Annotated in this window: 44 protein-coding genes (1 of these 44 running past the window's edge); 26 read left to right on the top strand and 18 right to left on the bottom strand. The window is 48.0% G+C overall.

Annotation, left to right across the window (positions count from 1 at the left end; translation table 11 throughout):
- The 6 genes from A596_RS16475 to A596_RS16450 form a co-directional block, all read right to left on the bottom strand.
- On the bottom strand, positions 1 to 811 hold the 5' portion of the coding sequence (locus tag A596_RS16475) for an OmpA family protein (protein ID WP_039916826.1). 665 nt of this gene lie to the left of the window's left edge; only the first 811 of its 1,476 coding nucleotides appear in the window; it begins with the start codon at positions 809 to 811; its stop codon lies beyond the left edge, outside the window.
- A 276-nt stretch (positions 812 to 1,087) separates the two neighbouring features.
- Positions 1,088 to 1,672: a YceI family protein gene (locus A596_RS16470; protein WP_039916824.1), complete on the bottom strand. Its 585-nt coding sequence runs from the start codon at positions 1,670 to 1,672 to the stop codon at positions 1,088 to 1,090.
- 80 nt (positions 1,673 to 1,752) lie between these two features.
- Positions 1,753 to 2,313: a cytochrome b gene (locus tag A596_RS16465; protein WP_039916822.1), complete on the bottom strand. Its 561-nt coding sequence runs from the start codon at positions 2,311 to 2,313 to the stop codon at positions 1,753 to 1,755.
- 252 nt (positions 2,314 to 2,565) lie between these two features.
- Positions 2,566 to 2,970: an acyl-CoA thioesterase gene (locus tag A596_RS16460; protein ID WP_152600213.1), complete on the bottom strand. Its 405-nt coding sequence runs from the start codon at positions 2,968 to 2,970 to the stop codon at positions 2,566 to 2,568.
- 78 nt (positions 2,971 to 3,048) lie between these two features.
- Positions 3,049 to 4,560, bottom strand: coding sequence for a M48 family metallopeptidase (locus A596_RS16455; RefSeq protein WP_039916817.1), 1,512 nt, complete (start codon positions 4,558 to 4,560; stop codon positions 3,049 to 3,051).
- Between the two features lie 97 nt (positions 4,561 to 4,657).
- The gene (locus A596_RS16450) at positions 4,658 to 5,926 is read right to left on the bottom strand and encodes a M48 family metalloprotease (protein ID WP_039916814.1); all 1,269 of its coding nucleotides are present in this window, start codon (positions 5,924 to 5,926) and stop codon (positions 4,658 to 4,660) included.
- Between the two features lie 105 nt (positions 5,927 to 6,031).
- On the opposite strand from A596_RS16450, the gene A596_RS16445 reads away from it, so the two are divergent.
- The 11 genes from A596_RS16445 (at position 6,032) to A596_RS16400 (ending at position 15,756) form a co-directional block, all read left to right on the top strand.
- A complete protein-coding gene (locus tag A596_RS16445; RefSeq protein WP_039916811.1) occupies positions 6,032 to 6,514 on the top strand; it encodes a DUF4265 domain-containing protein in 483 nt (160 codons plus the stop codon).
- A 36-nt stretch (positions 6,515 to 6,550) separates the two neighbouring features.
- A complete protein-coding gene (yaaA, locus tag A596_RS16440) occupies positions 6,551 to 7,330 on the top strand; it encodes a peroxide stress protein YaaA (RefSeq protein WP_039916809.1) in 780 nt (259 codons plus the stop codon).
- A 167-nt stretch (positions 7,331 to 7,497) separates the two neighbouring features.
- Positions 7,498 to 7,881: a TfoX/Sxy family protein gene (locus A596_RS16435; RefSeq protein WP_039916807.1), complete on the top strand. Its 384-nt coding sequence runs from the start codon at positions 7,498 to 7,500 to the stop codon at positions 7,879 to 7,881.
- 81 nt (positions 7,882 to 7,962) lie between these two features.
- Positions 7,963 to 8,841, top strand: a complete 879-nt coding sequence (locus tag A596_RS16430; RefSeq protein ID WP_039916805.1) for a response regulator — start codon at positions 7,963 to 7,965, stop codon at positions 8,839 to 8,841.
- A 100-nt stretch (positions 8,842 to 8,941) separates the two neighbouring features.
- Positions 8,942 to 10,198, top strand: a complete 1,257-nt coding sequence (locus A596_RS16425) for a hypothetical protein (RefSeq protein WP_052417603.1) — start codon at positions 8,942 to 8,944, stop codon at positions 10,196 to 10,198.
- Between the two features lie 11 nt (positions 10,199 to 10,209).
- Positions 10,210 to 10,626: a type 2 periplasmic-binding domain-containing protein gene (locus A596_RS16420; RefSeq protein WP_039917090.1), complete on the top strand. Its 417-nt coding sequence runs from the start codon at positions 10,210 to 10,212 to the stop codon at positions 10,624 to 10,626.
- Between the two features lie 39 nt (positions 10,627 to 10,665).
- Positions 10,666 to 12,270: a diguanylate cyclase domain-containing protein gene (locus tag A596_RS16415; protein ID WP_039916802.1), complete on the top strand. Its 1,605-nt coding sequence runs from the start codon at positions 10,666 to 10,668 to the stop codon at positions 12,268 to 12,270.
- 257 nt (positions 12,271 to 12,527) lie between these two features.
- Entirely contained in the window at positions 12,528 to 12,728 is a 201-nt protein-coding gene (locus A596_RS22950; RefSeq protein ID WP_152600212.1) for a hypothetical protein, read from the top strand.
- Positions 12,729 to 12,776: 48 nt separating this feature from the next.
- Positions 12,777 to 13,541: a triose-phosphate isomerase gene (tpiA, locus tag A596_RS16410; protein WP_039916801.1), complete on the top strand. Its 765-nt coding sequence runs from the start codon at positions 12,777 to 12,779 to the stop codon at positions 13,539 to 13,541.
- 96 nt (positions 13,542 to 13,637) lie between these two features.
- Complete coding sequence (gene fbaA, locus A596_RS16405; RefSeq protein WP_039916799.1) at positions 13,638 to 14,717, top strand: class II fructose-bisphosphate aldolase; 1,080 nt, start codon at positions 13,638 to 13,640, stop codon at positions 14,715 to 14,717.
- 22 nt (positions 14,718 to 14,739) lie between these two features.
- Positions 14,740 to 15,756, top strand: a complete 1,017-nt coding sequence (locus A596_RS16400; RefSeq protein ID WP_268745696.1) for a class 1 fructose-bisphosphatase — start codon at positions 14,740 to 14,742, stop codon at positions 15,754 to 15,756.
- Positions 15,757 to 16,053: 297 nt separating this feature from the next.
- Here the strand turns inward: A596_RS16400 and A596_RS16395 are convergent, their stop codons facing one another.
- From A596_RS16395 to A596_RS16370, 6 genes are all read right to left on the bottom strand, one after another.
- Entirely contained in the window at positions 16,054 to 21,702 is a 5,649-nt protein-coding gene (locus A596_RS16395) for an alpha-2-macroglobulin family protein (RefSeq protein WP_039916794.1), read from the bottom strand.
- Between the two features lie 56 nt (positions 21,703 to 21,758).
- Positions 21,759 to 22,592 (bottom strand): BRO family protein, encoded by an 834-nt coding sequence (locus A596_RS16390; protein ID WP_039916792.1) that lies wholly within the window; start codon positions 22,590 to 22,592, stop codon positions 21,759 to 21,761.
- A gap of 99 nt (positions 22,593 to 22,691) precedes the next feature.
- Positions 22,692 to 24,944, bottom strand: a complete 2,253-nt coding sequence (locus tag A596_RS16385) for an arginine/lysine/ornithine decarboxylase (RefSeq protein ID WP_039916790.1) — start codon at positions 24,942 to 24,944, stop codon at positions 22,692 to 22,694.
- Positions 24,945 to 25,287: 343 nt separating this feature from the next.
- On the bottom strand, positions 25,288 to 25,986 hold the full coding sequence (locus A596_RS16380) for a PEP-CTERM sorting domain-containing protein (RefSeq protein ID WP_039916788.1): 699 nt from the start codon (positions 25,984 to 25,986) through the stop codon (positions 25,288 to 25,290).
- A gap of 335 nt (positions 25,987 to 26,321) precedes the next feature.
- Positions 26,322 to 27,023: a hypothetical protein gene (locus A596_RS16375; RefSeq protein ID WP_039916786.1), complete on the bottom strand. Its 702-nt coding sequence runs from the start codon at positions 27,021 to 27,023 to the stop codon at positions 26,322 to 26,324.
- Positions 27,024 to 27,169: 146 nt separating this feature from the next.
- Positions 27,170 to 27,748, bottom strand: a complete 579-nt coding sequence (locus tag A596_RS16370) for a helicase (RefSeq protein WP_200882952.1) — start codon at positions 27,746 to 27,748, stop codon at positions 27,170 to 27,172.
- A gap of 124 nt (positions 27,749 to 27,872) precedes the next feature.
- Between A596_RS16370 and ubiE the strand changes: the two genes are divergently transcribed.
- From ubiE to A596_RS16310, 12 genes are all read left to right on the top strand, one after another.
- A complete protein-coding gene (gene ubiE, locus A596_RS16365) occupies positions 27,873 to 28,622 on the top strand; it encodes a bifunctional demethylmenaquinone methyltransferase/2-methoxy-6-polyprenyl-1,4-benzoquinol methylase UbiE (RefSeq protein WP_039917085.1) in 750 nt (249 codons plus the stop codon).
- A 20-nt stretch (positions 28,623 to 28,642) separates the two neighbouring features.
- Positions 28,643 to 29,257 (top strand): ubiquinone biosynthesis accessory factor UbiJ, encoded by a 615-nt coding sequence (locus tag A596_RS16360; protein ID WP_235425763.1) that lies wholly within the window; start codon positions 28,643 to 28,645, stop codon positions 29,255 to 29,257.
- A 153-nt stretch (positions 29,258 to 29,410) separates the two neighbouring features.
- Positions 29,411 to 31,069 carry a ubiquinone biosynthesis regulatory protein kinase UbiB gene (gene ubiB, locus A596_RS16355; protein WP_039916774.1) on the top strand — a complete coding sequence of 553 codons (1,659 nt, stop codon included), beginning with the start codon at positions 29,411 to 29,413 and terminating at the stop codon, positions 31,067 to 31,069.
- Positions 31,070 to 31,122: 53 nt separating this feature from the next.
- The gene (locus A596_RS16350) at positions 31,123 to 32,235 is read left to right on the top strand and encodes a DUF2157 domain-containing protein (protein WP_039916773.1); all 1,113 of its coding nucleotides are present in this window, start codon (positions 31,123 to 31,125) and stop codon (positions 32,233 to 32,235) included.
- The gene (locus tag A596_RS16345) at positions 32,232 to 33,047 is read left to right on the top strand and encodes a DUF4824 family protein (protein ID WP_039916769.1); all 816 of its coding nucleotides are present in this window, start codon (positions 32,232 to 32,234) and stop codon (positions 33,045 to 33,047) included. Before A596_RS16350 ends, A596_RS16345 begins: the two co-directional genes overlap by 4 nt.
- A 175-nt stretch (positions 33,048 to 33,222) precedes the next feature.
- Complete coding sequence (locus tag A596_RS16340; protein WP_039916768.1) at positions 33,223 to 35,040, top strand: putative bifunctional diguanylate cyclase/phosphodiesterase; 1,818 nt, start codon at positions 33,223 to 33,225, stop codon at positions 35,038 to 35,040.
- Between the two features lie 13 nt (positions 35,041 to 35,053).
- Positions 35,054 to 38,155: a PAS domain-containing protein gene (locus A596_RS16335; RefSeq protein WP_039916766.1), complete on the top strand. Its 3,102-nt coding sequence runs from the start codon at positions 35,054 to 35,056 to the stop codon at positions 38,153 to 38,155.
- Positions 38,156 to 38,328: 173 nt separating this feature from the next.
- Positions 38,329 to 39,411: a UDP-glucose--hexose-1-phosphate uridylyltransferase gene (locus A596_RS16330; protein ID WP_039916764.1), complete on the top strand. Its 1,083-nt coding sequence runs from the start codon at positions 38,329 to 38,331 to the stop codon at positions 39,409 to 39,411.
- A 70-nt stretch (positions 39,412 to 39,481) separates the two neighbouring features.
- On the top strand, positions 39,482 to 40,636 hold the full coding sequence (gene galK, locus A596_RS16325) for a galactokinase (protein ID WP_039916762.1): 1,155 nt from the start codon (positions 39,482 to 39,484) through the stop codon (positions 40,634 to 40,636).
- Between the two features lie 171 nt (positions 40,637 to 40,807).
- Positions 40,808 to 43,534 carry a TonB-dependent receptor gene (locus tag A596_RS16320; RefSeq protein ID WP_039916761.1) on the top strand — a complete coding sequence of 909 codons (2,727 nt, stop codon included), beginning with the start codon at positions 40,808 to 40,810 and terminating at the stop codon, positions 43,532 to 43,534.
- Positions 43,535 to 43,666: 132 nt separating this feature from the next.
- Positions 43,667 to 44,854 carry a glycoside hydrolase family 53 protein gene (locus tag A596_RS16315; protein WP_235425762.1) on the top strand — a complete coding sequence of 396 codons (1,188 nt, stop codon included), beginning with the start codon at positions 43,667 to 43,669 and terminating at the stop codon, positions 44,852 to 44,854.
- 5 nt (positions 44,855 to 44,859) lie between these two features.
- On the top strand, positions 44,860 to 47,217 hold the full coding sequence (locus A596_RS16310) for a glycoside hydrolase family 2 protein (RefSeq protein ID WP_039916759.1): 2,358 nt from the start codon (positions 44,860 to 44,862) through the stop codon (positions 47,215 to 47,217).
- Between the two features lie 43 nt (positions 47,218 to 47,260).
- Here the strand turns inward: A596_RS16310 and aac(6') are convergent, their stop codons facing one another.
- A complete protein-coding gene (gene aac(6') / locus A596_RS16305; protein ID WP_039917082.1) occupies positions 47,261 to 47,701 on the bottom strand; it encodes an aminoglycoside 6'-N-acetyltransferase in 441 nt (146 codons plus the stop codon).
- A gap of 402 nt (positions 47,702 to 48,103) precedes the next feature.
- On the opposite strand from aac(6'), the gene A596_RS16300 reads away from it, so the two are divergent.
- Positions 48,104 to 48,688, top strand: a complete 585-nt coding sequence (locus A596_RS16300) for a DUF2214 family protein (protein ID WP_152600209.1) — start codon at positions 48,104 to 48,106, stop codon at positions 48,686 to 48,688.
- A gap of 82 nt (positions 48,689 to 48,770) precedes the next feature.
- Here the strand turns inward: A596_RS16300 and A596_RS16295 are convergent, their stop codons facing one another.
- Positions 48,771 to 51,338, bottom strand: coding sequence for a TonB-dependent receptor (locus tag A596_RS16295; protein ID WP_039916758.1), 2,568 nt, complete (start codon positions 51,336 to 51,338; stop codon positions 48,771 to 48,773).
- Positions 51,339 to 51,527: 189 nt separating this feature from the next.
- Entirely contained in the window at positions 51,528 to 54,404 is a 2,877-nt protein-coding gene (locus tag A596_RS16290) for a TonB-dependent receptor (protein WP_052417600.1), read from the bottom strand.
- Between the two features lie 259 nt (positions 54,405 to 54,663).
- Between A596_RS16290 and A596_RS16285 the strand changes: the two genes are divergently transcribed.
- Together A596_RS16285 and A596_RS16280 are read left to right on the top strand one after the other, a co-directional pair.
- Positions 54,664 to 55,245 carry an RNA polymerase sigma factor gene (locus tag A596_RS16285; RefSeq protein WP_052417599.1) on the top strand — a complete coding sequence of 194 codons (582 nt, stop codon included), beginning with the start codon at positions 54,664 to 54,666 and terminating at the stop codon, positions 55,243 to 55,245.
- Positions 55,242 to 56,225, top strand: a complete 984-nt coding sequence (locus A596_RS16280; RefSeq protein WP_039916756.1) for a FecR family protein — start codon at positions 55,242 to 55,244, stop codon at positions 56,223 to 56,225. Before A596_RS16285 ends, A596_RS16280 begins: the two co-directional genes overlap by 4 nt.
- On the opposite strand, the gene A596_RS16275 is transcribed toward A596_RS16280, so the two are convergent.
- From A596_RS16275 to A596_RS16265, 3 genes are all read right to left on the bottom strand, one after another.
- Positions 56,169 to 56,663: an RHS repeat-associated core domain-containing protein gene (locus tag A596_RS16275; RefSeq protein WP_039916754.1), complete on the bottom strand. Its 495-nt coding sequence runs from the start codon at positions 56,661 to 56,663 to the stop codon at positions 56,169 to 56,171. The genes A596_RS16280 and A596_RS16275 overlap by 57 nt on opposite strands.
- Before the next feature lie 90 nt (positions 56,664 to 56,753).
- Complete coding sequence (locus A596_RS16270; RefSeq protein ID WP_039916753.1) at positions 56,754 to 57,050, bottom strand: YwqG family protein; 297 nt, start codon at positions 57,048 to 57,050, stop codon at positions 56,754 to 56,756.
- 23 nt (positions 57,051 to 57,073) lie between these two features.
- Positions 57,074 to 57,671, bottom strand: a 598-nt coding sequence (locus tag A596_RS16265; RefSeq protein ID WP_200882950.1) for a DUF2380 domain-containing protein, incomplete at its 5' end; no start/stop codon positions are given.

Raw genomic sequence — 57,671 nt, 5'->3', positions numbered from 1 at the left:
CATACACTTTCAACGTCGAAACATTTTTAATGGTGTATGTGTGCTTACCAAGATCACCCGTTAATTTCAATGGCGTTTTTTCGGCGGCATTGATGGCAAAAGGTAAGGTTACTGTTTCGGTATCAATTTTTTTGTGATTATAGATTTGCGCACCGGGATAGCGCGGCAACAGTGCGTAGTCCTCTGCCTTGTCATCATCCGATAAAGGCTCTACATGAGTTGGCGTTACGCCCTGGTTTGCGTAAGCTGCATCGACTTTTACCAATCCGGTCTCCAGGGGTTCGCCTTCTACAATGACTTGATGAACGGCGACCTCATCTTCATAAGCGCCCACGAACCAGGCCGCCACAATCTTCCCTTTGGGTGAATCTTTTTCACCAACCCAATAATAGGGCTTTCGCCTGTTGTTATAGACATCACCATGTACCGAGAGCATATCGCTAAGATCATCTAACTGATCTTCATTACCGCATTCTTCCAATGCACAGGTAAATACCGGTTTAAAACCGAGCTTTTTGGCAGCAGCGACATAATTTTCAAACACCTTAATACTGGAGGCATTTTCGATTTCATAGTGATGCATATAAAGATCACCAACAGCTTCCAATGGTGTAAAGATTTGCGGCGTCCGGGTTTTATCAACAATGGACACAGGAAATACAAATTTTTCATAATCGAACATAAGTGCACGATTAAGGTTCGCATTTGGGTACGCCGAGAATAAAGGATGGTCACGCTCATACGTTGCCATGGCAGTGGAACTAAAAAGTGCAAGGGACAAACTTGCGACAGCTAATACGCGATTAAACATAAACACTCCTGTCTGTTGTTGTAATTGCCAAATAATGACCGGTTAATAACTGCTTTGGCGAGGATTAATGATGTAGATTGATAATGAAAAATATCAAGAGCCGAAAAGCTAAGCGATAAATACTGAATTTTGGATGAATGTAATTATTGCTTCATTTGAGCGATGTTAATTTTGCTAGCCAGTTCAAATACTCCCTGGCTTTTAAAGCATTAATTATTTAACTCTACAAATAAAAAACCACGCCTAAGCGTGGTTTTCGATCGGAATAGAAAGCGATTACTTTTTTACGCCTTCCACTTCCAATTCCAGTTTTACCGTTTGGGAAGCTGGGCCTAAATCCATTTTGATATTGAAATCTTTCAATTTGATTTCAGTCTCACCGGAGAAGCCCGCGCGGTAACCACCCCATGGATCTTTACCTTCACCTACTTTTTCAACTTCGATGGTAACGCTTTTAGTTACACCATTCAGTGTCAGGTCGCCGATAATATCGAATTCATCTTTATCATCCGCATCCACTTTGATAGATTTACTGACGAAAGTTGCTTTAGGGAATTTATCAACATTCAGGAAATCTGCACTGCGCAAATGCTTGTCACGCTCGGCATGGTTGGAGTTAATACTGGAAGTATCAATAGTGACATTGATAGTGCTCGCTTCCGGTTTCGCAGGATCATAACTGAATTCGCCGTCAAATTTATCGAAGCGACCAGTCAGCACACTGTAACCCAAATGTTTGATAGAAAAATTGATCGACGCATGCGCGCCTTTGGTATCAATTACATAATTGTCTGCCAATGCCGGCAAACTCATTACACCAATACTGCTTACTGCGAGGGCAAGAAGGGATTTTTTTAACATCTATAGACTCCTTTAGGGTTAGTCATGGAAGATACGGTTGCCTGGAAAATTAAACTAGTTCGCTTTTGTCGATAGCGCAATTATTGAATATCAGTTTTCTTTACTGGTTTAAGCATGCGCACCAATGTGCGATCACGCATTGCAAAATGATGGAATAAAGCACCCAGTGCATGTAAAACTACCAACGCAATAATTCCCCATGCGAGATATTCGTGCACTTCACCCGCGATATCGACATTGGCAGAACTCAATTGCGTAATCACCGGAAATTTAATGAGATTAAACATACTGGCGGCCTGGCCTTCTGCCGTCGTAATTAAATAGCCGCTCGCGATCACTGTAAAAATAAAAAGATAAAGTACGAATTTGACCAGTCGCGCCGTAATTTGTTGCACCGCTTTTGCGGGTAAATCAACGGGTGTTGGATTAATAATGCGCCACACAATGCGCACCACCATAATCAACAATACCAGCAAGCCCAGGCTCACATGCAACTCCGGGCCTTTGTGATACCAATCGTCGTAATAGGTGAGATCCACCATATAAACACCCAGGCCAAACAAAAATAAAATCAGTAATGCACTGACCCAATGAATCAGAATCGAGATCAAACCGTAACCACTGGAGGAATCCTTTAACATGCACAACCTCTTTATTTTTGTTGATCGAGTGAAGAAGTGAAATGAAGATAACAGCAATATCAATAAATTACAGTATCGAAAAATTTTAGCGGATCTAATGCAATGTGCTGGATGTATTTATGTAAAGACAACTTTACATAAACAATTACTGCATTTTCAAACGGTTAGACATACGCGATGCAATTGCGCCAGGAACAGAACAAGATAATACATCAGTTTTTTCGTTGTTTATGATTCAAATTTCAAAGGCTTTTATTCAGATTTTTGCGACGGTTTTAACACCGGCCGCTTTTGCCCATACTCATCAATGGCAACATACACGTATTCACCCTGAGTCACCTGACTGATTTGGTGAGTGAGAAAATCCTTGATCCAGACTTCTACTTTCACCCGAATGGATGTATTGCCGATGCGCAAGGTACTGGTATAACAACTAATCACCGTGCCTACCGGCACTGGCCGGATAAACACCATACTTCCCACCGCCACCGTCGTAACTCGCCCAAGGGAAACTTCATTGGCGTGGATTGCGCCGGCGATATCCATTTGCGCCATCAACCAGCCACCAAAAATATCGCCGAACGGATTGGTATCCGCCGGCATGGTGATAGTTTGCAATGTGAGATTGCCAGCTGGTGCACTGTTGGGCGATTGCATAATCATATCCGTGCTAATTGTCGAGCTATAAATTTTGAAACCTGAATGTCGAACCCTGAGTATAGCTGGCTATTTAATTCAGGCGGCTTGCGGCAACAAATTATGGTTATCCACAATAAACTCCTTCGCACCGGAAATGCCATGCAGGTAATAAAAATAATTACTGATTTGCTCGCAAAGTTGATCAAAATCCTTGAAGAGGACATTGGCCGGCAAATCACAGACCAGGCGGCCTTTTTCTGCAGTAGCCTCTGCTTGTGTTATCCGGTCCAGATCTGCAGGATGGGAATCCCAAAAATTGGTTTGGTCGCTGTGCAAATCAGCTTCGATTTGCCGAATGAAATCCGCAGGAAAACGCGCCGCCAATGCAATGACTGCCGCCGGAATATTGCGGAATAATTGATCCCGTTCATGCAGCGCATCGTAATTTATCTCCATCACTTGTTGCCATGCATAAGCATGTTTGCGCAAGTTCAATGTATTCGCGCGAAACACGTGACTGCCAACCAGCTGTGCTTCATATTTATCCGCATCAAACTCCATTTGCCGGGACATGGATTGGGTTAAACGCAAACTCAAAAAAAACAGATGCCTGAATAAAAAACGCACCACAGCGATCATAATTTTTGCAACATACAAAGCGATTTGCACTCCGACAAAATCGGTTTTATCCATCCAGCGATCTATTCGCTCACGCCAGATATCCTGACCAAACGCACATTCAGAAAGCCAACGGTTGACACTATTAATCCACAGATAAGCAAACATACCCGAGCGCTGGGCAAAGTGACCAAATTCATGGGCAATAATCCCCATGAGCTGCTGCACATTGGAACCAGCCACCAGGGAAAGGCCGATCATTAATTTTAATTTTCCGCGACCCAGACTTACCAAACCGCCTGTAGAACCGGCGGCAGCATTTACCTCGGGCATAATTTCAATATATTCAGGTACCGGTACATTGGCGGATTTCGCCAATTTTTCTATTGTGCGATAAAACGCTGCATTCTTTTTACGATCCAGTACAAATGGTTTGGGCATTTTTCCTTTTGGCCAGAGCGGGTACAGTAAAAATAAAATCACAATACCGCCGACAATTGCGGGGATCACGAATGTCATCATCACGCTCCATGCGCTGCGATTCCAACCCATATACAGCTCGCGGCCCTCGCTGAAATACCACCAGAGTCCCCAGCCGATACCCGCTAAAATGCCGAAGTAAATCGCTGGCGCGATTAACGAGGCAAGCATCACCAACAATAGAGATAGTTTATAAACTGATGTGGTTTTTATCGGCGTGAACGGTGTGGAAAGCGCAGCATCCAACACCGCAAAAACATTTTTTTCCTGAGCAGGTTCTTCAGCTTGATAGGGCTGGATATTGACTACCAAACCGGCTTTGGCAAACCGCTCTTGATAGGCAAGTGCTTTTTGGTAATCCAGATCTTGTTTGATCAGTGCTTTTTTCTGGAGCAACGCCCGGGCTTGTGATTCTTTCAAACCTAATAATTGCAATCGCGCAATCACCTGCATTTGTTCGTAGCCCGATACGAGCGACGCCGACGAAATAACCCGATATTTTTTTGCCATGACAGGAATCCCTATTGATATTTTTTTAACTTGAAAGCAACACGATAAAACAACACCGCCCGAACAATGCCGGGCGGTGGGTAACAAAAAACAATAACTATTGCATACGTTCTAACTTACCTTTGGCTGCCTCACCAATTTCGCCACCGCCTTGCGCGGCTTGCTGGAAATATTGTGACGCTTGCGATTTATTGCCTTTGGCGAGGGAAATTTCGCCGAGGTAATAAGTTGCGATTTGCGTTGGCAAATAACGCTGGCTGGCCAGCAAATCTTTTTCCGCTAAATCGCGCTTGCCGTCTTCATAGTAGGCGATACCGCGCAATGCGTAGGGTTTGAAATATTTTGGATTCGCTTGAATTGCTTTATCAAACGCCCCAACAGCTTCATTGGTTTTCTTTTGTTGCAATAACAATTGGCCTTTCAATTCCCAGAATAAATTTTCCTTGGGTTGCTGGGCGATGGATTGCTCCACATAACTTTGGGCATCGATATATTTTTTCTCGCCCGCCAGCTTCTGTGCTTTTTGATAATTTTCGTAGGCTTTTTTATCTTTGTTGACTTGCGCCATCGCACGCTGGAACGCTTCCTTATTGCGCACACCACCGGGATATTTCGCAGCGGTGGCTTTGTTTTTATCTACGCGCTCTTGTGATGGTGGATGGCTGGCAAACAAGCCTTCAATAAAGCCGGAATTGCGGCCTTCCGATAATTTCACAAAAATTTCCTGCAGTTCGACTGCGGCTTGCGCATCGTAACCGGCTTTGGCCATGTATTTGATACCCACTTCATCAGATTGCAACTCGTGGCCGCGACCATATTTCGCTTGCCATGCCTGTGCACCTACCGCCAACGCGCCCATTCCCAATGCACCGACTTCCGGTTTTTTCTCGGAGATGGCGACACCGGCAATTAATACTCCTGCGCCCATCAATACATTCTGGGTTTGTTGCTGGGCACCGTGGCGGGCGGCGGCGTGGACAATTTCGTGGCCGAGGACAGAGGCAAGTTGCGCCTCATCTTGCAAATACACCAGCAAGCCGCGGTTGATTGCCAGCTTACCGCCGGGCATTGCCCAGGCATTGGGAACATCGTTATTGAGCACGACGAATTCATAGGGGAGGTCAGGGCGGTCGCTCACTGCCGCGAGTTTTTTACCAACCGATTGCACGTAAGTGGTAAGGCCGGGATCGACCACATATTGGCCGCCCTGCGATTGCTGGGCCGGGCCATAGTTCTGCGCACCAGACGCGACTTCCTGCTCGGGGGACATTAATGAGATCTGGCTTTTGCCGGTTACCGGGTTGGTGACGCAACCCGCAACCGTCAGTAATAAACTGATACCCAGAAGACGAAACAGAATGTTCATAGTGAGACTCCTTATGAATGAGCTGCGTATAATGCCACAGCTTTTTTATTTAGCACCCGACCGCGTTTATAGCGCCTGAATGTTAACCAGTAAGTGAACGTATTGATGAAATCCCTGCAAATTATTGAACTCTTCGCCGGCATCGGCGCCGATGGCAAACCTATAGTAGAACAATTGCAAGTGCGCGAACTGGATGACGGCACCTTGCAACTGGTCCAGTCACCCGCGTTTGCCAAGGGCCTGGCCAGTGGCGATGTAGTACGCATGCTGCCTGAAACCCGCGAATTCGATCTGGTTAAACGCAGTGGCAACCTGAGTGTCCGCGTATTTAGCCGTGGCGATACCGGTGCGTTATCTGACCAGCTTACCCCCGAACTGGAAAAACTCGGCGGCGAACTGGATCGCGAAACGCCGCGCATGCTGGTGTTCAGTATCCATGTTAGCTGCGGCTTTGAGGCTATCGAGGAAATCCTTAACCGCTATGTCGGACACGACGGCCAAAGTGCCTGGATGTACGGCAATGTTTATGACCCCGTCGATGGCCAAACGCCGCTCAACTGGTGGTTGGACATCCTGAAACCGGAATAAGCTTCCCCATTTTTTCCTGCGTGATGACTACTTCCTATGCTGCATGTTATTTCCCCCGCAAAAACCCTGGATTTTGAATCGGCCCCGGCCATCGACGACCACACCCAGCCACAGTTCCTTGAGCATTCGCAGGAGCTGATCGGGCAGCTGCGCGCACTGAAACCTGCCGACGTTTCCAGCTTGATGGATATCAGCGAAAAACTGGGCGAACTGAATGCACAGCGTTTCCAGGATTGGCATTTACCCTTCTCGCCACGTAATGCCAAACAAGCCGTGTTAGCGTTCAAGGGCGATGTGTACACCGGCATGCAAGCCGAGTTATTTAGCAAAAAGGATTTCGCCTTCGCGCAACACCATTTGCGTATCCTTAGCGGTTTATACGGTTTGTTGCGCCCGCTGGATTTGATCCAGCCCTATCGCCTGGAAATGGGCACCGGTTTCGTGAATAAGCGCGGCAAAAATTTGTATCACTTCTGGGGCGATATCATCACTGACCAGCTCAACAACGAATTGAAAACCCGCAAGGAAAAAGTGCTGGTGAATCTCGCCTCGACGGAATACTGGAGTTCAGTAACGCCTAAAAAACTGGATGCAGATGTGATCACTCCGGTATTTAAAGATCGCAAAAACGGCCAGTACAAAATCATCAGTTTTTTTGCCAAAAAAGCGCGCGGCATGATGAGTGCCTACATCATCCAGCAGCAGCTAAAAAGTGCGGAGGCGATTAAAGGGTTTGATGTAGCGGGTTATCGTTTTAACGAGGCTATGTCCAAGGCGGGCGAATGGGTTTTTACGCGCGAAGAACAGGTGATCTGATCGCCATAACCGCAGATTTTTTGAGCAGCAAATTGCATATATCCAAAAATTCAACGGCGCTCCCCATGGCGCCTAAAACAATCTTAATCAGGGATTGCTTTACCGGGTCTTGCTCCCTAGATTGGCAGGATAACTAACAATGAATAACGATAGGACATCGTCACCCAATGAACCTGAGCCCCGCTTACCTTGATCGTGTTATTGCCAACCTGTCAGGCGTGGCCGAGGTGTCGTACCGCCGTATTTTTAATGGCGTGGGGATTTATCATCGCGGTGTGCAATTTGCGTTGATCATCAACGATAAACTTTATTTCCGCGCGGATGACCAGTCGCGTACGCTGTTCCTGCAACGCGGTATGCACGCGTTCCAACCCAGGGTTGCGGTGCAAGTTGAATCCTGTTTTTTCCAGTTGCCTGAAGATGTACTCAACACGCCCGCCGAATTAAAACACTGGACGCGCATCGCGGTAGAAGCCGCCAAAACCGGCGACTTTTGCGATGATGAAACCACGCTCGAAACACCCATCCGCCATCTGCGCCAACGCGCTTGAGTAGTTCTACCTGTGCGCGTTGAAGCGCAAAAACACCAAAGCTGGGCTAGTCTCTATGGACTGACATTTGAGGGACACATCATGGCAATCCGCATCCTGGTGGTGGATGACGCGACCTTTATCCGCGACATGATCAAGAAACAACTGCGCGATAAAATTCCCGGCGTGGAAATTATCGATGCACCTGACGGCGCGCGTGCGCTGGCGCAAATGAAAAACCAATCGGTAGACCTGATCCTGTCCGACTGGGAAATGCCTAACATGACCGGTGCGGAATTATTAAGTACCGTGCGTGCCATGCCCAATGCGGAAAAAACGCCCTTCATTATGATTTCCAGTCGCGGTGATAGAAACCATATCGTCAAGGCGATAGAACTGGGCGTTTCCGACTACCTGAGCAAACCATTTTCCGCCGAAGAGTTGCTAAAAAAAGTGTTCAAACAACTCAAGATTGCGGGTAAAAATCCGGCCCAGCGCGTAAGCGGAGCAACCACCCAGGGCATTGCCTTCGCCTCGGTCGATGTACTTACCGGCGGCCGCGCCGAAGCTGTCGCAGCAGCACCCAAACCCGCCAACCCTTTTGCCAATAGCAGTGCCAGCGCCCTGCTGGGTGGCAAGCCGGCAGTCAAAGCGGTTGAAACCACGAAAGCAGCCAAAGGCAAGGCGCAATTACGCTTCTCCAACAATCGCACATTCAGTTGCGTTATCCGCGAAATGTCATTGCAATTAATGAATTGCCTGATGCAACGCAGCGATGACCTGCCGGGCTTATTCGACCAAGCGGTTGTGGATATAGAAACCGGCGACGGCAACAACCTCGCGCGCGTAAACGGCTATGTACACAGCATCCAGGCGGGCGAAAACCGCCCCGATACCGGCGTGGTTAAAATCGTTATCCGGTTTGTCGATAACGATGCAGAAAAATTCGAAACCCTGTCCAAATACATCGCGCAAATGTAAATCCATTAGTGGAATCGCCCCTGCAATCCGGTATGTGCTGGCTATACTCAAGTCCATAGTTGTCGGTTACCGGCACCCGCCGGCATTGCAGGTTGTGTCCATGGTTGTAGATCCCCGCGTTATTTCCCTTTTGGTATTGTTATCAAGCCTTGCCTCTCCCTTCGCCGGGGCGGAGGTCGAACACCGCTTTTCCGGTTTTGCCACACTGGGAATTACGCTCAACGATAACCCCGATGTGGTGTTCCGCAACGATGTCACCCAGGACGACGGGGCCTATGAACATAACGGCAGTTGGGAAAATGATTCGCGGGTCGGTGCGCAATGGCAGGGGCGCTGGTCACCGCAGTGGGAAACAACGGTGCAACTGGTCGCCAAAGACCGGTTTGACAATACCCTCGCCAACTCCATCGAATGGGCCTTCGTGCGCTACCGCCCGGTCGATGGCCTGGATTTACGGCTCGGTCGTTTAGGTGCCGATGCGTTCATGCTTTCAGATTATCGCCAGGTGGGTTACACACTGCCCTGGGTGCGCCCGCCGCAGGACCTTTACGGCATCACCTCGCTCTATAATTTCGACGGTTTTGACCTCACCAGACGCATCGCCCTGGGGGATGCGATGCTCAACCTCAAAACGTTTTACGGTAACTCCAGCGAGAAATATCCCACCGGCTTTAATAACGGCCAATTCACTTCGTTCGATTTTGATTTATTCGGCCTCAGTAGCGACCTGGAATGGAGCGAATGGAAATTGCGTTACAGTTATGTGCGCGTGGAAGTGAACAGCGATTTAACCAAACCTTTGCGCAATGTGTGGGCACAAGTCGCGCCTGCGTGGCCGGCAGCCAACAATTTAATTGGTAACCTGGAAACCCGCGGTAAACAATTTCGCTATCACCAAGTCGGCCTTAACTACGACAACAACGATTGGTGGTTCCAGAGCGAATATGTCCGCATTAATTCGGATTTGATGCTGGTGGCAAATGGTGAAAACGCCTATACCAGCCTCGGTAAACGCTTTGGCTCGCTCAACCTGTTTACGCTGGTTGGCTACGCAACGCCTAATGATCCCGAACTGGATATTTCAATTCCTGCAGGCCTGCCTGAGCCTATTGGCTCACAACTTAATTACCTGGCACAGGTGACAGCAACGCGCCTCAACGGAGTCCGAATCAAACAACACAGTTACGGCGTCGGCGCACGCTGGGATTTCACCTCCAAAATGGCCCTGAAATTCCAGGTGGAAAAATTCTACATCGATAAATCCGGCACCAACCTTTGGTTCTCCACTGATGGAACACCGCTTGGCGACGATAAAAAACCCACTGTCATTAGCCTTGCCTGGGACATGCTTTTCTAATGCGCAAATTCATGGTGTTTATCATTGCGCTGATCATCAGCGGCCCGCTCCAGGCAGACATACTGGTGATCGTCAACGCGCAAAATCCGGTGGCGGCACTGGAGAAAAAACAAGTCGTGGATTTATTTATGGGCCGTGTTTCCGCCTTTCCCGGCGGCGCCCCGGCGCAAACGCTGGATTTAAAAACCGGCACTCCTTTGCGCGCCGATTTTTACAAACGACTTACCGGCAAAAGTGAAGCACAAGTCGATGCTTACTGGGCGACCCTGGTATTTGCCGGCCGTATGTCGCCACCCAAACAATTTACCGATGACCTCGCACTAATTGGCGAAGTCGTTAAAAATAAAATGGCCATTGCGTATGTTTCCCGCCAAACATTACCTGGCGGAGTCAAGGTTGTTATTGAGTTACCCAAATCCGCTCAATAAATTTTCTTTTACGTGCAGAATGTATCCACAACAACATCAATGAATATTAAAAGTTTGCATATCAAGGTTTCACTCAGTGTCGCTGCTGCCGCGCTGCTGGTTGTACTGTTATCGTCACAATTTTTTTACCAGCGCGATTACGAAAAATCGTTTGCAGAAAGCGAGCGCTCGGTATTACAACTGCTGGAAACGGTGCAAACCACCGCATCCATTGCTGCCTACGTGGGCAATCGTGAACTTGCACAACAAGTCGTTACCGGTTTAACAAAAAACGACATTGTTGTAGGTGCAGCCATCACCGCCGGAAAAGAAATTATCGGGCATGATGGAAAAACTGCGCGCGAAACAAAACAGGATTTAATTTCCATTCCGCTCGTTGCTCCTTTTGATGAAAAAGAAATTGTCGGCGAATTATCAGTGGTTCCCAACGCACCCTTGATTGCATTGCGTGCGCGCGACTCGGCAATGTCCACTGCGGTCGGCCTTGCTGCACAATCCACGCTCGTCGCGCTGTTGGTATTGATTCTGGTGTATTGGCTGATGACGCGGCCACTCTCTACATTATCCGGCCGCCTGCATCGCATCACCCCCGGCGACGGCAGCCGTCTTGATGTGCACAGTATTCATCGCGGCGATGAAATCGGTTTGCTCGCGGGCGACATCAACTCATTGCTCTACACCGTTGAAACCATGCTCGAAGAAGAGCGGCAATTGCGTCATCGCGTTGAATCATTGGAGACGCGTTTCCGCGGGATTTTTGAAGACAGCAGCGCCGGTATTTTTTTGGTGCGCGAACGCGGTAACCTGGTTACTGCCAACCCGGCATTTTTTCGTCTCACGGGTATGGATGAAAACGAGCAATTACAAACCGGCGATGACGATATTGTCAGTAAAGTGTTTCTTGATCATGAACAGGCAAAATCCCTGATCAAACTCGCACTCGTTACCAAACGCCCACACACCGCCGATTTACGCATTCGCAACGATGGCGATGAGCATGCGCGCTGGGTGCACTGCATTTTCTCACCGGCAGATAATGAGCAAAACAACCCAACCGTCGAAGGTGTGATGTACGACGTAACCCAACGCAAACATTCCGAAGCGCGTATCCGCGAACTTGCCGAAACCGATAGCCTCACCGGGCTCAGTAATCGCCAGGCCGCCGATTCGGCGTTGCAGGCGCTGATCAACCAGACACCGGTTGGGGGAAAAGCCTTCGCAGTGATGCTGATCGATCTGGACCGGTTCAAATATATCAACGACACCTACGGCCACGATGCCGGCGATAAAGTATTGGTCACTGTCGCTGAACGCTTGCGCAAACTGGTGCGCGATTCCGATGTGGTGGCGCGCATGGGTGGCGATGAGTTTTTTATTATTTTGAATCACGCCGGCAATATCGGCATGGTAACGCGCATCGCGCAAAAAATTCTCGATGCTCAACAAGCCCCCATTGAAGTTCAAGCCGGCGTGCTGGAAAAAATCGGCATCAGCATTGGCATCGCCCTATACCCGGATCACGGTGACAATCCGCTCAGCCTGCGCAAACACGCCGACCAGGCGATGTACGCGGTGAAACGCCGCGGTAAAAACAACTTTGCCATCTATGAACCCGGCGAAGATCCGCTGATGGAATCTGCCTGATTCCCTCCCTTACAAATATCTAATATTACTCAAAAATGTAAACGGTTACATTTTTTTAACGTCATGTAACGAAACGTTTTCACACAAAAATGCGCAAAAAATAGGATTAAAAACTCAATAAAATCCATTTTTAAACAAAATAATTTCACTTCTCGCTTGCTCGATTTCATTTGCCTGTGTAGCATTTTTACCAACGGCTCGGCAGAAGCTCACCTTATCGGCAATACACACAGTCACCCATCACAGAGGTAATCCCAGTGAACAGGACTCATGTAACTGCCGCTAACCCACAGCAGAACGCGGACTCTGGCAAAGCGCAGCCACAAGCAGCGCAGCCCACTAATGTACTGGCCAGCTACCAGTGCTTTCCATTCACCTACACTTATTACGGATTCAGCACCGAGGCCTGTGTGTATGAAACACCCGTAGCCGCGCCACCTAACAATCCGCATACTTAACACCGCAATAGCCCATTCATAACGACAACAAGATCAACCGGGAACACCATGAAAACACGTAAACCAATAGTGATTGCCAACTGGAAATTAAACGGCGGCCTGGACCTGATTTGTACCTCGGTCGCCTCTTTTATTGGCAAACACTTCGCCGCACAAATTGCGATTTGCCCACCGTATTTATACATGCGCGATATGATGACTTTTTTGCAATTTTCCGAATTGCAAATTGGTAGCCAAAATGTGAGCCGCTATGAATCGGGCGCTTACACCGGCGAAACCTCGGCGCAAATGTTGAAAGAAGCAGGCTGCTCATTGTGTTTGATCGGCCACTCCGAACGCCGCGCGATGTTTGCGGAAAACAACGAAGGTTGCCAAATCAAAGTGCGCACCGCATTGAGCCACGATTTATTGCCTGTGCTCTGCGTCGGTGAAAACCAACAGGAACGCGAAGCCAATATCACCGAGCAAGTCTTGCGCAAACAATTGCGCGAAGGCCTGCCGCAAATGGATTTAACCGGCAAAGAATTATGCATCGCCTATGAACCCGTATGGGCCATTGGCACCGGCCTTGCAGCAACACCCGCAATCGCGCAACAAGTACATCAATTTATTCGTCGCGAAGTGACGGAAATTTATGATGCAGAAACAGCCAACAACGTCAGGATTTTATACGGCGGCAGCGTGACTAAAACCAACGCCCACGACTTGTTGCAGCAAGCGGATATCGACGGATTATTAGTGGGCGGTGCCAGTTTGGACCCGGGCCATTTCCTCGCGATTTGCGAGCAGGCTTCAGACCTCGCTGACGAATAAAATTCATTAAAAATTCAACAAGAAGTAAAACAACAACAGAGTAATCGGCGGCAAACTCGGTCATCACAAAAATCAACCACAGCTCAGGATTTGATGATGAACTCTCTTGCCCAGTTAGTAGCCCCAGGGGTCGCCACCGGCGATGACGTACAAACTTTATTAAATGCCGCCAAAGCCGGCGGCTTTGCCTATCCGGCCGTAAATGCGGCCAACACCAATACGATTAACGCTACACTCGAAGCCGCGCGCAACGTTAACTCGCCAGTGATTGTGCAATTATCACAAGGCGGCTCGGCATTTTTTTGTGGAAAAAGTTTAAAACTCGACGGCTTAAAAAGTTCGGTACTCGGCTCCATCGCCGCCGCCCACTATGTGCATACGGTTGCGGAAGCGTATGGTGTGCCAGTCATCCTTCACACCGACCACGCCGCAAAAAAATTATTGCCCTGGATCGATGGACTCCTTGAAGCCAGCGAAAAATATTTTGCGCAAACCGGCAAGCCGCTGTTCAGCTCGCACATGATCGATTTATCCGAAGAAAGCCTGGAAGAAAATGTGGAAATTTCTGCACATTATCTCGCGCGCATGAAAAAACTTGGCATCACATTGGAAATTGAATTGGGCTGCACCGGCGGTGAAGAAGATGGCGTAGACAACACCGGGTTGGATAATTCTGCGCTTTACACCCAACCGGAAGATGTTGCCTTTGCCTACGAAAAATTACGCGCAATTGACGATAAATTTACCATTGCCGCTTCATTCGGCAATGTGCACGGTGTGTACAAGCCTGGCAACGTAAAACTCACACCGGTTATCCTGAAAAACTCGCAGGAATTTGTGCGCGAAAAATTCCGTTCGGATCATAACCCGCTGAATTTTGTATTCCACGGTGGATCAGGTTCAGATCCCAAAGAAATTGCAGAGTCGCTCAACTACGGTGTCGTAAAGATGAATATCGATACCGATACGCAATGGGCCTTCTGGGAAGGCACTATGGATTTTTACAAAAGCAACAGCAGTTATTTACAAGGCCAAATCGGCAACCCCGATGGCGACGATAAACCCAACAAAAAATTCTATGACCCGCGCGTATGGCTGCGTCAAAGTGAAGAGCATATGGCGAAACGCCTGGAACAATCCTTTGCGGATTTAAATTGCCTTAACCGTTACGTTTAATTATTGATTTAATACAAAGCCATTGCAAAGTGGCTTTGTATTTTGCACAGCAGGAAAATTCATGATCAATTTATTTCAACACTTGCGTGATGAAACCGTAGAGGCACCGCTGGTACAACTTCTCGAAAGCGTTATCAACGCCAGTAAAGAAATTGCATTTCGCGTGCGCCAGGGCGCATTGGCAGGCGTACTGGGTTCAACGCAAGATGAAAACATCCAGGGCGAAACCCAAAAGCATCTGGATGTTATCAGCAATCAATTGTTAAAAGATTTATTGCTCGCGTGCCCTCACGTTCGCGCCATTGCTTCGGAAGAAGAAGATACTGTTGTTGCCGGCAACACAACGGGTGAATTTATTATCGCGTTTGATCCGCTTGATGGTTCATCCAATATCGACATCAACGGTCAGATTGGAACCATTTTCAGTATTTATCGCGCGCAACAAAATATTGCTGCAAATGATGAAGCGCAATTTCACCAGCAAGGCACACAACAAGCGTGCGCCGGCTATGTGCTTTATGGGCCATCCACATTGTTAGTGATCACCACCGGCAAAGGCACCCATGCATTTACCCTGGATGCAACCCAGGGAACGTTTTTGCTCACCGCAAAAAATATCCAGATCCCTGTCGACACCAAAGAATTCGCTATCAATATGAGCAACCAGCGTTTCTGGAGTGAAAACATGCGTGGCTACATTAATGATTTGGTGCTCGGTGAAAGCGGACAACGCGGGAAAAATTTTAATATGCGCTGGAACGCAGCGATGGTAGGCGATGTACACCGGGTTATTTCACGCGGAGGGATATTTTTGTATCCGTCGGATAATCGCAATCCCAAACAACCAGCCAAATTGCGTTTGCTTTATGAAGCAAACCCTATGGCGTTGTTGATTGAAAATGCGGGAGGAAAAGCATGGAATGAGCACCAGCGGATTCTGGATATACAACCCCAGGCATTGCATGAGCGAGTGGCGGTGATTTTGGGATCAGAGAATGAAGTGGAGACCTGCCTAAAATATATTGGTGCAAAACAGTGAAGGAATTTTTTGGGAAGATGTTGCGGTTCATTCCTCACCAGCAACCTACAGGAAGCTTCGTAGGTTGCTGGTGAGAAACGAACCGCAGCATGACTTAACCCTGGCTATTCATCTCTCAGGTCTCCCGATTTAACCAATAGGCTAGTACCTTTGCACCACGCAATAATAAACGAACCGAGCAATAGATTATTTGCTCTTTAATGTAGCTGAGCCTTTACAGGCTTTGAAAACTCCTCAAGCATTAACAAAGCCTCTTTTATGTTTGTAATGTCATTGTATTTTTAAAATAGGTTGTGGCTACTTCGCCACAACCTCTACCCAATACCCTTTGCTCTTCGCATAAATTTTTTCATTGTACATGGCGCTGGTATGCCAACCGGGTAAATAGAATTTACCGGCATAACTCGCGTTCAGGATTATGCGCAAGGTGATGCTGGTTTGGTTTCGATCCTGGTAACGGTAATTCCAATAATAGTCACGCCATAAACTGTAATAGGCCAGCACGCGGTCATCGCGGAAGTCTATATAGTCTATGCCTTTTGGCATTTGCGCTCCTTCAAGGCGTTCATTCCGAATTTGCCAGCCGCTGGGCACCACTGCCGTGAGTGCAATATTTTCGATATTGCTCGTCAGTAATTTATCAAACTCACCTTGAACAGTAACTTCAGCAACAAAATCCTGGCCTTGCGGTAATTGCTCGACACTGAGTGGTTTGTTATCCAGTGTCAGGAAATTTACTGATAGATTCAAACCATTGCCGCCAGGCTCTTCTTGCAAATTCGCCGGGATTCCGCGATTGCTGACTAATACGCGAATGGGTACATCGTGATCATTGCGTACACTGACTTGCGGATTATTGATGGCCATTTTGAAAATGGTTTTGTTGCTGCCATGGGTAACCCAATCTTTTTCACCTTGTTGCTGTACGGCAAATTTAATATCACTGGAACTGGTATTGGCCGCCGCAAATTCACTCATGGCCAATAATGCCCAGGCAATACTTTGTGTTGAATACCAGTCCCCACTGGATAGATCTTTTGCAACCTGTTCGGCAACTTGCCAGGTGAGATCTTTATTGGCATTGATAGTTACCAGCGTCGCAAGTAACAAACCGCGATCACGCATATCCGAACCGTAGGTATAGCCTGCGTCTTTATAGGTCGGCACGGTATTAGACAATGGACCAAGTACATCTTGCGCGGCATCTTTTAATCCGACATGTTGATAACTCATCGCTAATAACCAGCGTGCTGGCATACGGTAATCTGCCTGTGCGGAATTACTTTGGGTTTTAAAGGTTTCGCGCAAACGGTTCATCGCCGGCAATTCCGCTTTATCAGCCAGGGCTAATGTATATAAGCGATAGGCCAACACTACTTCATCGTAATAATTACCTGCAATTTGTGGATTGCGCGCCGCACTACTTTGATATTTCACCCAGTTATCCAATAAATTTTTGGGAACTGAATAACCGGCACGTTTTGCTTCCAATAAAAAATGACCGGCATAACTGGAAGCCCATTCATTGACGTAACCATCGCCCGGCCAATAGGAGAAACCACCACTCGCATGTTGGAAACTGGTGAGGCGTTTTATTCCGGCGGCGATGTTGTTATCAATTTCAGCTTTTTGCACATCGGTCAGATTGACCAATTTTGCTAATCGCAATTGCGGGAAGACGGCGGAGGTAGTTTGCTCAATACAGCCGTGCGGATAACCAATTAAATATTCCAGACGCTGATCCAGATTTAATGATGGTAAGGTACTTACTTCTAATGAAGCTACATTAGTACCAACCATGCCATTCGTTGTTAACGGTGATTGCCAGGTTTCGCCAGGTTGCAATAATTTGGATTCCCATACCGTTGTCGGTGGGTTGGCTGCACGTGAATCGATAAAGATTTCCTGCATTGCAACTTCATCACCTGAACGCGCAGTGACTTTCACGCGACTTTTACCGATACGATCATTGACCTTGAGTTTTAAACTCGCAATTGCATCGCCCGGTTCACTAAACTGCAATTGTGTGCTGCCTTTTTCCACCGTAAAAATTTCATTCGCTTCTAAAGAAATATCTACGTTTTTAATATTGGCTTCACTAACAAAAACATTGACCGGCAGATTCACGGATTCACCCGGACCCAGCACACGTGGCAAGGTGGCAAACAAAGTCACCGGCTGGGTAACCGTTACCGTTTTTTCTACATTGCCATAAGCACTAACAGCCTCTTCTTTTTTCGCATTGCTGGCGGTATCACCTGCAACCACCATCACGCGTACAGAACCCATATACGGCGGCAATTTAATTTTATGTTCGCGCACTTCACCGGCTTTTAATTCAAATGCGCCGAGGAATTGCACTACTGGCGGGAAACGACGTTCGCGGCGTTTACGTTCGGCTTCCAGTGCCGCATCGGAACCACCAACGGCGAGCACGCGTTCAAGCGATGCGCCGTAAGCACCCACCACTTGATCGAATAAATCCCAGGTGCGCACACCAAGTGCTTCGCGCTTGTAGAAATAACTGTGTGCATCGGGTACATGGAAATTCGTCAAGCCGAGCAAACCCTCATCAACCATCGCCAGTGTGTATGTCATCGCGCGTTTATTTTGCTCACCGACTTTAATAATAAATTCTGTTTCAGGGCGAACTTTTTCTGCAACATCCAGCGTTGGCTGCAAACGGGTTTGCGGATTTTCAACCAACAGCGGCACTATGCCGTATAAACGCATCGGCGCCTCCGCAACACGGTCCTGGTGCGGCAACAACAACATTACGTTGGCATAAATATTCGGTGCCATAGCCTGCGTGATTGGGATTTCAATCTCTGTTTGGCCAGGTTGTAAATCCAGCCAGCGCGATTCCAATACGCGGGTGCCATTTTCCAGGCTTAATAAAATCCTGCCTTCGCGCGCTTTAGGCAAACGCACCTTGGCGATATCACCTACTGCATATTTTTCTTTATCTGTGGAGAGCATTAATTGCGTAGCGGAATCGCTTTGCGCAGAAGAATCGTAACTCCAGCCCAAATAAACTACTTCGCCTGCGCAATGACCTGCATCGCCTGCGTCGGTATCGCACACGCGAATAATATGACGGCCCCAATCGTATTTTTCTTTTTCCAATTTCCAATTGATGCGGCCGTTTGCATCGCTCACTAATTTTTCCGTATGCACAGGTGTACGCGAGGAATTATTAAAATATTCAGCAAGGTTTTCCTGCTCTTCATCCCACCACCAACGCCAACCAATTTCATAGACGTTAACTTCTACATTGCGATTGGCTTCTGCTTTGCCATCGGCACCGAGAGTTTGGAACAATACGGGATGATCTTTATCGCGCCCGATTGAATCCATATAACCACTGCCTTTGGCAATATTAATTCCCACCCAATGATCAAACGGCAGCAATTCGTAAGGGCGCAAGATGGTGCTGAAGTTACCGCTATCTTCAAATACCCGCGTAGTAAATGAGGCTGTGAGCTTACCCGGTGGTGGCGATGACAAGCTGACATCCACCGTAAATTCAGCGTGGCCGGTTGCATCCACATTGCCATCGAATACTTTTTGCGTGCTGCCGGAGAAGGTGCGCACCGGATCATCAAAATTGAATTGTTCAAATCCGGCGAATACGGATTTGCGCGTAAACAATTTCAATTCCGAATCGGTTTTTAAATTTTTAGCAGTTGCACCTTGCAACCATTGCGAAAACAACGACACTTTGGTGGGCATATTGCCAACACGCAAGGGCGTTTCTTCCGGGGTTAAATCCACTTTCAAACGATTGGGTACTACCATTTCAATTTTCAATAATTGATCAAAATAGCGATTGCCTACATGCACCACCGCACGATAATTTCCGGTAGGTGCAGTCTCTTCTGTTTTTAACGTGAAGGTATAGAAATCATTGACCGGTTGCGTGCTGGTTTGGCTGACTACTTTTTTGCCGCTGGGATCAAATAAATCCAGTGTTACCGGATGGTTCGCAGGAAGCTGTTGGGATTTATCCTCCAGGATAAAGGTCAGGAAAATATCGTCGCCCGGGCGCCATACATCGCGCTCGCCATACAAAAAGCCTTTCAAACCGCCTTTAATATGCTCACCACTCACATCAAATTGATTGGTTGGCAAGGCTTCATTACTGCGCACACGCAAATAACCAACTTGTTTGCCGTGTTTTGCTTCGAGATAAAAGGGAACGCCATCAGTGATTAATTGCAGCATGCCGTAATTATCGGTTTTGCCATTGCCAATGGGTTGGCGCTGATAATTAAATGCAGTGATTTCAGTACCACTGAGCGGCTTGGCCGAATTTAATTCGGTGCTGATGACATGCAGTTCATTACCATCGGCACGCTTCGCCGTTAAACCGATATTGGAAACGATAAAATTGCGCGCGGTAGAAATATCATCGCCGTAGTAATAATAAGTATCATCGCAGGGATTATTGCGCTCGCTGTAATTGTAATAACCTTGCGATTGATAATATTGCTGATACCAGGCTGGTTCCTGCTCACGCTCGTAATAACCTTCGCCATCAGAATCTTCCGGCATTTTGCTTACAGGTTCAGTCGGGCGCGGCTGATCACAGGTGTAAACCGAATTGCTGCGATCAATACGCAACTCCAAACGGATTAAACCATCCGGATGCTGCGCCATTAATTCGGTGAGGTCCAGATTAAAACGCTGCACACCGGCGCGCGGAATTTCCGGCAAGCGATAAGTTTTTCGCCACAAATAACGGCCGGTATCTGTTGCCGGGTAAGCTGCAGTTAATTGGTAATCCTGCAAATATTGGCCAATGTTATTGGCATAGACTTTAAACGCGATAACTTGTACAGAATCGACACCTGCCGCTTCAAAGGGCACGGAGATCTGGCTCGCCGGTGGCAAGATAGAAGTCTTGCCGACAAAACGTACTAATGGTTTAACTAATTCGAGTACCACTTGATGTTTGTATTCACTGGCGAGTGTTTTGCGTTTGCCGCTAGCAATTGCCGCATTCACTACCAATTCCAATTCACCTGTTGCGCTTTGTTCGAGCGTGTGGCGAATGACACTACCATCGACAACAGCTTTTACTGCTTTACCACCAAGGGTGATTAAACCGCTCAGGTTTTGGTTTTGATCAAGCTCATCGGAAAATTGAATTTCAATCGCGGCATTGGGTTCACGGATAACTTGTACGCCGGTCACCTGGAATACTTTTTTTGCCGGGATTTCCAGATCGCGCGCGCCTTTATCGACAGAACCAATTGCAGCGCCGTCCCATTCCAGATGGATATTGCCGGTCGTATCGGTGCGGTTAATTCCCGTCAATAAAAAATTATGCGTTTTTTTATCCAGCTCTTGCGTCCACACAAGATCAGTCGCTGCGCTGTTCACTTTCAAGGTAAGCAGTTTTTTCACCGCATCCAGTTCAGCGGTATCAGCAGTAGTAATGCTGCCGCTCAATTGCATTTGCTCTTCGTTATCGGTCATCACACTCAGGCTATTCACCTTCAAATCAAAATCCTGTTTGATGGTGTGTACTTCAAATTCAAAATCATCCAGCGATTGCTCAATACCCTGCAATCCTTTTGGACTCAGGCGCACACGAATTGCAGTATCACTGGGTAAACGGCTGGCAGGCTGGATGCGCAAATCAGTGGTAGAAGTAAAGGTGAGATTAACGGGCGTTTTATTATCCAGTGCAACCAAATTGGAATTGAAAGCGGTATTCACCTGATCATCATTGACAACAGGATGCGTAAAGCGAATATACATTGGCGCTTCCGCTGCAACCCAGCGCTTGGGGTAATCGGCAATATGCGCTTCCCAATCCGGCGCTATCTGCCCGGCATTTTCCGCCGAAGAATCTTTTTTACCGTCAGGCGATTTACCGCAGCCACCGAGCAATACGCCCAGCAACACCAGAACACACCATGAATACCAATGAACACGCATATTGTTTCCCTGTTACTTGTGATTGGGTGAAATATTTTTAAAAGGTTAGCTAATTTTTATTTTTTCGAGATATTTTTCTGCCCGGTATGCGCGAGCTGGTTTGCATTTTTTGCGGTCACGACTTTTTTGCCTGTTTTCGACTCAATATCTTTACGTGCATTACCAGCTACCTCGCCACCCTGTTGGGCAATTTGTTTACTTGCATCAAAATTGTGAGGGTCAAGCTCTTTGGAAATTTCAGTGGTGGTTGCCTCTGCCAGCATATTCAACACTAATTCCAAATTGCTCATATTATCGCGCAGGTTTTCTTTTTTTAGATTTTTAAATTGCTTGTATTCTTTTGTAGTTAACCCGCTCCATGCACGTGTAATCTCATCAGTCAGGATCGCGAATTCTTTCCCACGTTTTACCCCCCGACTCTCCCATTCATCAGTTAATTCCTTGCGTACCTCTATGCTTTTGAGCCGCTGGTTAATCCATTCTTTGGAATAGCCTTTGGCTAGATAGCTCTCCAGGGCACGGTCGATTGTCAGTTCAGGATCTTCGTTTTCTTCCAGCCGCTCATAGCCAACCTGCGCTAACCAGAGTTTGAAGGGTTCAGCATTAGGGGAGGGAATGGATTGGATGAGACGCAGTAAGGTTTCGGTGTCAGCCACATCGGTAGCTCGAGCTTTTCCGTCGGGAGCAGTCATTTTCAACTGTCCGATTTTATCGGACACTTCACTTCCCTCCTTGAAAAGCTTTTTCTTAAGATCATTCCAATACTTTCGGGGCCGGTCGGACGCCGTCAACGCCTGGACAATATCAATCACACTGAAATACCACTGCTCCTGCTCTTGATCCCAGTGGCTACGAATTTGTTGATTCTCAAATAGTTTGACTTTGCTCATAGTATTTACCTTCCTGGTTTTATGGTGGCGATAAAAAAGCCACCTCATGTAAATGAGATGGCTTTTTAATTTATAACATCCTGTTCATGAACGGCAGCTTTATTGTTTTACGCAGTCTACGTAGTAGTCTTTTTTGCCATCCACTTCGCGTTTTACCAGACCATGGACATCCGTTTCGAAGCCGGGGAATTTCTCGTTGAAATCGCGCGCGAATTTTAAATAATCCACAATAGTTTTGTTAAAACGCTCGCCTGGAATCAACAACGGAATTCCCGGCGGGTACGGCGTTAACAAAATAGATGTGATGCGACCTTCGAGTTGGTTGATAGGTACGCGCTCAATTTCGCGATGCGCCATTTTGGCAAACGCATCGGACGGTTTCATCGCCGGTTGCATATCGGAGAGATACATTTCCGTGGTCAAGCGCGCAACATCGTAGGCTTTATAGAAATCGTGGATTTGCTGGCACAGGTCGCGCAAGCCCATACGCTCGTAGCGCGGATTCGCTTGTGCAAACTCCGGCATAATTCGCCACATCGGCTGGTTCTTGTCGTAGTCATCTTTAAATTGTTGCAGCGCCGCTACCAGGGTATTCCAACGGCCTTTGGTGATGCCAATGGTGAACATGATAAAGAATGAGTAGAGGCCGCACTTCTCGATAATTACACCGTTTTCCGCCAGGTATTTGGTGACGATCGATGCCGGAATACCGGTCTCTGCAAATTGGCCATTGACCGACAAACCAGGATTCACGATGGTGGCTTTGATCGGATCGAGCATATTGAAGTTCGGCGCAAGTTTGCCGAAGCCGTGCCAGTTATCATCGCTGCGCAATACCCAGTCTTCGCGATCACCAACACCATCCGCAGCAAATTCATCCGGCCCCCAGACCTGGAACCACCAATCCTGGCCCCATTCTTCGTCTACTTTTTTCATCGCACGGCGGAAATCCAGCGCTTCCAGAATGGATTCTTCTACCAGCGCGTGACCACCGGGGGCTTCCATCATTGCTGCCGCCACATCGCACGAGGCAATGATTGAGTATTGCGGCGAGGTAGACGTGTGCATCAAATAGGCTTCGTTGAATGCGTCCTGATCCAGTTTTACTTTTTCTGATTCACGTACCAGCACTTGCGATGCTTGCGATAAACCGGCGAGCAATTTGTGCGTGGATTGTGTGGAGAAAATCATCGATTCTTTTGCGCGCGGGCGATCTTTGCCAATCGCGTGCATGTCTTTGTAGAACTCATGGAACGTCGCATGCGGCAACCAGGCTTCATCGAAATGCAGCGTATCGATTTTGCCATCGAGCATATTTTTCAACGTCTCTACGTTGTAGAGCACACCGTCATAAGTCGATTGGGTAATGGTGAGGATGCGCGGTTTTTTATTGGCCGCTTCACGCGCGAATGGATTCGCTTCGATTTTGCGCGCGATACTTTCCGGCGTAAATTCTTCCAGCGGGATCGGGCCGATAATGCCGAGGTTGTTGCGCGTCGGCATCAGGAATACCGGAATCGCGCCGCACATAATAATCGAGTGCAGGATCGACTTATGGCAGTTGCGGTCCACGACCACAATATCGCCCGGCGCTACCGTTGAGTGCCAGACCATTTTGTTAGAGGTCGAGGTTCCATTGGTCACAAAGTAGCAATGGTCCGCGTTAAAAATGCGCGCCGCATTGCGCTCGGAGGCGGCGATAGGGCCAGTGTGATCGAGCAGCTGACCTAATTCTTCTACCGCATTACACACGTCGGCACGCAACATGCGCTCACCAAAGAATTGATGGAACATCTGGCCAATCGGTGATTTCAAAAACGCTACACCGCCAGAGTGACCGGGACAGTGCCAGGAATAGGAGCCATCTTGTGCATAGTGCACTAACGCGCGGAAGAATGGCGGAGCCAAACCATCAAGGTAAGATTTGGCTTCGCGGATAATATGGCGCGCTACGAATTCGGGGGTGTCTTCAAACATATGAATGAAGCCGTGCAGCTCGCGCAAAATATCGTTAGGGATATGGCGCGAGGTGCGCGTTTCACCGTACAGGTAAATCGGGATGTCGGCGTTTTTGTAGCGAATCTCTTCAACGAATGCACGCAACGCTTTAAGCGCGTGGTCGGTCTCTTCTTGCGAGCCGGTACCGAATTCTTCGTCGTCAATCGACAAAATAAACGCCGAGGCGCGCGATTGTTGTTGTGCAAATTGCGATAGGTCACCGTAGCTGGTTACGCCCAGTACCTCCCAGTTTTCCTGCTCGATAGCATCGGCTAGCGCGCGTATGCCGGAACCCGAGGTGTTCTCGGAGCGGAAGTCTTCATCGATGATGACAATGGGAAAGCGAAATTTCATGGAATCTCCACAAAAATATACAGATGGAATTTCACTTGCTGGCGAGACGCCTCTGGGTGGTGCTTGTACTGATGCCGTACACATCAGCGCTGGTTACTGGCGAACCTTCCGGCCAGTTCACTGGAACAGCGAACCGAGGAAAAACCGGTGGTGGTTTGGAAGCCACTGAGTATGGTTTACAGTGCCGCGCATTGACCGGTCTAAGTGTAGAACGAATTTACAACTGGGAAGTTCCCGGCAATGCGGCGGCGATTGTAATTCACTTGAGCGAATTCAAACACCCATTTGTGACAAGAAAAAGGCAGGAAAGCAGCAGCCGGATGATCTCCGGCTGCGCATTTTTTCAGCAGGGTTTAACGGCACCACCCAGATTGCGCTCGCGACGGGACCAGAACAGGCCGAGTACACCGGCCAACAACAACCCTGCAACGCCAGGCTCCGGAACATCAACTTTAGTAATACTCCAGTTACCCGCATCGTTACCACCGGAGTAACTTTGCTGGATTTTTTCGCCCTGAACCCAACGCGACTCCCATTCCACAGGATGGAAACGGTTGGTGAATTTATCTTCACCGGTTTCGCTATTGGTTTTCAGCGCAACAAAATGCCGGGCGAGGCGATGCAAGATCAAATCAGTATCGGGTGTGATCAACTCGGTGATGCGCAGCAGCACATTCCATTCCAGCACATTGCCCGCCGAATCCAGATTCACCCAGCCGCCAGAGCGCTCGGAAAACAGATCCAGTGGAAACTCAATAAGCCCTTCGGGGGAAATCAGCGAAAAGGTGAAATTCTTGAAGCTGAATTTGGTGGAAGGATTTAGTGAAAGGTCTTGCTCGGGCGCTGTAAATGAAAAAGTAAATGCAATAGGAAGGATATCGGTGTGGTTAGCCAGGTCATCGAGCTCACCATTGATGGAATAGGACGTTAACGGCAACTCATCACTGGTGTAGGTAAACACCAAATGGGCCGAAGCAGGTAACGAAAAAACGAACAACGCAATAACAGAACAACGAGCAGCCCACTTATAGATAACACGCATAGCGCACTCCTTGGGGTGTACCCCCATATATGATTGAAAGCAGGGCATTTCTGAAGTTGAAACCCGTCCATTCAAACACTCCGTTCACATCAATGCACGCACACACGGCGTGATAATGCGACAAAATGCTTGCCCAAGCTGGAATCGCAATACCTTTTCGAAATGACCCTGAGTGACGAAAGACTATCTTGATACGTAACTTGATAAGTAACTTAATTGCCAAACACATTTACCCTCATCAGGATTTCTCCTGGCCACACCTCGCACGCCAACAAACCCGGTGAAACCAGCAGTTAATACACCGGCGTTAACGGGCTTCAGAACGACTATTTTTTCTATCGCCCAAATAGAGAAAGGATGTTTTTGCGCCCGCCGCGCAGCCAGAACAATGCACTCAATCCCATCACCAACAAGCCTGCAGAACCCGCTTCCGGCACGGCCACTCTTTCGATGGTCCAATTGTTAAAGTTGCTGGCGCCCGAGTAGCTCATCTGGATTTTGGCAAGCTGGATGTAATATCCATGCCACGTAGAAGGGTGAAAACGATTGGATAATTTGTCTCCATCTTCGCTGCTGGATTTAACCGCAATAAAATTATTGGACAGGCGATGGAAGAAGAGATTGGTCTCAGGAGTAATCAGCTCGGTCATGCGCAACATTACATTCCAGCCTGTAATATTTCCACTCTGGTCAAGCGTTACCCAGCCTCCTGAACGGGAAGAAGTAAGGTCCAGCGTGTAATAGATGATGGATTCCGCAATAGGCGAAATCAGTGAAAAGGTGAAATCTGTGAAACGGAACGTTGTGGACGGCTGCAAGGATAAATCCTGTTCCGGTACCGTAAAGGAATAACTAAATGCTAGCGGCAATATGTCTTTGTAATCGTTAATATTTTCAGGATAACCATTGATCGTATACGCCGTTAACGGCAATTCGTTACTGGTGTAAGTGAACACCAGGTGCGCTGAGGCAGGCAGCGAAATAACCAATGTAATAACAGCCAAACATCGAGCAGCCCAATAGCGGGTACCACGCATAGCTTACTCCTTGGGGCAAAACCCCTGTTCCGTGTGTGAAAGAAATCCGATTAAAAACCGGGATCTGTTAACTCAAGCACGGTGGAGATGCAAAATGCATGCGCAATTTAAAGCATTTAACGCCAAAAAGTTTGGAAACCAGCAATTTACCTGTCGCTGTGACTGCTCGCAACGCTGCTATGGGTATTGGTTAATGAGTGAATTGCTGGCTGAATTGACGAATAACCCGCTGAAGGGGGCGATAAATGACTTATCGCACCGGAAGGCGCCTTTACCGGGTTGCTAACAACATCCTCTGCAATCAATTGCAACGCAGCGGGCATCAACCGATTGATTTGCGCTTTCTCATCGGGTGAAGGCGTTCTGTAGCCGCGCGGCCAAATGCCGTCCAGGTAATGCCAGCCATAACCCCATCGATAGGTCGATGGCCAATAAGGCCCGCCGCCCATGCGCACACTATTATAGGTATGGCTCGCAATCATGGGCTGCTGCGCTTTTTGGATGCACTGTTTCATCGCGTCGTCTGCCTGTTGGCGCTGCTCCTCGGTACCACCGATCCAATACGCCAAATCGTGTGCAACACAACAATGCCGCCAGAGATTGGGGTTACCGGGCGGACCATCAATCCACATGGAACAACCGTCAGTAGCGAAAGGTTTAAGTGTATCTGCCACAACCGGTGTAGCGATCAACAGCAAACCAACCAATGCAGCAGGGATACGCACAACTAGCTCCTTTAACTACCTGCCTCGCAGGCGCGGGATTTTTCGGGTGTGAGAAACGGATGGGCATTGTACAATGCGCCCCACAACAAATCCGCCCTCTTTACGCCAGCCCTGGATTGCCGCTATGAACGAGAAAAAAACCACCCACTTCGGTTTTAAGCAAGTTCCCGTCGAAGAAAAAGCCGGGCGCGTTGCCGAAGTGTTCCATTCGGTCGCCGCCAAATACGATGTGATGAACGACTTGATGTCCGGCGGCATCCATCGCTTGTGGAAACGCTTCACGATTGAAGCCTCGGGCGTGCGCGCCGGCCACAAGGTCCTGGATATCGCCGGCGGCACGGGCGATTTAAGCTACCAATTCGCCAAACGTGTGGGCGCAACCGGCCAGGTAATCCTGGCGGACATCAATGCCTCAATGCTTGGCGTTGGCCGCGATCGCTTGATTGACCGCGGCATTGCCGGCAATATCGGTTTCGCGCAGTGCGATGCGCAATTCCTGCCGTTCCCGGATAACACCTTCGATTGCATCACCATCGCCTTTGGTTTGCGCAATGTGACCGATAAAGATTTAGCGCTGCGCTCCATGCAACGCGTGTTAAAACCCGGCGGCCGTTTACTGGTGCTGGAATTCTCCAAACCGCAAAACGATTTGCTCAGCAAGGTGTATGACACTTACTCATTCAAGGTCCTGCCATTTATGGGCAAGCTGGTGACGAACGACGCGGAAAGTTATCGCTATCTGGCGGAATCCATCCGCATGCACCCGGACCAGCAAACGTTAAAAGAGATGATGGATAACGCCGGTTTTGTACGCACCGAATTCCATAACATGACCGGCGGCATTGTTGCGCTGCACAAAGGCATCAAGCCTTAACCATTAATCGTATGGATAAAATGCTCACCACCGCCGTCCTCGCCAGCGCAGAAAAAATTATTAACACCGCGTTGTATTATGATCCAGCGACGCGCATCGGCCTTGCGCGCTTGAGTGGAAAAATCCTCGCGGTAAAAATCACCGCGCCGGTGGCAATGAATTTATTTGTTATGCCCGTCGATGAAGAAATAGAGTTAATGGCGAATTGGGATGGCGAAGTAGATACGCAACTCAGCGGTTCCCTGATGGCCCTGCTGCAATTATCGACCACCGAAATCCACAACCTGAAATATTCCGGCGTTACGGCCATGGGCGATTTGGGTTTGCTCGCGGATTTGCAAACGTTGTTCAAAAATCTCGACATCGATTGGGAAGATATGCTCAGCCAATTCACCGGTGACATTATCGGCCACCAGACGGCGCAAGTCATTCGCACCAAATTCGGTTGGGCCAAAGACCGTGCACACAATGCCACACGCTTAACCAAAGAATTTTTAACCGAAGAATATCAGGCACTGGTTTCCAAACCTGAACTGGAAGATTTTTACCAACAAGTGGACGAATTGCGGTTATCAGTTGATCGCGCTGCCGCGCGCGTTGAAAAGCTGCTTGCGGAGAAACGTAGGTTGGGCTGAGGAACGATGCCCAACAAAGCAACGCATAAAAATTGCTAAACAATAAAATGCACATTCGCCACCACGAAAGGAATTCATTGTGTTGGGCAAGCCGGTCATGTTGGGGTTCGTTCCTCACCACCAACCTACACAAAAAAGAGAATTGAGTTTGTAATGGTCTTCCTCCGCTTATTAACAATCCTGCGCGTCTTCGCCCGTTATCGCCTGGACCAATTGCTCCCCGATAATTTACCCTTCGCTGCACGCGCCGCGTTATTTTTCTTCAAACTATTTCCGCAGCCACGTTCAGCTAACGGTGAAAAATTATCGCGCGGTGAATGCTTGCGCCGCGCCTGCGAAGATTTAGGCCCGATCTTTGTAAAATTCGGCCAATTACTCTCTACACGCCCGGACCTGGTTCCCGACGATATCGTCATCGAACTTAATCACCTTCAAGATAACGTCGCTCCGTTCGCCAACGACGAATTCCAGCGTATTGTCGAAGCCTCATTGGGCGCAAAAGTCAGCGATGTGTTTGCCAGTTACGATGCATCCCCACTCGCCTCTGCCTCCGTCGCGCAAGTGCATACCGCCACCCTGAAAGACGGTCGCGATGTAGTTATCAAAGTTGTTCGCCCCGGAATCGAAAAAGTCATCGCACAGGATGTTGAGTTGCTGCTGATGGTTGCACGTTGGGTAGAAAAAAATACGATCGATGGCAAACGCCTGCATCCGGTGGAAATTGTTGAAGATTATCGCATCACAATTTTTGATGAACTGGATTTGCAACGCGAAGCCGCCAACGGCTCGCAATTGCGCCGCAACTTTTTAAATTCACCGTTGCTGTACGTCCCTGAAGTCTATTGGGATTACACCCGCCACAATGTGTTGGTGATGGAGCGCATTTACGGTATTCCGGTTACCGATATGGTTGCGCTCAATGCGCAAAACACCAACCTGAAAAAACTCGCCGAGCGCGGCGTAGAAATTTTTTTCACCCAGGTGTTCGATCATAATTTCTTCCACGCCGACATGCATCCTGGCAACATTTTTGTCGCCACGCAAAATCCGCAACTGCCGCAATATATCGCGGTCGATATGGCCATTGTGGGGTCACTCACCCGCGAAGACCAATATTACCTTGCGCGCAATTTGCTCGCGATGTTCCGCCGCGATTATCGCCAGGTAGCAGAATTGCATGTGCAAAGCGGCTGGGTGCCAAATTATGTACGGGTCGAGGAACTGGAAGCAGCGATTCGCACTGTGTGCGAACCTATTTTTGAAAAACCGCTGAAAGAAATTTCTTTTGCGAACGTATTGCTGAGTTTATTCCGCACTGCGCGCCGCTTTGATATGGAAGTACAACCGCAATTAGTGTTGCTGCAAAAAACCTTGCTCAATATTGAAGGGTTGGGTCGGCAGTTGTATCCGGACCTGGACCTGTGGGCCACCGCGCATCCTTATTTAGAGCGTTGGTTAAAAAATCGCTTCCATCCAAAATCGCTCTGGCGCGAGCTCAAACGCACTGCACCGGACTGGATGGAAAAATTCCCGCAAGTGCCCGATCTGTTTTTCAACAGCCTGAAACAATTGCCACACATTTCGCAGCAAGTCGATAATCTCTCCCAGGAATTATTCACGCGCAAAAAATACCAGCGCCAGCATGGTCGCCGCCAGGTGATCGCCGCACTGGCATTTGTTGCGGCGGCTTATTTGCTATACCGCGATCCACAAACTGCAACTGTAATAGCCCAGTGGTTAGCTAACGATATACCCACATCTGCGCTCGCGCTTATCGCGATTGGTGTGGCTGCTTTGTGGTTCAAAAAATAATGCCATAATATCGCGCAAGCAATTTCAACATTATGTGATACGAGGGAAGCGCTATGACAGTGACTAACAACAGTGGTACGACGACAAAAGCGGAAGCCCAGGCGCGCGCCGATCAAATCCGTGCCTTCAACGCCGAACAAAAAATTTTGCAAGCGCGCGGTTTACTTTCACTGGATGATGGGCAAAGCCGTGCAATCCAGGCGTATCACCAGCAACTACTGCGCGAATTACAGCAACAGCAGGATATTGACCTCACTGACCGCGCACGCCATTTATCATTAGGTACGCAAATTGTTGCACTGCTCGGTGCCGGCGCTTTTGCGGCCAGCGTATTTTTTCTGTTTTATCAATACTGGGGATTATTCAACCAGCTACAACAAGTCAGTATGCTGATCGCTGCCCCATTGTTAACACTCTTTGCCGCCGCGTGGATAAAGCAGCGCGATAGTTCTGGCTATTACGCAAAACTTATTGCTATTGTTTCATTCGTGTGTTTTATATTGAACCTGGTGATGCTGGGCAGCGTGTTTAATATTATTCCTTCGCCCAACGCATTTGCCACCTACGCACTCTATGGATTTTCATTAGCTTATTTATTTCATGTTCGACTGCTATTAGCAGCGGCACTGATTTGCGTTTTTATTTTTATCGCCGCAAAAACTACCTATTGGTTTAGCGGGCTTTACTGGATCTCACTGTGGGAACGCCCCGAAAATTTCCTGTTACCCGCATTGGCTTTTTTCGCCGTACCTCTTTTCAAGGAACATAAAAATTATTCCTGCTTCGCCGCGATTTATCAAATTATTTCTGCCTGCGCATTTTTCCTCTGCATACTTATGCTCAGCAACTGGGGTAGAGATAGTTACCTGCCCCTTGATGCGAATATCATTGAGGGTTTTTATCAGATCCTGGGATTCGCAACCAGCACTGCATTAATTGTTTTTGGATTACGCCAGCACAACGGGCAATTGATGTTATTGGGCAATGTGTTTTTTGCAGTGTTCCTGTGCAACAAATTTTTTGATTGGTGGTGGGACTGGATGCCGAAATCGCTTTTCTTCCTGGTGATCGGGCTCACTGCAATACTGGCGTTAACTATTTTTAATCGCCTGCGTAAATGGCAGCAACAATTAATAATAGAATCGGCAGCGGAGGTTGCACCATGAATAAACTATTCTGGAGTGCTGTCGGTTTATTGGTTGCAGTGAATAGTGTGGTGCTGGGACACAGTTATTACAATCGCCAGGAAGTAAATGCGCGCATTACCTTTAGCGAACGCGAATTAAGCCTTCCGGATAATTATGGTTTTGAGAAGGAAAACTCCGGCATCAATTTATCTATCCGGTGGAGTACACGCCCCAATAGGACGCCAGAAAACAATTATTATTATGGAAGGGATTTGCAATTATCGCCCAAGCACTATTCAACCTTTCACTTCTCCGGCATTTGCAATCAGGAGCATCAGGAAACTAACGAACAAGGTTTTGTTTTAGTCGAATTTAATGGCAATACCCACCAGCAAACCATTGAGCAGCTTAAAGCCCAGCTTAAGCAGCTGAGGCAATCAGAGCCCGGGGCGCAACCCGGCCTTACAGAAAAAATAAAAGCGCTGGCCGATGAATTGTTACAGTTTGAACACACACGTTCACGCCTTTATATTATTGATGCTGCAGTGAGCAAAATTGCATTGCAGGAAACTATAACCAAGCAAGAGCGAACACCCGGCAATCAATTTTTGATACTACCTGCGGTCATTAGCGATGCTTACACACACTGTGAGGGCAAACAACAAAACCCCAATACAATATATATTGATGAATTGTTAGTTAACCCTATTTACGTTCCACGCGAATACCATGCATTGCTTTCCGATAAAAAACTTAACAAACATTTTCAGGCAACAATCGCATTTGGCAAACTGGACGAACCCTGGCTGGAATCACTCGTCGCCTGTGAAAAGGAATGTAAAGCACAGTAGCAATTTGCAGAATATGGACCGTAAAAAGCGGGTTCGATAAATCGAACCCCTACGCGTTATAGCGCGAATCAGGCGAATGCATTTTCGACCAAACAAATCTTCATAACCGGCGCGTAGCTATTCCTTATCCTTCTGCTATTATCCGATGACAACAATAGTGAAGGACTTGGTTGTTATGTCGAGTGCGCCGCGTATCCTGCTGGTGGACGATACTCCGGAAAATCTGGATGTCCTCAGCGGAATCCTTGAAGATCTGGACTGCGAATTATTGGTTGCCACCTCGGGTGAACGCGCATTGGAACTGGCTGCGCGCCGTTTGCCGGAGCTGATTTTGCTCGATGTCATGATGCCGGACATGAACGGCTTTGAAGTCTGTACCCGTCTTAAAGCCGATCTGGCGACCACGGAAATCCCGATTATTTTTGTTACCGCACGCACCGATGATATCAGCCAGGGTTTTCGCGTGGGCGGTGCGGATTACATCACCAAGCCGATTAACACCGACGAAGTGCGCGCGCGGGTGCGCTACCAGTTGGAACGCCAGGCGATGGTGGCGGAGCTGAAATCATTCAACCGCGAGCTGGAAACCAAAGTGCGCGAACGCACGGCAGAGCTCACCATCGCCAACCGCCAGTTGCGTGAGGAAATTAATGAGCGGCGCTACATGCAGGACCGCCTCAATTACCTCGCCACCCACGATTTTGTTACCCGCCTGCACAACCGCAATGCCCTGGAAGCCCATGTCTCCGAATTACTGGCACGCATCCAGATCGAAAATTTAAGTGCAACGTTTTTGTTAATTGATATCGACCGCTTCCGCTTGATCAATGAAAGTTGCGGCTGTATCGCCGGCGATGAATTATTGCGGCAATTTGCCGACAGTGTTTCCGGATTATTAGCACGCACCGATTTTTTTGCGCGTTTGGGCGGCGACCGCTTTGTGGTAGTCACCGAAGGTGATGGCAGCGATAACGGTGTGGAACTAGCGCAAAGTATCCTCAAACACCTGGAGCAATTTAATTTCCAATGGGAAGACCGCCAATTCAAACTGGCCGCATCCATTGCCACCTTGCCGCTCACACGCACAATTGTCAGTTACGATCAAGTGATGCTCGCCGCCGATGAAGTTATCTTTGTCGCCAAACGCGATGCGCGCGGTGCGGTATTCAGTTTGGAAGAAGCGACCAAACGCAGCGATTTGCACAAAGAAAATATCAACTGGGCATCGCGCCTGGTCGATGCATTGCAAAACCAGTTGTTTCGCGCTTATTTTCAGTTGCTGGAATATTTTCCAGCTGCCAATAACCAGGCAGAGCCGATTTATCGCCTGGAAGTTTTATTACGTTTGTGGGACCCGCAGGCGCAACGCATGGTATCGCCCGGTGAATTTATTGGCCCGGCCGAGCGTTTGCAATTAATTCCGGAACTGGATAAATGGATGATTAACCATGTGCTGGCGTTATTCGCACGCAATCCGCGTTTGCTGGAACGCATGGACCTGATTTCCATCAATCTCTCTGCAATTTCGATTCGCGAATCACAACTCGCGCAATTCATTATCAATTGTTTCAAGCAGCACAATTTACCGGCCAATAAATTTTGTTTTGAAATTACTGAAACCCAGGCGATTGTCAACATCGATTCGGCGCGCCAGTTTATGCAAACCCTGCGCGATTTTGGTTGCCATTTTGCGCTGGATGATTTTGGTAGCGGCTTTGCGTCCTATGCCTATTTGCACCAGCTGGCATTCGACAAAATAAAAATCGACGGTATTTTTGTGCGCGATATGGATACCGATCCATCCCACTACGCGATGATTAAATCCATTATTGAAATGGCTGCTTCGCTCGATAAAGAAGTGATTGCCGAATTTGTGGAGACCGCCGAAGTTGCCCGGCAGTTACATGCACTGGGTGTGCAGTGGGGGCAAGGTTATCATCACCACAAACCGGAAGAGTTGAATTACCAGGCCCTGGAACAGCGCCTCGCTTGATGGAGTTGTTCCTGTGGTAAACCTCGCGCGCAACAAATTGTATTTCTTCGCCAAACTCCCGTTATTAAATTTGCTGTTTGCACTGGGGTATTTTGCGCTGGCGCATTTTGGGATGATGTGGAGTTCACTCACGTCCAATGTAACACTGGTATGGCCAGCAGCCGGTTTTGCCCTCTTCGGTTTGTTATTGTTTGGGCTGCGTGTTGCGCCCGGGATTTTTATCGGCGCATTTACCGCCACCCTTTTTTTACATTTTGATCCGAATATCGGGCGCAGCTTTACCAGCATCGCCGTTACCTTCCTGATGACTTGCGCCGACCTGCTGCAAAGCTGGTTGATTGCGCGCATGAATCGCGGGCTGTTCACCCGCAATTTGTTAATCAGCTTGCCGCGCGCGTTATATTTTATTGGCAGTATTTTTATTTGTTGCAGCATTTCCTCCACCATCGGCGTTAATTCACTTTATTACCTCGGCATTACTCCGCAGGACGAATTAATAAAAAGCTGGGCCTTCTGGTGGATGGGCGACAGCATTGGCATGCTGGTGGTCACGTCCATCCTGGCCTGGGCATTAATTCCACGTATTCGCCATAACAATACCCAGGCACAAGCTTTTTTATTGTTGTGCGCCGGTGTTGGCGTGGTGTTATTCCTGGTTTCAGCGCTGGGATATGTTGAGCGCAGCAGCGCTGTTCCGTTAATTCCGGAAGCCAATGATTTGCGCCCCTGGTATTTACCGAGCTGGTTACAATTATCGGCGCTGGCAATGGGCTTGACCCTGATCGGTTTGCTGACGGCTTATTTGCGCGCGCGCCAGAAAAATGATGATTTGTTTTTGCGTATCCAGCAAAAACTGGAAGAGGATGTTTCATCGCATACCGAAGCATTGCGCGCGGCGAATGATTGGCTGTTAAATGAAATAGTGCAGCGCCAGCAAACACAGGAACAATTGCAAGCGTCGCAAGCGGCATTAAAAGAACGGGAACAACATCTGCGCAGCTTGCTCGATAACATCCCCGATCCTATCTGGTTAAAAAACATGGAAGGTTTGTATATCAGTTGCAATAAAGCCTTCGCCCGGATGCTGGCCCGCCCGGAGCATGATGTGCTCGGCAAAACCGAGCAGCAACTGGTAACACCGGAATTGGCCGATTTATTTCGTCATTACGATCAACAGGCACTGCGCAGCCATGAGCCGCACCGTTATGAACAATGGATTTCCATTGCCAACCAACAACGCTATTTATTGGATACATTAAAAGTTGCCCTGCGTGATGAAGAGGGAAAACCTACCGGTATATTAGGTATTGGACGGGACATCACCGAAAAAAACCTGTTGTTTACCGAGCTGGAAAAATTCAAACGCTTTGCTGAATATTCAAGCCAGGGTTTTGGTATCGCCACGCTGGATGCCGAAACGATTTACATGAATGCCAGTATGCGCACCATGCTCAATGGCGTCTTGGGCGATGGCAACTTCAAGCAACAATTCTGGCAATATTTTCCTGTGGAATTGCAACAACACGTGCGCGATGAAATTATTCCGCAGGTATTACGCGAGGGCCAGTGGCAAGGCGAGCTGGCAGCGTTACATCCCGACGGTTCGCAATTCCCGACCCACGAAACATTTTTTGTGATTCGCGATGACCAGGGCAAGCCGCAATATATCGGCAATATCATGACCGATATTTCCGCGCAAAAAGAAACCGAGCTGCAACTCTCCCGCGCCAAAGAAACCGCTGAAGAAGCCACACGTGCAAAGAGTCGCTTCCTCGCCAATATGAGCCACGAAATTCGCACACCCTTGAACGCTGTGCTCGGCTACACGCAATTACTCATGCGCGATGAAAAATTTACCGGCAACCAGCGCGAGCGCCTGGAATTAATTTTGACCTCCAGCCAGCGCCTGCTGGGATTGATTAACGATATTCTCGATCTTTCCAAAATAGAATCCGGCGTCTTGAATTTGCGTAAGGATTATTTTGATTTGCACCAGGAAGTCGACGACATCCAAACCATTATGGCCGAACGCTCGAGCGCCAAAGGTTTGCAGCTGATTACCCAAATCGATTTACCATCGCCCTATATTGTGAAAGGTGATCGCCAGAAAATTGGCCAGATTTTATTAAACCTGCTCGGCAACGCGATTAAATTTACACCGCACGGCAGCGTGAGCTTGCAAGTGATGCCGCTGCCCGATAACAACGTTGAATTTGTGATTGGCGACACCGGTCCCGGCATCGCCGAAAAAGAATTGGCGGAATTATTTGCCGCATTCAAACAGGGGCAAGCCGGTGAAGATGCTGGCGGCACCGGTTTGGGCCTCGCACTGTCGCGTCACCTGGCCGAAGGTATGGGCGGCAGTTTGCGGTTATCGAGCGTATTGGGGCAGGGAACACTCGCTTATTTAATGCTACCTTTGGCCAGTGAAAATATTGTTCTGGAGCAGCGCAACAACCAGGCATCGCATCACCTTGAAGCTGGCAGCCATTGCCGTGCATTGGTGGTGGAAGACGATCAGGCGAGCTGCGATATCCTCGTGGATTTGCTGCGCCAGATCGGTTGCGAAACCCTCGCCGCGCGCGATGGCCACGAAGGCCTATTGCAATGCGCCAGCCACAACTTCGATATTATTTTTACCGATATCCGTATGCCCGGCATTAATGGCCTGGATATGCTGCGCAAGTTACGCACCGATCCCGCCTACACCAACACGCCGATTATTGCGGTATCTGCGTCCAGCCTGGAGCATGAACGTGCGTTTTATCTCGCGCAGGGGTTCCAGGATTTTATCGGCAAGCCTTATGCGTTCGACGATATTTTTAATGCGTTGCGTGCTTTCGCACAAGTCACATTTGCCGGGCAGGACGACAAACCAGCGGTTACTACCGAAGAAAACCTGGTTGTCGATATCTCCATTATCAGAGCCGAACTGGAAGAACTCGCTAACCGAGCGGCCAGTGGTGATATGAGCAACAGCAAGAAAATTATCGCCAACCTCACGCCGGCCCAGTTGGGTAACCAGAGGCACCAGCAACTGCTGAATGCAGTGCGTCAATATGATTTGGAGCGGATAGAGAAGCTGGTGCACATCTGGCTGGCGGAAACCCGTTAAGCTTTACCTTGATGTCCATTTAAAGTGGTTTTTGTTACCGATTCCTATCCGGATTTCCACCATTCCACGCCACGAAAATGCAGCTCAAACAATCCGTGCGCCAATTGCTTTTTAGGTGATCATAGGATAAATTATACATAAATATTAATTATCATATTTATTGTGAGCAAGCAGTGACAGACTCAAGGTTTTCGGTCAACGACCACCCCCATCGCCGATTCAACCCGCTGACTGGCGAATGGCTATTGGTATCGCCCCAGCGCAACAAACGCCCCTGGCAGGGCCAGCAAGAATCCAACCAGTGGCCAGACAGCCCCGCCCATGACCCAAAGTGCTATTTGTGCGCGGGCAATGAGCGGATTGGCGGCGAGCGCAATCCCGATTACCCAACCACCTTTGTATTTACCAACGATTTCGCCGCACTGATGCCGGAAGTTCCCGTAGCACCGGCCACAGGGGATCCGCTGTTCCAGATCCAGGCCGAGCAAGGCACGAGCCGCGTCATCTGTTTTTCACCCGATCACAGCAAAACCCTGCCGCTGTTATCGGATGACGAAATGCAAGCCGTTATTACTACCTGGATGCGCGAAGCGGCGGATTTGGGCCAGCGTTATGCCAGTGTGCAGATCTTTGAGAACAAAGGCGCCGTGATGGGCTGCTCCAATCCTCACCCGCACGGACAAATCTGGGCTCAAGACCATATTCCTACGCTGGTCGCTAAAGAAGATGAACAACAGCGCGCGTTTCTGGCTACACAGGGCCAGTCATTGCTGCTGGACTACGCCCATAAAGAGTCGGCCACTGGCGAGCGCGTGGTGACCGAGAATGATGACTGGTTGGTGGTTGTTCCTTTCTGGGCCGCCTGGCCATTCGAAACACTACTGCTGCCTAAACACAAGCTGGCGCGTATCACCGCTTTGAGCGAGTCACAACAATTGAACCTTGGCCAGATCCTGCGCGACCTGACGGCGCGTTACGACAACCTGTTCGAATGCTCCTTCCCTTATTCCATGGGCTGGCATGGCGCGCCGTTCACTGGCGCCGATAGCGATCATTGGCAATTGCATGCCCACTTTTATCCCCCGCTGCTGCGCAGTGCCAGCGTGCGCAAATTTATGGTGGGTTACGAGATGCTGGGCGAACCCCAGCGCGATATTTCCCCGGAACAGGCCGCCGCGCGGTTGCGCGAGCAGAGCCCGGTGCATTTCAAAAACCAGTCCGGTGCATCTCATAAACAACGGCCCGGTTCAATGTAAAAACAAATAGCGCATTGGAAACAAATAATTTCCCGGCAATCAAAAGAATAAGGCGATAGGTACCAAGCCCATGAACACCCTTTCCGAAGCACGAGTTAGCGAACTCTTTGGCGAATTTTTTGGAAGCCATCCAAAAGCATTGGTCAAAGCGCCCGGCCGTGTAAACCTGATCGGCGAACACACCGATTACAACGGCGGCTTTGTTTTACCGGCCGCGATTAACTATCACACCTACATCGCCTTGAGCCCACGCACTGACCGCACCTTGCGCGTTGTAGCCTGGAATTTTGATAACGCCGACGTAGTGATCCCACTCACCGAAGAGCAGCAGGAAGACGAATCCAACAACTGGTCCAACTATATTCGCGGCGTCGTACAACAACTTTGCCGCGCCGGTTTCACGCTTGCGGGTGGCGATTTATATATCGCTGGCGATTTACCTTCCGGCGCGGGCCTGAGCAGCTCGGCATCGCTGGAGATGGCGGTCATCCGCGCCTTGCTAAGCCTGAGCGGCGAGGTCATCGCCCCTACTAAAGCCGCATTGCTCGGCCAGGCTGCCGAGAACCAGTTTGTGGGTTGCAACTGCGGGATTATGGATCAACTGATCTCCGCGCGCGGCCAGGCCAACAGTGCGTTGCTGATCGACTGCCAGGACCTTTCCGCCCGCGCGGTAACGATGCCCGGCGACTGGGAAATCCTGATTGTCCACAGCGGTGTCAAACGCGGCTTGGTCGACAGTGAATACAACCAGCGCCGCCAGCAATGCGAACAGGCTGCTGCCCATTTCGACCAAACCTCCTTGCGCGCGGTAGACCTGGGGGATTTGCTCGATGCCGAAGGCATACTGGATGACCTGAGCTTCCGCCGCGCGCGGCACGTCCTTACCGAAAACGCCCGCACCCTGATCGCGGCCGATGCGCTGGCCAAAGGGGACTTGTCTACACTGGTAAAAGTGATGGGCGAATCGCATATCTCCATGCGCGACGATTTCAATATCACCACTCCGACCATTGATCGTCTGGTGGAGATTATCGCCGCCGCAGGCGAGGGCCAGGCCGGTGCGCGTATGACCGGTGGAGGCTTTGGTGGTTGTGTTGTGGCAGTAGCTCCCGCCGCAGTGATTCCCCGCTTGATGGCCGCCGTATCCCACACCTATGAGCAGGAAACCGGCTGCGTTCCCACCTTGATCCCCGCCAAAGCAAGCGCGGGTGCATTTAATAATTAACCTTCAGGAATTAATTTTTGGCGCCAACAGTCTTTCGGTTGACACCTGGCGCCGATTAAATAATCATATAAATGATATTTTATGATTTACCTATAATTAGTACCCATAATTAAACGTACAAATACCTAAAGTTGTACCTATAACGATAAAACAATTCACGAGGACAGATGTATGAAAAGCCCGATCAACCTGCGTCACACCCCCTTGTTCCTGGCCCTCAGCCTGATCGGCGGTGTATCCATGGCACAAACAACCCAACAAACCACTGAAGGCCTGGTTGAAGAAGTTGTCGTTACCGGCAAATTCGCTCAAAGCTTGCAATCAGCGATGGAAGTAAAGCGTAATTCCGCTACCGTCGTTGAAGCGATTTCCTCCGAAGATATCGGCCAATTGCCCGATGTTTCCATCAGCGATTCCCTGAAACGCCTGCCCGGCCTGGCGCAAGACCGCGACCGCGGCAACGGCAGCCAGATTTCTATCCGCGGTATGGGCGGTATGCTCGGTTTCACTACCCTGAATGGCCGCGAAGTGGCGATCCTGGAGGAAACCCGCAATATCCGTTACGACCAATTCCCATCCGAACTGATTAACAGCGCGCAAGTTTATAAAACCCCGCAAGCATCAATCGCGGAAGGCGGCGTGTCCGGCAGTGTTAACCTGAACACCATCAAACCGCTGGATTACGACTCCACCAAAGTCGTAGTTGATGTGCGCGCAACGTCATTCGATCTGGGCAAAGACATTGATGATGCCGCCAATAGCGGTATCGGCCAGCGCTACAGCATTTCCTATATCGACCAGTTTGCCGATGACACCCTCGGTGTAGCCCTTGGTTACTCAACCCGTTCCGAACCTATCGCCACCCAGCGCGCGGAACTCTGGAACTACGGTGATACCTGGCACAACCTGGTGTGGGACAGCGAATTAAATGCCCCCGTTGCAGCCCCTTGGGGCGGCTCCGCACTGGTGCGCGGCGGCGAAGATGAGCGCCAGGGATTTATGGGAGCGCTCCAATGGCGCCCTAATGACAATCTCGAAATTGCCTATGACGGCTTCTGGTCTTCCTTTGATGTTTCCGAGCAACAACGCGGGTTTGACTTCGGTATCAAGGAGTGGGGCAATGGGCTGGTATCAGACAAGCTCGCGCCAACAGCCTATGACAACCTGCAAGATGGGGCCGAATACGACTTGCTCGGCGGGACGGTTGAACTCAGCTCCCTGCGCAACCTGAACGAAGAATACGTACAGAATGACGAACTCACCAGCCACGGCCTGAACGTGAAATGGACCCAGGATTTGTGGACCATCATCGCTGATGCCGGCGTTTCCGAAACCAGTCGCGACAAGCGTTGGTCCAGCGTACGCACCAATATCACTAATCCCGGTTGGGCGAAATTTGGCTCTACCAGCGATGACCGCATGACCTTCGAATTGCTCGATGCTGACCTGACCGACCTGAGCCAGAACAGCATCGGCCAAATCCAGGTGCAACCGGATGCCGAGGGTGGCGACAAACTGACCTCATTTAGACTCGATGTTCAGCGCGATCTTGAAGTGGGTATTTTGAAGGCCGTTAAATTTGGCCTGGCCAGCTCCAGCCGCGACAAGTTCGAACATAGCCAGATCTGGACCCAGGATGCCACCCAAAATATCGGTGGTGCAATTCCTGCCAGCGCCGTTATCGATGCGCAAAGCAGCAGCTACTGGAGCGATTTGCCCGAGTACCTGAGCCTGGATCGCAATGCCATTATCAACCACTACTTTGGCAGCCTGAAAAACCCGAACCCACGCGATGCCGACGATCTGATTGCCAGTTGGAATGTTAGTGAAGATATTTTCGCTCAGTACATCCAGGTTGATCTGGCCACAGAAGTGGCCGGTATGTCGCTGACCGGTAATATCGGTGTTCGCAACGTAGATACTGAAACCACTTCCAGCGGTTATCAGCAAGGCATCACCGAAGAAGTATGGGAAGAAATTCCGGCCGGTTCCGGTACCTGGGTCATGACTGGCTCAAGGGAAGTTGTTAATGCCGTTGCAGTAGATCACGACTACACCGATGTACTGCCAAGCACCAACTGGACCCTGGCTGTCACCGATGAGCACCTGATTCGTTTCGCCGCTGGTAAAACCATGGCGCGCGCACCGGTTAACATGATGAGCCCAAGCATCAACCTGAACCAGGATTTGTGGGGCTCCAACCCGGGAGAATCGACCTCCGGCAATCCGAAACTGAATCCATTCCGCGCCGATCAAGCAGACCTGGCCTACGAATGGTATTACTCCGAAGGTTCACAGATTGCGGTCAACCTGTTCTACAAGGATCTGGAAAGCTTTATTGCTCGTGCGGCCAATGCGGAAACTGTCACCTACAACGGTAATGATTACCTGGTATCGCGCCCCATCAATGGTAGTGGCGGTTACATCCGCGGCTACGAATTACTGTGGCAACAATCGTTTGATTTCTTGCCCGCCCCCTTCAATGGCCTTGGCGTATACACCAACTATTCGCACAACGAATCCAACGTTGAGCAATTTGTACCCTTGCACAGCGACTACAAAGCACAGCTGACCGGTTTGTCGGAAGATGTTGCCAACTTCACCCTGTGGTATTACATCAACGGTTTTGAAGCGCGTACGTCGTACAGCTATCGCAGCGCGTTCCAACGCGACATCAATCTGGTGATGGGCGAAGAAGGTATGAACGATTCCGAAGGTTACTGGGATTTGAGTTTGTCGTATGAATTCAACGACCACTACAAAGTATCGTTCCAGGTACAAAACCTTACTAACGAGCCGTACAAAACCTACGGTTTGGAATCTAACAATCCGGCGCATATCAACAAGTACGAGGAATTTGGGACTCGTTACTCGATTGGTTTGAACTGGAAGCTGTAACGTCCAAGCAACAGTTGCAATAGTGACGTAAACGGGTTTTACTCAGGACTATCTCTCCTTATTTGCGGCTGCCCTGGCAGCCGCTTTTTTTCCATGCCTGCAATACAAAATATTGTACCGGCAGAGTATGAAATGCGAGGCAAGACCATGATGTATGTGTTGTGCAAAAAAATTCGCTTTGTAACTGTCGCGATTTTTTTGTCTGGTCATTTTTTATATAACAACGCCATTGCTGCTGATAATTTTTACACCGGTGCCGATTTATCCTACGTCAATGAAATGGAAGACTGCGGTGCGGTGTATCGCGATAAAGGCGAAAAAGTCGATCCATTTACATTTTTCGCCAATCAAGGCACAAAACTTGTGCGCGTGCGTTTGTGGCACAACGCCGAATGGACCAACTATTCCGATCTGGACGATGTAACCAAAACATTACAACGCGCCAAAGCAAATAATATGAAAACCCTGCTGGATTTTCATTACTCTGACACCTGGACTGATCCGGAAAAGCAATTTATTCCCAACGCCTGGGCGCACATCACTGACACCAACGAATTAGCAAAAACACTTTACGATTACACCATAAAAACTTTATCTGCATTAGATAAAAAAAATCTGTTGCCGGATATGGTGCAAGTCGGTAATGAAACCAATATCGAAATTTTACAACCGGAAAAAACCATTGTGCACGGCATTCCCAATTGGCAGCGCAATGCCACGCTGTTAAATAGCGGCATAAAAGCAGTGCGCGATTACAGCAAAACTGCCAACAAAAAAATCGAGATTATTTTGCATATCGCCCAACCGGAAAATGCGCTCTGGTGGTTTAAACAAGCCGCTGAAAATGGCGTGAAGGATTTCGATATTATCGGCCTTTCTTATTATCCGCAGTGGTCCACCTATAAATTACCGCAATTACCAGCCGCCATTAACGAATTAAAAACTACGTACAACAAAGAAGTGATAATTGTTGAAACCGCTTATCCGTGGACACTGAAAAATTTCGACAAGGCGGGCAATGTGCTCGACCAAAAAGCAGTACAACCGGAATTTCCTGCCACCGCCAAAGGCCAATTACTGTATCTACTAACATTAACCCAATTAGTCAGAAAATCCGGTGGCCTTGGTGTTATTTATTGGGAACCTGCGTGGGTTAGCACCCGTTGTAAAACATTGTGGGGCAGGGGCTCACATTGGGAAAACGCCAGCTTCTTTGATGCGACGCGTCACAACAATGCATTACCTGCATTTTTATTTTTTAATGCCACCTACACTAACAATCAAAACAATACCTCCAAAATCAACCACACCAACGAGTGAAAAATATGACACTAAAACAATTCGTTGCGCTCAGCCTGTGCGGATTTATCGCAGCCTGTGGCCAGAACTCACCACTATCAACCAAAGTAGTTGCCGACAGCAACTATGACACCCACTGGGAATTTTTTCGCAGCGACAAAGTGCTGGACCTCGCCAATGCGCAACAACATACCGATTGGGAAAAAGTGCAATTACCGCACACACCTAAAATCGAACCTTTATTAGTCAATGAACAATTCCAGGGCGATGCCTGGTACAAAAAAACAATTACGACTGATGCGAGTTGGAAAGGCAAACAAGTTACATTGAAATTTGAATCTGCTATGAACGTGGCAGAAGTCTGGTTAAACGGGAAAAAACTAACAACCCATGTCGGCGGTTATTTGCCGTTCAGTGTAAACCTGACCAGGCAATTAAAATGGGATGCGCCGAATGAATTATTAGTGCGCCTCGACAATCGCGACAATCCCGTTACTGGCCCCAAGCCCTTAAAAGACCTGGACTTTAATACCTACGGCGGCATTTATCGCCACGTAATTTTGCAAATCGATAACGACCTGCATATTAGCGATGCTGTTGCCGCTGGAAAAACCGCAAGCGGCGGTATTTTTGTGCGCTATCCAAATATTACCAAAGAGCAAGCAACGATTAGCGTGCAAACCCATTTGGTTAACAGCCACATCGACCCGAAAAAATTTCGCGTTGTGCAACGCTTGATGGATGGCGATAAGGTTATCGTCGATCAAACCAGTCAACTGCAAACCATTAATGGCAACAGTGATAGTGAAAATACTATTGAGCTGGTACTGAATAATCCAAAACTCTGGTCGCCCAAAGCACCGAATTTGTATCAACTGGTCACGCGTGTTTACGATGGTGATTCGTTAGTAGATGAACAGAGCACACGAATCGGTATTCGCGAATTTAAATGGATTGATAACCAATTATTTATCAATGGCGAAAAAACATTTCTGCGCGGTGTGAATCGTCACCAGGAATATCCCTACATCGGTTACGCCACGTCTGATGCAGCGGATTACCGCGATGCGGTTAAAATAAAATCTGCCGGCTTTGACTATGTTCGCCTTTCACATTACCCACACTCACCCGCCTTTATGGCCGCTGCCGATGAATTGGGCTTGGTGTTATTGGATTCTATTTTAGGTTGGCAATATTTTTCTGAAGATCCCGCCTTCCAGGCACAAATCCAGCAAACCTGCCGCGATTTAATTCGCCGTGACCGCAACCATGCATCGGTAATGGCGTGGGAGTGTTCACTCAATGAATCCTGGATGAGCGAACCGTTCATAGATTCGCTAACCAAAATTATTGGTGAAGAATATCCCGGCGCAAAATCTGCCGGCTGGCAGGAATATGGTTACGATATTTATCTGCAAGCGCGCCAGCATCGCCTTGAACATTACAAAACACCAACCAAACCTTACATCGTCAGCGAATACGGTGATTGGGAATATTACGCCATGAATGCCGGGCTAAACCAAACAGCCTGGGCCGACTTGTTACAAGCTGACCGGAGCAGTCGCCAATTATTAAGCGATGGCGAAAAACGTTTGCTGCAGCAAGCTTCCAATATCCAGGAAGCACATAACGACAACCTCAATACACCAGCCTTTGCCGACGGTTTCTGGGTGATGTTTGATTACAATCGCGGCTATGCGCCCGACCTGGAAAGCTCCGGCATTATGAGCATTGACCGCTTACCGAAATACAGTTATTACTTCTACCAAAGCCAACGCGATCCGAGCGAAGTTTCTGCTAAATTCACTTCCGGCCCCATGGTGTTTATTGCCAACGAATGGACTGAAAAATCCACCACTGATGTGCGTATTTTTAGTAACGCTGACGCGGTGGAATTATTTTTAAACGGCAAACTGATTGGCAAACAATTAGCCGCTGACAATAAAAATTCTGAAACCACTAAAAACCTGAAACATCCCCCTTTCACATTTGCCTTGAAAAAATTTGAAGCCGGTGAATTAAAAGCGCTTGCCTACAGTGGCGATAAAGTAGTGGCCGAACACAAAGTATTTACACCCGGTGCACCTGCGCGTTTGAAACTCACACTGGATACCAGTGGCAAAGCACTACAAGCCGGTGTTAAAGATGTGGTATTTGTATACGCGCAATTAGTGGACGCAAAAAATAATCCAGTATCAGTAAACAATATTGATGTCACCTTTTCATTGGAAGGCGATGGGAAATTAATTAGCCCGGCCACAGTCACCACCAGCGGCGGTTATGCAAGTGCCTTGATAGAAGTGGGAAATTCATTGAGCGATGTAAAAATTGTTGCGCAAGCCCAGGCGTTAGATAGCGCTACAATCGCACTCAGCGCACAATAATTAAATTATTGTGCGCCATGATTGCCCGCTGCCGCAGGGGCAATCATAAACATTTGCGAAAATAAACGACTCGTTCGGTTTCAACAAAACCCAGTGCTTTATGTACATCCTGGCTGACAAAATTATCCAGCCCCGTATCTGAAGCCAGTTCAACACAGCCTTGGGCTCGCGCCCAATCGGTAACCGCATCCACCAATTGCCGTGCAAATCCTTGTGAACGATGGCCCGGCTTGACATAGATCCCTTCAATAAACGCAACAGGTGATGTCTCCGTACCATTGACATAATCGTAACGCAGTGCGGCCTCGATAAACCCCGCTGGCTCGCCAGCATCGTCCACTGCGATAAATTGGCCATAACGTTTGGAATCCTCCAGTAAACTCATCATCTCTTCAATGTGTTCATCCCGCATAGCTTCCGGCCATAATGCTTGCCGCATGGCTAACCAGCCTGAGTCCTGGACCGATTTACAAACAATTACCATTACATCTTCTCCCAACGGTTTATTAAATAATTTCTTTAGATCCACAAAGTATCATCATTGGAGAGAAACGCGTTAAAAATGAGAACCAAAAAACAGAATTTGCACGACAAGCCAAGTAAATTGAGCCAACAGCTAACTGCCATCAATACGGAATAATCCAATAAAATTGATCGGTGGACATTGCGCAAAAAATCATTCTAATGAGAAAAAATTAAAAAACTGAGTTTGCCTGCTTATTCAATCTCTCCTGCAATAAGCTCCGGCATTCCAAATCAGTGTGACACAACACCATCCAGTATCGACGACTAGAACCAATCCTGTGCACCCGCACGGGAATGATGTTTATTGTTATTGCTTTATCAGTTATTCAGGCTCGCTCAATTACAAAAAATCGGGATGATTATGAAAACCTTACTTGTTTATGCACACTTGCTTGCCGCTTGTGTTTCTGTGGGAATTTTATTGTTGCAGGATCTTGCACTCGCCAAAACACGCGGCGGTCCGCTATCCACTAAAGCAATTAGCGATTTGCGAACGGCCGCCGACATTATGTTTTTTGCGTTAGTGGTGTTATGGATTACCGGCCTGGCATTGGTGGTGGTTGGTTACCTGGAGAATCCGGAACAATATTTAATGAACCAGAAACTCTGGGCCAAATTCACGGTAGTTTCAATTCTGACGTTAAATGGATTGTTCCTGCACTATTTTAGTTTTCCGCGTGTTATTTCCCGCTGTGGCTTACTCGGGCGCTCACCGCTGGAGCAATCGCTGATTGCTATCACCGGTGCAATATCTTCTACCTCCTGGCTATTTGCCTGCTTCCTCGGTATAGCGCGCCTATGGAATTACACAGCGGATTACCAGTTTGTAATGCTGGTTTATGCCGCATTAGTTTCCGCAGCGATTATTGTCGCCTGTAATGTGATGCGCAGTTTGCGCGCGCACGAGCCGCCATTGCTCACCGATCAGGTACACATAAAAACCTGATGGCCCACAATAAAAAAGCCCGGCATTACGCCGGGCAAAGTGATGGCTTCAATTGGAAGCCTCAACATCACGGGAGAAAAATTTAAAATTTGGCTCTGACACCCAGGCTATAACGCGCACCATTTTCATAAAAACCAACGGGAATACCGTCGTCTGTGTGCTGATAAATAACTTCGTTGGTGAGGTTAACTGCGGTCAGGAACAATGTGATCTGGTCAGTAACATTCCAATCAGCTGTTGCATCCCATTGATCATAATCCGCTGTTACCAATTGCGAGCCTGACGTCAAACCGCCGTAGGCTTCGGAACGGAAGTTGTAAGAGAGGCGAATACTGACCGAGTCATTTTCATAATAAACAGATGCATTTGCCTGGTCTTCGGAATTGCCTGGCAGTTTTAATTTTTGTCCACCATCAACAGCCGGCACAGTTGCATCGGTAAACGTATAGTTAGCAACCATACCAAAACCCGAACCCAATTCTTTTTGCAATTGCACTTCAAATCCGCTGATGTCCGCACCGTCTGATGCATTATGTGGCCTGGTTACCGAAATATTTTTCCCATCAATAACTTCAGTGGTCGTACGGGTGAACACAAAAGTATCCAGGCTTTTGCTGAAGAAAGTTCCGGATAAGATCGCACCTTCCTCAAAATACCATTCCACGCCTGCTTCAAATTGATCGGCATAAAAAGGTTTGATATTGGGATTGCCTGCACTTGCAGATGCTGTAGTGGCGTTAATCGTGATATTTGCACTCAGATCCTGGAAGGTCGGGCGCGCCATGACTTTGGAAATCGCGGCACGGATTTTGACATCATCGGCCACATCATAAATCAGGTTAAAGCTGGGTAAAAAATCATCGTAGCTGCGCGACACTGAACCTAATTTACCATCGATATAGGCTTTGGATGTTTGGTCTGTTTCTACCGCACGCACACCAAAGTTGCCATGGAATTTATTAATTTCAAAATCGGCTTTAACATAGGCTGCGGAAATTTCTTCATTAATTTCGTAGAAGGCTTTTTGATCGTAGGTGTAAGTCATTGCACCGGCAACAAACATCGGATCAATTACTTGTTTCGCTTTATTGCCATCAATCCAGGCATATTGTGTCAGTGAGCCCGAGGTTGCTGCTTCGCCATGCAAACGTGGCGTTAATCCACCGGATACCTGGTCCATCGTAATCACTTTCCAGGCAGGGCTGGACGAATTGGTTGAACCTACTGTGCGATTATTGGTGATGGTTTCATCGCGAAATTTAATGCCGGTTTTAATGCCGGTGATGATTCCCCAGTCCAGCTCTTTTTCAAAATCCAGTTGCGCATAATTTTCTTCATCTTCCATTTTGCGAATCCAATCGCGTGCACTTAATAACGTCAATGCAGAATGGTCTTTAGGATCAATATCCAGATATTCAATTTCAATCGTATTTTTACCCAGGTTAACGCGTTCGCGGGTATTGGCTTCAAACCAGTAACCCATATCGCGATCACTGCCACCTTCCGCGCTGGTGGTTCCCACTTGTGCATGTACAGTCCAGTCATCACCGGTATAAGTTGCATCAAAGTCCAGCACTTCCGATTCTACGGAAGCTTCACGAAAAATCGGCTCGATTGCTGCACCGCCGCTATTGGGATTTTCAAATGTGCCAGCGACAATGGCTTTCTTGCCATCCCCGGTAGTAATAAATTTTGGATTCGTTACGCGGTCGCCATTTGCCAGTTTGTAACCGCCAGGCATAAATAAATAGTTTTGATTGTTGTTGTCAGAGTCCATATCGGATTTAACATAGTTCAAGGTTAAATCCCATGCATCAGTGGGTTTGAATTGCAATGTGGCGTTGCTGGTAAGGCGTTCAGTTTCCTGCTGGAAAATTGCCGAACCACCACCCCATACCGCATAAACATCTTTTGTCACCGCGCCATTCTGATCGGTTACCGAATAGAGTGTGTTATCGGCAAACCCCTCCAATCCATCGCGGCGCACGCGGCGTTTTTGTGAATTAATTGAAGCGAGCACGCCAAATGTGCCCTCTTCATTTTTCCAACTACCCAATGCAGAAAGTTGCGGGTCCCATACATCAGGCAACTCGCTGTACACACTTTCCGCTGACAAATTAATAGTGCCCGATGCAAGGTCCAGGGGTTTACGCGTCCGGACAATAACCGTACCACCGATACTGCCTTCATCAATATCTGCTTCCGGGCTTTTATAAACTTCCAATGAAGAAACCAGTTCAGATGCAAGGATCGAATAATTAAACCCACGACTCGGATTATCATTTGCCCACCAATAGGCTGATGCAACGTTTTGTCCATTCATCAAGGTACGGTTCATGGTGCTGTTGGTGCCGCGTACAAAAATGTCACGGCCTTCACCCCAAATACGATCGACAGAAATACCGGGAATGCGCTGCAACGAATCCGCAATATTTTTATCCGGGAATTCACCAATATCTTCCGAATTAATTGCATCGACAATCGCATCAGAGTTTTGTTTAACAGACAAAGCCTGCTGCAAACTCCCGCGAATACCGGTAATAACCATTTCTTCCGGTTCTTCTGTTTGTGCGAATACGGATGCCGAGCAACCCGCAGCAAGCAGCGCCATTGCCAGGGGTAATTTTTTATGACGTATTATTTTATTCATTGTTTTCACGCTTATACCTTTACCGGTTGATAAAAATTTGCAGGGTTAATGAAACGCAAGGAGTTATGGACTCCTGGTTATTAACGCAAGGAAAATCAGCAAACCGACAGGAAAACAATAAAAAATACGGAAAATAAAAAATTTACATTTTTCTATTAATAAATGGCGGGATTTAATAATGGAATACGTTTAAGGCAGGCCAATAGCAGCATCCTGGAAGCGCAACCTTACACCGGCTGCAAAGCGGCGTCCGTTTTCATAAAGCCCTTGGGGAATATCATTAGCAGTACGGTAATAAATAACTTCGTTGGTAAGGTTAATCGCCTCAATATAGAAACTGGCAAATGAAACAGGACTCCACGCAGCAGAGAAATCCCACTGCTGGTAAGCATTTGTTTCATCCTGGGTACCGGATAATACTTCTCCGTAGGATTTGGAGCGATAGTTGTATGAGAGGCGCAGGCTATAACGCGTATCTTCAAAATACAGCGATGCATTAATTTGATCGCGAGAATTTCCCGGCAATTTCAATATTTGTTTTTTGTCCTGGGATGCAACCCGCGCTCGGGTAAACGTGTAGTTACTGGAAACCCCTACACCTTTACCAATATTTTGTTGCCACTGTAATTCAAGGCCCGAAATTTCTGCACCTTCCGCATTGTAAGGCCGGGACACATTTAACTTTTTTCCATCCAGGTTTTCTTCCATGGTTTTATTGTAAACAAACGTGGAAATCGTTTTATAAAATGCAGTCGCCGAGAATAATGATGCGGAATCAAAATACCACTCCATCCCCAAATCACCTTGTCGTGCACGAAAGGGTTGCAAACCGGGATTGCCCGCTGAAGCATTTCCACTGGTACCATCAATGACGATATTTGAACTAAGGTTTTGAAATGTGGGGCGCGCCATAGCGCGAGATAAAGAACCGCGAAAAATTAAATTATCGCGATAATCGTAGACGAGGTTAATGCTCGGCAGATAATCATTGTAATGCCGGGCCTTTGACTTGCGCTGCTGCGCTTCATAAGCCGTTGAGACCTGTTCTGTATTTACTGCACGCAGACCAAGGTTTCCATGTAAAGACGTCTGTTGAAACTCTCCCTTTAAATAAGCAGCGCTGATACTTTCATTGATCCGGTAAAACGCGTCACTGTCGTAGCGATAACGCATTAACCCTTGATCAAAGGCGGGTGCAAAAACATCGGTCGCATTCACCTCATCAACCCAGGCAAAACGAGTAAGTGATTTATTGCTCGCCGTTTGGCCGTGCAATTCCGGTGTTAAACCGGTAGAGGCATTCGCCAAACCGGTGCGCGAAAAAATTGTCCACAGCGGATGGGAAGTATCTATGCTGCCCGCATAACGATTATTTTCAATCGTTTGGTCACGCCATTTAATACCGGTTTTTAACGTCGAAAAAAAAGCATTATCCAGGCTCCATTGAATATCAGTTTGTGCATAAATTTCATTGTCTTCCATATTGCGAATCCAATCGCGGGAATCACTTGAGAAATAGGGAAGGCTGCGCGCATCCTGTGGGTCCAGGTCCAGGTATTCCACTTCAATAGTATTTCGACTCAATGAAAAACGTTCGCGGGTATTACCAACAAAACGATAAAGTTGATCCTGATTGGTGCCACCATCGGCATTAGTATTGCCCAGCTGGGTGTGCACCAGGATATTTTCATGCGTGTATTCAATATCAAGATCATAAACGTTGCTATTCACATAAGCGCGGCGAAAAATTGCATCCAGCGCAGCCCCCGTGCTCGCGGCATTATTCACTGTACCGCCAAGCAAAATTTTTCGCCCATCACCGGTTGCCCCAAAGCGGGGATTGGACACTGTTACCGGCGGATCTTCGCGTAATTTAAAACCGCCCGGCATAAATAAATAATTCTGATTGCTGATCTTCATATCCATGGAAGAACCCACATAATTAAACACAGTGCGCCAATTCCCGGTGGGATGCCATTGCAAGGTGATATTGCTGGTATCGCGCTCGCGCGCTTGCTGAAAGATTGCTGACCCGCCTCCCCAGATCACATAAACATCATCGGTCACACTACCGTGATCATCCACAATGGAATACAAACTATTATCTGGAAACGATTCCAGTCCATCGCGACGCGTGCTGGTATTTTGCCAATTAAGCGAGACCAACACACCAAAGTCCTGTTCGCTGTTTTGCCAACTGCCTAACAACGAAGCCTGCGGATCATATGCATCAGGTAATTCGCTATATTGTTCTTCCAGGGTAAACCGTAAATTATTTTCATCCATATCAAACGGTTTATGCGTGTAAATAATAACGGTACCACCGATGCTACCTTCATCAAGGTCCGCCTGCGGGCTTTTGTAAACACGCAACGATGAAATTAATTCCGACGCAAGAATGGTGTAATTAAAACCACGGCTGGGATTATCATTAGCCCACCAATAGGCAGAGGCAACGTTTTGTCCATTCATCAATGTGCGGTTAATATCTTTATCAGTGCCGCGAATATAAATATCGCGCCCTTCACCCCAAATACGATCAACGGATACACCGGGAATTCGCTGCAACGAATCAGCGATATTCTTATCGGGAAATTTTCCGGCATCCTCGGAATTCATTGCATCCAACACGGCATCGGATTCACGTTTAATTGCCAAATTGCGGCGCAAGCTTCCCTGGATACCCGTCACCAATAGTTCTTCGGGCGGTTGAACGGAGATAACTTCGTCCGCAATAGATTTTTGATCTGCTGTCGATGGTATAGATGGAGGTATTACTGGTTTACTCTGCGCTTGAATGACCACCGCGCCATTGCCACCAACAATAAAATTCAATGGTGTGTCGCGCAGCAATAGTGCCAGGACTTGTTCTGGTGTGTATTCACCTTTTATTGGCTCGACATGAATAGCCGGTAAACTTTCTGGCCGAAATAATAATTGCAAATCCGCCTGCTCGGCGAAGCGTGTGAGTGCGTCGGCCAAGGGTAATTTTTCAATCTGGTAATAGCGCGTGGCTGCAAATCCATCGTTACTCGCGAGCAATCCTACAAACAGACTAATGGCCATTGTTCTACGCCACGGGAAGCGTAAACGGGCGACAGTTATGGTCTGTTTAACCTTTTTCATAAAAATTATTTTTGGTTGTACGAGAAGATAAATGCGCAACCATAACAAAAGAGTTCGCCATGCAACAATCCTGAAATAGCGCTGGAATAGCGGAAATCACTCCGGAAAAGCGGCATCCAATGTCGGGTTTCAGGTTTATGATACGTTTATAGAGGCAGACCCATTCAGATGTTTCTTCGCCCGGGGCCCGGCTATTACCATGTCCAAACCTACTTTTACCCTTGTATCCAGGCTCAGCCCGGATCAAACAGGCATTACCGGTGAGCCCCCACCCATGCCCCTCACCGCCGAAAATTTATATAACACCTATCGCGCGTCGCTACTGAAATACCTTATTGGCATGTTGCCCGGTGGCCGGCAAGACGCATTGGAAATCCTTCATGAGACTTATATCCGGCTGTTACAGCATGAAGACCTGGAACGTATCCAGCAAAATCCGCGCGCGTACATTTTTACCATAGCGACGAACCTGGTAACTGATTGGCTAAGGCGTCGTCACAGCCGCCGCCAGGATTTTCACGATAGCTTTGATGAACTGGAATTTCCCTGTGATGAAATGACTCCGATTCGCGCCTTGAATTGGGAACAATCCCTGGCACAACTCAAACAGGCATTAATGGGTTTACCGACATTAACCCGGCAAATCTTTCTGCTGAGTCGTTTTGATGAATTAACGTATCCTGAAATTGCACGCGAACTGAATATCAGCACACGCACCGTGGAGCGTCACATGAGTAGCGCATTCCATGCATTGCAACAATCACTCGAAGATTTTTTATGAATACCCACGGTTCTGGACAACATTCTTCCCACTCAATTCGCTCTCAAGCGGCCGATTGGTTAGCGCAAATGCAAAACCCGGATGCAACCCCGGAAACCCGGGATGCATTTGAGCAATGGCGCAACGCCGATATTCGCCACGCGCTCGCATTTGAACAATGCCGTAGCTTATGGTTGATGACACAGGAATTAAAAAATGATGCCGACATCCAGCGCGAACTGGATTCTGCACGAGCCAGGAAAAAATCCAACGCGCGCAATAACCGCTGGTATATGTTTGCAGCCGCCGCAACATTTCTGGTAATTAGTGTTGGCGTTTTTTTTCAGCGTTCACCGCAACCCATCGAATATTCCACCGCTATTGCCGAGCAGCGATTAATTCAATTGGAAGATGGCTCCAGTGCATTATTGAATACCGATTCAGCATTGCAAGTCCGGTTTACCAGTAATAAGCGCGAAATTTTATTAAAAAAAGGCGAAGCCTATTTCACTGTCGCCAAAGACAAACAACGCCCCTTTGAAGTGGTCGCCGCAAAAAGTTCGGTTCGCGCAGTCGGTACAGAATTTAATGTAGCCCTGTTAAACCACAAACTCACATTGGATGTCACCGAAGGTATTGTGGAATTTAAAACAAAAACGGTTACCGATAATTTACTCACGAGCAAGGTAACACAAGGTGAGGCTATCAACTTTCATTCCGGCGATAGCAAATTGGTTATCCAGCCAGCCAACGCCGCACGAATTTCTGCCTGGAAAGCACGCAAAATTTATTTTTCGGCTGACACGCTGGAAGATGCCATAGCGGAATACAATCGTTATACCCGAAAAAAAATAGTTATCCTGCATGACGATTTAAAACACCAAAAAATCTCCGGTGTTTTTAATATCGATGATACAGATACGTTTATTTTTTCATTGGAACAATTACTGGATGTGCGTGTGGAGCGGCATCAAGGGAAGGTTTTGATTATGAAAAGGTAGGGTGGGGTGCGTGCTGAGAATAAATTCAGCGCGCGTTTCCGGAATCGTAAAATTTTCAGTGCCGTTGTTAGGGGCGATCTGGTTGTAATAATTCGGGTTATTACACGTTTCCGTGGTGCGGAAAAAATCCTTTTGGCCGTCATCGGTGCGGTGATAATAACCGGTGTAGTAACACGAATAACCGTCCGGATCCACAAAACTGCCCGGATTATTAAACGTGTAACTGTACCGGTTAAAACTCTGCGAATTATACGGCGATTGCACCAACAAATCCGCGCTGAGGAAACGGCCCAGGTTCGGGTCATAAACACGCCCGCCCATGTGGATGAGGTTGTGATTATCCAGTTGGTCGTGGCCAGTGAAGCCGGTGCCGGTAAGGAATGTGGCCGTTGGGGTGCCCGGTTTCCAGTTTGGATAATTGCCGCTCGCCCCAGGCACCAAAACTCATGCGGTTAACAAGTTGGCCCAGGGCATTTACTGCCTCACTGTGGACTAAGATCTGATCTACGGATAATAACTGTGTGGTAGTTAATTTGATTGGATAATTGATTTTACATTATTGCACTCAAAGCACATAAAAACATAAATCATTCCGCAATCAGCTATACAGTACTCATCATTTATAGAATCTAACTGCGCGTAAAAAGTCATTCTTTTCTTACAATCCTCACAAATAGGAACATCTTCGCCTTGAATAAAATCAGGCTCTCCTCCCAGTTTGTTTCTAGATCCAATGTTTTCATCAGCCCACTTAAAACCGGGCAAATTTTTAGATTCCACTGATAATGGAATTTTTTCAAGTTTGAATGGCGGTATCTTTTTCATTTCACATGTATCCCGTTACTGTATCAATCATTCTTTTGGTATGGATGAATTCGTGATCCACTTAAACTGAAATCATCCATCATCCTTCCCAGTTGCTGATAAACTTCTTTTGTAGTTGCATTTGAATTCTTTTCGATAAAATTCTGCCAAATTTTGTTCCATCCACCCGGCATATTTCCAAGACCGTTTCCATGAATACCCTTAAGGTGCGTTTTTTCCCCCCAAGTAACTGTATGCTGATCAATATTAATACCTTTTGATTTGAAATATTTATTAAATTGGCGAGGAAAAAGGTGATGATCCATTGTTCTAGCAGAAGGCAAAGCAGCCTTAAACTTCCCCGGCCCAGCCACCATCATCACAAATTGCGCGCCTTTGACCAGTGATCCTGCAACACCATTCCTTGCCGCGGTTTTATTCGCTTCCATTTGCGGGTCGGTTCTCAGTGACAATATGGAACCATTTTCACCCCATATAATCCCAAGCGTTGCGTCTTCAACCAGAATAGCAGCGGCACCGTAAAACTGATTTCCCTCCAGCGGTGCAATTATCCCTGTTGAATCCTGACGTTGCGATGCATTGGTTAAATAATCATTAACCGAAAAATCCGGAATCTTAAAA

Origin of the sequence: Cellvibrio mixtus subsp. mixtus J3-8 (genome assembly GCF_000766945.1) — a bacterium.
Lineage (GTDB): Bacteria > Pseudomonadota > Gammaproteobacteria > Pseudomonadales > Cellvibrionaceae > Cellvibrio > Cellvibrio mixtus_A.
Note: the sequence above shows the minus strand (reverse complement) of the source record. Positions and strands in the feature narration are given on the sequence as shown.

What these genes read in the sequence shown, in the direction of transcription:
- A596_RS16470 (WP_039916824.1), bottom strand. Translation starts at nt 1,672, where the DNA reads ATGTTAAAAAAATCCCTTCTTGCCCTCGCAGTAAGCAGTATTGGTGTA.
- A596_RS16465 (WP_039916822.1), bottom strand. Translation starts at nt 2,313, where the DNA reads ATGTTAAAGGATTCCTCCAGTGGTTACGGTTTGATCTCGATTCTGATT.
- A596_RS16460 (WP_152600213.1), bottom strand. Translation starts at nt 2,970, where the DNA reads ATGCAATCGCCCAACAGTGCACCAGCTGGCAATCTCACATTGCAAACT.
- A596_RS16455 (WP_039916817.1), bottom strand. Translation starts at nt 4,560, where the DNA reads ATGGCAAAAAAATATCGGGTTATTTCGTCGGCGTCGCTCGTATCGGGC.
- A596_RS16450 (WP_039916814.1), bottom strand. Translation starts at nt 5,926, where the DNA reads ATGAACATTCTGTTTCGTCTTCTGGGTATCAGTTTATTACTGACGGTT.
- A596_RS16445 (WP_039916811.1), top strand. Translation starts at nt 6,032, where the DNA reads ATGAAATCCCTGCAAATTATTGAACTCTTCGCCGGCATCGGCGCCGAT.
- yaaA (WP_039916809.1), top strand. Translation starts at nt 6,551, where the DNA reads ATGCTGCATGTTATTTCCCCCGCAAAAACCCTGGATTTTGAATCGGCC.
- A596_RS16435 (WP_039916807.1), top strand. Translation starts at nt 7,498, where the DNA reads ATGAACCTGAGCCCCGCTTACCTTGATCGTGTTATTGCCAACCTGTCA.
- A596_RS16430 (WP_039916805.1), top strand. Translation starts at nt 7,963, where the DNA reads ATGGCAATCCGCATCCTGGTGGTGGATGACGCGACCTTTATCCGCGAC.
- A596_RS16425 (WP_052417603.1), top strand. Translation starts at nt 8,942, where the DNA reads ATGGTTGTAGATCCCCGCGTTATTTCCCTTTTGGTATTGTTATCAAGC.
- A596_RS16420 (WP_039917090.1), top strand. Translation starts at nt 10,210, where the DNA reads ATGGTGTTTATCATTGCGCTGATCATCAGCGGCCCGCTCCAGGCAGAC.
- A596_RS16415 (WP_039916802.1), top strand. Translation starts at nt 10,666, where the DNA reads ATGAATATTAAAAGTTTGCATATCAAGGTTTCACTCAGTGTCGCTGCT.
- tpiA (WP_039916801.1), top strand. Translation starts at nt 12,777, where the DNA reads ATGAAAACACGTAAACCAATAGTGATTGCCAACTGGAAATTAAACGGC.
- fbaA (WP_039916799.1), top strand. Translation starts at nt 13,638, where the DNA reads ATGAACTCTCTTGCCCAGTTAGTAGCCCCAGGGGTCGCCACCGGCGAT.
- A596_RS16395 (WP_039916794.1), bottom strand. Translation starts at nt 21,702, where the DNA reads ATGCGTGTTCATTGGTATTCATGGTGTGTTCTGGTGTTGCTGGGCGTA.
- A596_RS16390 (WP_039916792.1), bottom strand. Translation starts at nt 22,592, where the DNA reads ATGAGCAAAGTCAAACTATTTGAGAATCAACAAATTCGTAGCCACTGG.
- A596_RS16385 (WP_039916790.1), bottom strand. Translation starts at nt 24,944, where the DNA reads ATGAAATTTCGCTTTCCCATTGTCATCATCGATGAAGACTTCCGCTCC.
- A596_RS16380 (WP_039916788.1), bottom strand. Translation starts at nt 25,986, where the DNA reads ATGCGTGTTATCTATAAGTGGGCTGCTCGTTGTTCTGTTATTGCGTTG.
- A596_RS16375 (WP_039916786.1), bottom strand. Translation starts at nt 27,023, where the DNA reads ATGCGTGGTACCCGCTATTGGGCTGCTCGATGTTTGGCTGTTATTACA.
- ubiE (WP_039917085.1), top strand. Translation starts at nt 27,873, where the DNA reads ATGAACGAGAAAAAAACCACCCACTTCGGTTTTAAGCAAGTTCCCGTC.
- A596_RS16360 (WP_235425763.1), top strand. Translation starts at nt 28,643, where the DNA reads ATGCTCACCACCGCCGTCCTCGCCAGCGCAGAAAAAATTATTAACACC.
- ubiB (WP_039916774.1), top strand. Translation starts at nt 29,411, where the DNA reads ATGGTCTTCCTCCGCTTATTAACAATCCTGCGCGTCTTCGCCCGTTAT.
- A596_RS16350 (WP_039916773.1), top strand. Translation starts at nt 31,123, where the DNA reads ATGACAGTGACTAACAACAGTGGTACGACGACAAAAGCGGAAGCCCAG.
- A596_RS16345 (WP_039916769.1), top strand. Translation starts at nt 32,232, where the DNA reads ATGAATAAACTATTCTGGAGTGCTGTCGGTTTATTGGTTGCAGTGAAT.
- A596_RS16340 (WP_039916768.1), top strand. Translation starts at nt 33,223, where the DNA reads ATGTCGAGTGCGCCGCGTATCCTGCTGGTGGACGATACTCCGGAAAAT.
- galK (WP_039916762.1), top strand. Translation starts at nt 39,482, where the DNA reads ATGAACACCCTTTCCGAAGCACGAGTTAGCGAACTCTTTGGCGAATTT.
- A596_RS16320 (WP_039916761.1), top strand. Translation starts at nt 40,808, where the DNA reads ATGAAAAGCCCGATCAACCTGCGTCACACCCCCTTGTTCCTGGCCCTC.
- A596_RS16315 (WP_235425762.1), top strand. Translation starts at nt 43,667, where the DNA reads ATGCGAGGCAAGACCATGATGTATGTGTTGTGCAAAAAAATTCGCTTT.
- A596_RS16310 (WP_039916759.1), top strand. Translation starts at nt 44,860, where the DNA reads ATGACACTAAAACAATTCGTTGCGCTCAGCCTGTGCGGATTTATCGCA.
- A596_RS16300 (WP_152600209.1), top strand. Translation starts at nt 48,104, where the DNA reads ATGAAAACCTTACTTGTTTATGCACACTTGCTTGCCGCTTGTGTTTCT.
- A596_RS16295 (WP_039916758.1), bottom strand. Translation starts at nt 51,338, where the DNA reads ATGAATAAAATAATACGTCATAAAAAATTACCCCTGGCAATGGCGCTG.
- A596_RS16290 (WP_052417600.1), bottom strand. Translation starts at nt 54,404, where the DNA reads ATGGCCATTAGTCTGTTTGTAGGATTGCTCGCGAGTAACGATGGATTT.
- A596_RS16285 (WP_052417599.1), top strand. Translation starts at nt 54,664, where the DNA reads ATGTCCAAACCTACTTTTACCCTTGTATCCAGGCTCAGCCCGGATCAA.
- A596_RS16280 (WP_039916756.1), top strand. Translation starts at nt 55,242, where the DNA reads ATGAATACCCACGGTTCTGGACAACATTCTTCCCACTCAATTCGCTCT.
- A596_RS16270 (WP_039916753.1), bottom strand. Translation starts at nt 57,050, where the DNA reads ATGAAAAAGATACCGCCATTCAAACTTGAAAAAATTCCATTATCAGTG.